We start from the raw sequence: 57,671 nt of genomic DNA, 5'->3' as shown, positions 1-57,671 counted from the left end.
TTTTTGTAGCAAAAATTCCGAAAAGAAATGTAACTTTGCCAAGGCACATAAGAATACATATAACAAAAACAAAAGTATAAACATATAAAATTGGAAAACACAATGGAATTAACTCACATTGAACATTTGGGAATCGCCGTGAAGAGCATCGAGGCATGCCTTCCGTATTACGAGCAAGTATTAGGCTTGAAGTGTTACAACATTGAAGAGGTGGCCGACCAGAAAGTGAAGACGGCCTTCTTCAAAATCGGCCAAACGAAAATCGAATTGCTGGAACCCACCAGCGAAGACAGTACCATCGCGAAGTTTATCGAGAAACGGGGCGAAGGCATCCACCACATCGCTTTTGCGACCCCCGACGTACAGGCTTGCTTGGACGAAGCCGAATCAAAAGGCATCCGTTTGATAGACAAAGCACCGCGCCGCGGAGCAGAAGGACTGGACATCGCATTCTTGCATCCCAAATCGACTTGCAGCGTGCTGACTGAACTTTGCATGCCGGGGAAGTAAAAAAATAATGGACAATGGACAATTGATAATTGACAATTAAGGAGTTTATTTCTACTATCTCTGCAATTGTCCATTGTCAATTATTAATTGTCAATTAAAAAAGTGTCATTACTAACAACAAATCAGAATACAATGAGTAATCAGCTTGAAAAGGTAAAAGAACTAATTGCACTACGCGAACAAGCACGCTTGGGCGGAGGTGAAAAGAGAATAGAATCGCAGCATAAGAAAGGAAAATACACGGCTCGCGAACGTATCTCTATGTTGCTGGACGAAGGCAGTTTCGAAGAAATCGACATGTTTGTGAAACACCGTTGCTCGAACTTCGGCATCGAGAAGACAAAGTTCTTGGGCGACGGTATCGTTACGGGATATGGGACCATAGACGGACGCTTGGTGTATGTCTATGCGCAAGACTTTACCGTGTTCGGGGGCGCCTTGTCGGAAATGCTGGCGTTAAAGATTTGCAAGATTATGGACCAAGCCATGAAGATGGGCGCACCGGTGATTGGATTGAACGATTCAGGCGGCGCACGTATCCAGGAAGGGGTAAACGCCTTGGCCGGTTATGCCGAAATTTTCCAACGTAATATCTTGGCTTCCGGAGTGATTCCCCAGATATCCGGTATCTTTGGTCCTTGCGCAGGCGGTGCCGTCTATTCACCCGCGCTGACGGATTTCAACATCATGACACGCGGGACGAGCTACATGTTCCTGACCGGACCGAAAGTAGTCAAGACCGTCACAGGCGAAGACGTGACCCAAGAGCAATTGGGAGGTGCCAGCGTACACTCGACCAAGTCCGGCGTAGCCCAGTTTGCCGTCGATACGGAAGAAGAGGGATTGCAGCTCATCCGCCAGTTATTGAGTTATCTTCCTCAAAACAACCTGGAAGAGACACCGCTCGTAGAATGCAAAGACCCTATCGACCGCTTAGACGATAACTTGAACGAGATTATCCCCGACAATCCAAACCAAGCATACGACATGTATGAAGTCATCGGGACGATTGTAGACAACAACGAATTCCTGGAAGTGCATGCGGATTATGCCAAGAATATCATTGTAGGATTCGCCCGTTTCAACGGACAATCAGTCGGCATCGTAGCCAACCAGCCCAAGGTAATGGCCGGCTGTCTGGATAGCAACGCTTCCCGTAAAGGCGCACGTTTCGTACGTTTCTGCGACGCCTTCAATATCCCATTGGTGACCTTGGTGGATGTACCGGGATTCCTTCCGGGTACAGGACAGGAATACAACGGCGTCATCCTGCATGGAGCTAAATTGTTGTTCGCGTATGGCGAGGCTACCGTTCCGAAGGTGACTGTGACGCTCCGCAAATCGTATGGTGGCGCTTATTGCGTGATGAGTTCGAAACATTTACGTGGCGACATGAACTATGCTTGGCCTACAGCCGAGATTGCCGTCATGGGACCGAGCGGAGCCGTAGAAATCATCTTCGCCAAAGAAGTAGCCGCAGCAGAAGACCCGAAAGCATGTGCAGCCGAGAAAGAGGAAGAATACAAGAAAGCCTTTGCGAACCCGTATAATGCGGCTCAATATGGTTACATCGATGATGTCATCGAACCGCGTAATACTCGCTTCCGCATCATCCGCGCATTGCAACAATTGCAGACGAAGAAGCTGAGCAACCCGGCAAAGAAACATGATAACATGCCTTTGTAATCTTTTTAAACGAATGCGTATGATAAATAAAAGGTTCGGAATATGCCTCCTGTTGCTGGTGTTCTTCGCGTTTGGAGCACAAGCTCAGTTGGTCACTTCCATGAAAATAAACGAGGTGCTGGTCATCAACGAAACAAACTTCGTGGACGACTACGGTATGCGCCATCCATGGATTGAGTTGTTTAATAATTCGGCTGGAACCGTCGATTTGGGCGGATGTTATTTGACGAATGAAAAAGACAACCCAACGAAGTATATGATACCCAAAGGGGATGTGCTGACGAAAATACCTCCGCGGCAACATACCCTGTTTTGGGCAGACAACCAGAAAGACCGTGGTACATTCCATTTGAATTTCACGTTAGATCCCCAAAAGGACAACTACATTGCTTTGTATGATGCCGATGGCAAGACATTGGTAGACGAGATTGTCATTCCGGCCGGCCAACAGCCGGATGTCAGCTATGGTTTGGATATGGACGGAACAGGTCAATGGACTACGTTAACGAAAGTGACTCCAAGTACAAACAATGTGACATTGGATACGAACGAAAAGATTGAAAATTTCCAAGAAAATGACTCGTGGGGCGTCGGCATGACTATTACAGCTATGGCGGTTGTATTCATCGGATTGATTGTTTTGTATCTGGTATTTAAGCAGATTGGAAAAGCAGCCATTCGGGCAAGTCAACGCAATGCCAAGAAAGCGGCGGCAGCTACAGGGCAAACGATATCAGCCAATGCAGGACAAGAATCGGGCGAAATCTTTGCGGCTATTTCAATGGCCTTGTATGAAATCAGCGACGACAATCACGACATTGAAAACACGGTATTGACCATCCGTAAAGTAAAACGCAGCTACTCTCCTTGGAGCTCCAAGATTTATGGGTTGCGTCAAACCCCGGTAAGAAAGTAATTACTATTTAAATCGAATGTAAAATGAAAAGTTTCAAATATACCATTAACGGTAACGTATATAAAGTACATATCAACTCGATTGTGGATGATGTGGCAGATGTAGAAGTGAACGGCACGCCTTATCATGTAAAAATGGAAAAGCCGGCCAAAAAACAAATGATTGCCTTGAAACGTCCGGCACAGGCTCCGCGTACAGCCTCGGGCGATCCGGTTGTTTCCCGCCCGACTTCACCCAGCGTTGCAGGAGCTGTTAAGTCTCCGTTGCCCGGCGTCATCTTGTCTATCGATTGCAAAATTGGCGATGTAGTAAAACGCGGACAGAAACTCTTAGTGCTTGAGGCAATGAAGATGGAAAACGTCATCAATGCCGATCGCGATGGTAAGATTGTAGATATTAAGGTAAACAAAGGCGATTCTATACTGGAAGGTACAGACCTCGTCGTAATCGGTTGAGAGTATGTTAGGGTCTATATTATTACAAGCAGGAGTAGCCCACGAAAGTTTTACCCAGTTCTTGGCGGAAAACATAGAGGTGTTCCTGTCTTATACTGGATTTGCGAATGCGACACCGGGGCATTTCATCATGTTGCTGGTGGGATTGGCATTCATCTTCATGGCAATTAAGTATGAATTCGAACCCATGCTTCTGATTCCGATTGGCTTCGGTATCCTGATTGGTAATATCCCGTTTAAAGATGCAGGATTGCAATTGGGTATTTACGAAGAGGGTTCGGTATTCAACATCTTGTATCAAGGGGTGAGGCAAGGATGGTATCCGCCGTTGATATTCTTGGGTATCGGGGCAATGACGGACTTTTCGGCCTTGATATCCAACCCGAAACTGTTGCTCATCGGAGCAGCGGCCCAGTTCGGTATCTTTGGCGCATATATCATTGCCCTTCAGATGGGATTCGACCCCAGCCAAGCTGCAGCTATCGGTATTATTGGTGGCGCAGACGGTCCGACGGCTATCTTCCTTTCGTCCAAGTTGGCACCTAACCTGATGGGCGCGATTGCGGTATCAGCCTATTCCTACATGGCATTGGTACCGATTATCCAACCGCCGTTCATGCGCTTATTGACCACAAAGAAAGAGCGTCTGATCCGCATGAAACCGCCGAGAGTCGTTTCTCAGACGGAGAAAATCATGTTCCCCATCGTAGGTCTGTTGCTGACCGCCTTCCTGGTGCCTTCAGGTCTGCCTTTGTTGGGTATGTTGTTCTTCGGTAACCTGTGTAAGGAGAGCGGCGTGACCCGTCGTTTGGCTGAGACAGCCCGTGGTCCGCTGATTGATACGATTACCATGTTGCTCGGTATCACGGTGGGCGCTTCTACGCAAGCTACGCAGTTCTTGACGGTAAACTCCATCAAGATCTTCGGATTGGGAGCTTTGTCGTTCGTGATTGCCACTTGCGCCGGCGTATTGTTCGTGAAGTTCTTCAACCTGTTCTTGAAAGAGGGCAACAAGATTAATCCGTTGATTGGTAACGCCGGTGTTTCGGCGGTGCCCGACTCGGCCCGTATTTCGCAGATTGTAGGATTGGAATACGACCCGACCAACTACCTGTTGATGCACGCCATGGGCCCGAACGTAGCCGGTGTCATCGGTTCAGCGGTAGCAGCAGGTATCTTATTGGGATTCTTGGGTTAAACAAATATAGGCAGGATCGCTTGCGATTTATACGAAAATCGTTTTTGAATCTAACGAGAATCGTTTGCAACAATGCCTTATAAGAAATCAACAAGAGGCTGTGTCGAAATAGGCACAGCCTCTTTTTTTCTGAAAAAGTAGAAAAAGATAAAGAGCAAAAGTATCTGTCTCGTCTTTTTCTTTTTATAATATCATAGCCTTATCTGCGCCCTGTATTCAGACGGTTTACGTTTCGTATGCCTTTCAAACTGGGCGATGAAGTGCGTCAGACTATTGTAGCCTGATTCGTAGGCCACTTGCGAGACCGTCATGTTCGAATAGGCAAGCAGCTTGCAGGCGTGTTCTATCCGTATCTCAGCAAGACACTGGAAGATGCTCTTGTCCGAGCGCTGTTTGAAGTAGCGACACAACGCAGACGGGTTCTGCTTGACGTACCCGGCGATGTCTTTCAGGGAAATGTCTTCCTTGAAGTGGTTGTACAGGTAGGCATAGACCTTATGGACGGGTTCCTCCACGTCGGGCATGAGGTTGGAACTGTTGTATGCCGTATCAGACAGTAGTTCGGTACGGCGGCAACGGTGCAGCCTGTCGAGCATACGGAGCAGGCAGATGATACGTTCGGTGTGTTCCGTCCTGTCCAGCTCGTCCAGCATTCCCAGCATGTCTTCATATACGCCCCCGTCGTAGAATCGCACACCATACTGGCTTTTTTGCAGCAGATTGTGGATGGGACGGTAGTCGGGAATATCCTGCATATACGTGGGGAACAACTCCGGGCGAAACTGTATAGCCTCGCCCGCACAGGATTCACGCTCTTCCCCCTTGTCGGCTGTGGAGGGCGACAGCTTTGTGTCGCACAGGTGCAGGTGGGGAACATTACTTCCTATGAGCGCAACATCGCCCGCCTGGAAGTCGGAAACGCCTTCGCCCACGAATTGCTTTCCGCTACCTTTCGTGAACAGCATGATTTCAAACTCCACGTGTTTGTGCAACGGAAGCACAAAGCGCGGATAGGGTATGTGACTGCATAGAGTGGTCATCCCATGTACAATCTTACGTTCCAATATTGCCATACTCATATCTTTTATTCCGTCTGCAAAGATAACGAATAAAACTGCAAATATTATGGAAGTGTGCCTCATTTTTTGTCCATACCTTTGCAGCGTCAAACAAAAAATAAAGTAGAACATAGAATATAAGGTGTAATCATGGATTTCTCTATGTGGATACAATCCCCCTCGGACTGGGGGATGCTTTTCCTCTCGGCGTTGTTGATTGGAATGTCGAAAACGGGTATTCAAGGCATCAGCCTATTGGCTGTGCCGCTGATGGCTATGATTTTCGGGGCAAAGCCTTCCACGGGGTTGATACTACCCATCTTGTGCGTGGCAGATTTGGTGGCAGTACTGTACTACCGCCGCATTGCGGAGTGGAAGTATGTGCTGAAACTACTGCCTGCCGCATTGGCAGGTTTTGCCGTGGCACTGCTTGTTGACAAACATGTGCCGCCTGTCGAGTTCAAGTACCTGATGGGTGGTTGCCTGCTCGCTGTGCTGGTCGTCATGTTCTGGTCGGAATGGAAGGGCAAGGAAAACAGCCTCTCCTCCTGCTGGTGGTACGGACCGCTGTTCGGGTTGCTTGGTGGGTTTACCACCATGATTGGCAATGCGGCCGGACCGGTGATGGCAATCTATCTTCTGTCGGTCAAGATGCCCAAGTACAGCTTTGTGGGGACTAACGCATGGTTCTTCTTGGTTATAAACTACCTGAAAATCCCCGTTCAGGTATTGGCGTGGGACAATATCACAACCTCCTCACTCCTATTGGATGCCTGCACCGTACCTTTTGTCCTGTTAGGCGGTCTGCTCGGCATACTCTTGGTCAAGCGGTTGCCCGAAAAGGGATTCCGCTACTTCACAACTGCCGTCACTTGTGTATCGGTGTTTATGCTTCTCGTGTGAAATCATCGGATTGTATAATCTTTAAATATTTGTCATTATGGAATATCGCAGACTGAACAGTTCGGGACTTTTTGTCCCGGCATTGACTTTGGGAACAGGAACCTTCGGCGGCTCTCATGGCTTCGAGGGCTGGGGACATACGGGAGTAGCGGAAGCCACCCGCATGGTGGATATGTGTCTGGAAGCCGGACTGAACATGTTTGATACGGCAGATATGTATTCGCGCGGACTTGCCGAGGAAATATTGGGGAAGGCCATTGCCGGAAAGCGGAACAGGCTGCTCATCGCTACCAAGGGGACATTTCCCATGGGCGAAAGCCGCAACGAGGAAGGGGCTTCGCGCTTCCATCTGATAGAGGCGTGCGAGGCGAGCCTGCGCCGTCTGGGTACCGACCATATCGACCTGTACTACATCCACGGCTTCGATGCCAATACACCTGTAGAGGAGACGCTCCGGGCTTTGGATGACTTGGTGACGAGCGGCAAAATACGCTACATAGGCTGTTCCAACTTCTCCGGCTGGCAACTGATGAAATCGCTTTCGGTATCCGAGCGGCGCGGATGGAGCCGGTATGTGGCGCATCAGGTATATTACTCGCTGCTGAACCGTGATTTTGAATGGGAACTGATGCCGCTCGGCATAGACCAGCAGGTGGGCAGCATCATCTGGAGTCCGTTGGCTGCCGGACGTCTGGGAGGGCGCTACCGCCGGAACAATCCCATGCCGCAAGACGGAAGAGTGGCACGCGGAGGCGCACCCGTAAGGGATAACGTAGTGGCTTACGAGCGTCTGTATAATATAATAGATGTGTTGGATGAAGTGGCTGCGGAAACGGGAAAGGCTGTGGCACAAGTGGCATTGAACTGGTTGTTGCAACGTCCTACGGTGTGCAGCCTTGTCATCGGAGCCAGTTCAGAAGAACAACTCCGGCAGAACCTGGGGGCGGTCGACTGGAAGCTTACGGCAGAACAGATGCAACGCCTCGATGCCGCCAGCAAGACGGAGAAGCCTTATCCTTACTGGCACCAAGACGAACGGCCTGAACTTTCTTCCCAACTGTTTTAACACGGACTGTCATGAAATTAAAACTCATATTCATTCTGCTGCTTTGCGGATGGTTGTTCATTCCGGCAAGCGCACAAAATCCACAAGATATGTACACTTTTAAGCAAATAGGCAACAAATATGTTGTCAGTATCCAAAATCGTGCGGAAATCGTCAAAGCTCTGAACGCTTTCTGCGAAGAACGGGGCATCCAGTCGGGAACCATTTACGGGATAGGGGCGATAGATGAATTAATCCTTCGCTTTTTCAATCCCCAGACCAAACAATACGTGGACAAGACCTATCAAGAGCAGATGGAGATTGCCAACCTGACAGGAAACATCTCCCAAATGGACGGGAAGACGTATCTCCATCTGCACATCACCGTGGGACGCAGCGATTATTCCGCCTTGGCAGGACATCTGCTTGCCGCAACACTGAATGGCGCAGGAGAGTTTGTGGTGGAAGATTTCGGAACCCCCATCACCCGAGTTTATGTCCCGGAAATAGGATTGAACTGCTATAAATTGGACGAATAAAGCTTATGAAAACAAGATTGTTTTATGCTATTCTGGTTGCGTTCGGCATCTGCCTGCAAGGTTGCACCACTTCGTATGCGAAAGACAAAGAAGATGCGAAAGAAACTCCCGCAGGAGAACGGTTGGAGATTTCTTTCCGCTTCCAGCGTGGCGGCATTGCTTCCAGCCAATATGCCATTTGGATAGAAGACGAAACGGGCAAGTTGGTACGTACCTTGTATGTTACGTCTTTTACAGCAAAAGGAGGATATGAATACCGGAAAGATGCCGTTCCTGTCTGGACGAGCAAGGCAAAACCTCAAACCCTGTCTTCCGCACAAGTCGATGCCATAACGGGGGCAACGCCACGGAACGGCGTTTTGACCTACCAGTGGGATGGGACGGACAATAACGGCAACCGTGTACCTGCAGGGAAATATATGTTTTTCGTAGAGGGCACGTTGTATTGGAAAAGCAGGGTTATCTATTCCGGAGAATTGGATTGGGGAGGCAAGGGACAGGATTCCATACCAGTGAAAGCCCGATGCTTCAACCCATCCAAGACTAATGAGGACATGATTACAGAATTAAAAGCATACCACATCAAAAAATGAAGATGAAACATATTATCAAGGCATTCGTTCTTGCCGGAATAGCTGGTATCTCCGCATGGCATGACCACCGACAGCAAGGGTAATATCTGGCTGATAGATGACGGGAAGCGAGCCGGGACGGACAGCATCCCCGAAGGGGCGGCAAAGGTGGTCGGATTTACCTCGGATGGAAACGTGTTGGCATCCGTCCCCATCAGCTCCCCTATACTGAGACAGGACATGCACCTGAACGATTTGCGCATAGACCTGAAGCATGGAAAGAAAGGTATGGCGTATATTACGAACTCATCGTTCGGCACTACGCCGTCGTTAGTGATCGTAGATATTGCCACGGGGCAGGCACGGGAGGTCTTGGCAGGCCATTATTCCACTGCCATTCAGGAAGGATACGTCGCTTTTTTGGAAGGTGAGGCAAGAGCATACCACAAGGACAACGTTACCCTGCCGTCGGGAGGTGCCAACGGCATTGCTCTTGTAGGCAATAGGCTTTACTGGACTCCCATAACCGGGCGCGGACTATACAGCATCTCTACGGACTCACTTTCCGATTTCAACATTCCCGAAGCTGACTTGGAGCATTCTGTCAGGTACGAGGGAGACCGCCCCGCTTGTGACGGACTGGCAGAGGATGCCGATGGGAACATCTACTTCTCGGCTTACGAACAGACGGCACTTGTCAAACGCAATCCCGATGGAACTTTCCATACGCTCATCCAGTCCCCGCTTTTAGGATGGCCAGACGGGATGTTTGTCACGTCCGACGGATGACTTTACGTTACATTGGGACAATGGAATCGCCTGCCGGGATTCAATGGAGGAAAGGACTTGCGAAAACCTCCCTATTACGTCGTAAGATTGAATTTGAACTAATAAGGAGATTATGAGGCGGAGATAACCGCCATGCGCGAATGTTCGTTCCTGCAAATTGGAGGACTGACAGGATTTCTTTTTCTTCTTTTGATTGCATCATACATCATCCACCATGACATCCAGCGTATTAGGCAGTATAAATCAAAGACCGTCACTCTGATAAAGCAACTCCATGAATCGGATATACAGAACAGGGAATTGATTCTCTCGCGCAAGAAAGCCATACACGGTTATGCGAAACTGATACAGGGACATGGCAAGGATAGCGCAATCCGCTATGCGGAAAGCATTTTGCAGGCATCGTAACGAATGATTGCCATGTTGAACACGCTGCTTTTTCCGGCTGGATAGTGAAAAGAAGAGCGCGAATGCCGTCCCGTTCCGATTGCAAGGCGTGGCAGAAGCATTGCTGATGGAATTTTCTCTTTTGGCGGAAGATAAAGAGCTACAAAAGGAAAGGAATACCATTAAAATAAGTTAAATAATCAAACTTTCCAACCGAAAACTTGCTTGTATAAACAAAGCTTACTATTTTTGTAACGCTTTGTTATTGTCCCAGTTAAAATAGGGGAAGCAAGTATGCAAAGCGAAAAGGAAAATATTTCAGTAAGAGGAGAAAAAGTCCTCTATACGGTTAAAAGCCGTAACGAAAATAGATTATTGTTTTTCATTGGTTAAAGTTAAGGGTTAGTGTAAAAGGCTGCTAGATGTGAATCTCGCAGCCTTTATTTTGTACTTTCTTCGGAATACTTTAATTTTGCACCCAGTTTTTTGAAATAGGTATATCATGCTGAGTTTTATTAAGAATTGGACCTTGCCGTTAGCCATGTTGGCAGGAGCGATAGGGTATCTCGGTTTTGCACATTTCTCTTTTTTAGCACCTACAAAACCTTTCATGAACTCTTTGATAACGGTGTTGACTCCTTTGCTCATTTTCCTGCAGTTATTATTGACGTTCTGCCGAGTCAATCCTCAGGATTTATGGCCAGTCCGTTGGCATGGCTGGTTGTTATTGTTTCAAATAGTCTCTTGCTTGGCCATGGTAGGACTGTTACTTTGGGGGAAAATGTCTGTAACGTATAAAGAGGTACTGGAAGGTGCGATGGTTTGCTTGATTTGTCCGACAGCAACAGCCGCTGCTGTAATTACAGGTAAATTGGGCGGAAGCGTTTCGGCGTTAACGACCTACACCTTGCTTTCCAACCTATTGGCCGCTATCGCCGTCCCATTGCTCTTTCCTCTGGTGGAACCACATGCCGACTTGTCATTTCTGACGGCTTTTTTAAAAATATTGAGCAAAGTCTTTCCCTTATTGCTTTGCCCTTTTATCGTTGCGTGGTTGATTCGTCGCTTCCTCCCCAAGCTACACGCCTGTTTACTAAATATGCACAATGCAGCCTTTTACCTTTGGGCCGTAGCATTGACCATCGTCACAGCCCAAACATTTAAATTCCTATTTCAAAGCGATGCTTCGGTTTGGGTAGAAGTCTGGATAGGTTTGGCCGGATTGATTACATGTGCCATCCAATTTCTATTGGGGAAACAGATAGGTACGCATTATCACGACCGTATCAGTGCCGGACAAGCTTTGGGGCAAAAGAACACTGTATTGGCTATATGGATGGCTTATACTTACTTAGACCCCATCTCATCTGTCGCGCCCGGTTCGTATGTCTTGTGGCAAAACATCATCAACAGCTACCAGCTTTGGAAAAAACGAAGGAAAGAGGCGAAGAAATAACACGATACATTTCATGTTATTGTCCCATCTCTTTCTGCCGATAACCCGAAGGAGAAATACCCATAATCTTTGTAAAGATACGGGAAAAATAAGCCGGTTCGTCGAATCCTAAGAGTGTAGCTATTTCATTGAGTTTCAATTGCGTCAATTCGATATATTGACACGCGCGTTGTATTTTTAAGCGGTGGAAATAATTAATCGGAGAGACACCTGTCTCGTGCTGGAAAAGCATCGAGAAATGAGATGGGGAATACTTAAAATAAGCAGACAGCTGGGCAAGCGTCAGGTTATGTTGTACATTTTCTTGCATATAATGAATCACCCGGCTGGCAAACGAGGTACGCACTGCACTTTGGGAAAGCACAGCCCGATATTGTTCCAAACAGATAAACGAGGCGAGGAATGCATACAAGCAGAGCGAAGTATAACGCATGTATTCTTTGGTATAAGCCATCGAAAAAGCTTGGTAGATTTCCTCAAAGAACTGCAGACGGTCTTGCAGACGGGAATGTTCACCGGGTTGAATCGGCTGCGGATTCGGAAAAGCAGGCAGAAATTGGGCAGCCAGACGCCCTTTGAAATGCAACCAGTAGATTGTCCAAGGTTCCTCTTCGTCGGCACCAAACGCATACGGCGTATCTGCCGGAAGCAAGATGTACTCGTTGGCATGTACTTCGTAGGTATGCCCATGGATACGATACCATCCTTTTCCGTCTGTGCAATAAATCAACATCATATAATCGCATCCCCCCTCCTTCTGGACGTAATGGTATTTCACATGCGGGAAATACCCAATCTTACGAAGATAAAGATTGCCAATGAGAGGGTCTGTACTATATGCCTCAAGCAACTGTTCCGGGAGAAAAACAAAACGTTCCCCCTTGAATCCTTCTTTCATTTTTGCCATAAACTCCCTGCTTCCAATATGAGGACAAAGATAATTCAAATCGTAAGATAGTACAAGCAAATCAAAAAAAGATGTAGTTCCATTTAATATAGATGCTATACCTTTGCATCCGATAAATTAAAACAGAAAAAACATGAAAAGCAAGTATTTCATCGCAGGTACATTAGGAGCGTTACTACTTTCCTGTAGTGCGCCGACACCCGAACAACAATTAGCTAAACAGATTTTGGCAGACAACACCTTGCATCAGGTCGATAGCATGGCACGTGCGGTTGTCCGGCAAGGATTAAACGCAGGAAGCGGCTATTCACAGATTTGGGCACGAGACATGAATACGTTTATTGAAGTGGCATGTGAAGAAAATGATACACAATACTTACGCCATGCCATCCTTCTGTTTTTCGCATTGCAACAACCCAATGATGAAATGATAGATGGTTACGTCTTAAAACCAGACTTCACTTGGAACGACAATGTCCCGTATTACTCCGACGCAGCTCCTGAACATGTGGCTTTTAAGAATACCGTAGAAACAGACCAAGAAAGTTCGCTCATTCAAATCGTGGGGAAATACATCCGTAAGACAGGTGACCGCTCAATCCTTCAAGAAGAGGTGGCAGGCCGTACGGTTCTTGAACGGATGGACGATATGGTAGATTATCTGATGCGCGAACGTTATAGTGAGAAGTATGGGCTTCTATATGGTGCTATGACGGCTGATTGGGGCGATGTGCAACCACACGATGATTTCGGTTGCGATATGAACGAACTCTCAACGCCGGCTATTGACGTCTATGACAATGCGATGTTCTTGATAGCCTTGGATTATCTACAAGAGATGACTGAAGATGAGGCACTCCGCACGAAATGGAAAGGTTTGCACGAACAAATTGCACAAAATGTGCGCAAATATTTATGGGACGAGGAACGGCAGAAGTTTATCCCGCACATTTACTTGGATAAATCACCCCTTCCGGAGGGTTTCGATGAAAACCAAATCTATTATCACGGTGGTACAGCCATAGCCATCGAAGCAGGCCTGTTATCGAAAGAAGAGATTGAAATTGTCAATAAACAAATGGTAGAAAATGTACGCCTTTCAGGAATGCCCAGTATTGGCCTCACGCTCTATCCTACTTATCCGGAAGGCCTCTTCCGTGGCGGCATGTCGAAACCTTACATGTATCAGAATGGAGGCGACTGGACTTGGTTCGGCGGACGCATGATTCAACAACTCATTGCCCATGGGATGGTAGAAGAAGCTTACACGGAAATTCGCCCTATGATTGACCGTGTGATTCAGAACCAAGGATTTTACGAATGGTATGGCATGGGCGGCGTACCCAGTGGAAGCGGTCACTTTAAAGGGTCGGCAGGCGTATTGGCGAAAGCCATCGAGATGTTAACAGATTGGGCAAACAAACAAGAAGAAAAATAAACATGAGAACTTCGAATTATGACAAGTATCCAGCCACTCGACTGGATGCGGAATTATGGCAAGGGTGGGAAGCAATTCGTTCGGTGTTGTCTCAGCAAAAGACAACGAAAAAAGATCGTTTCATCCTTGTAATAGAATGCTATCAAGGCGTATATCATCAAGAAATTGAACCGGAATTACAAAAATTAGCGCCAGACTGCTGGATAAATACGCAATCGCTTTTCAAATCTACGGACGCTATCGAAGCGATGACCTATCCTTATGTAACAGACGACCGCCTGTTTGGGTTCCGTTCACATTTCTCGTACGAAGATTTTTTGGATAAGGAACGAGTAGCGGCTGCACGGCAGCAAATCGAAGCAGCTTCCGGTTTCTGTATCGTTTATGGACATGGAGCTGCGGTGATTTCTCCGGAAGCGGATTTAATCGTCTATATCGATATGGCGCGTTGGGAAATCCAGCTTCGTTCGCGCCGGCACGAGATTAACGGCCTGGGAGTAGAGAATGTCTCAGAAGGTGCCTCTTACCAATACAAACGCGGCTATTTTGTAGACTGGATTGTATGTGATAACCTCAAGAAACAATTACTTCCTCGGGCTGATTATTGGTTGGATACCCATATCCCGCATCAACCGAAAATGATAAGCGGTGATACGCTTCGCGAGGGATTACGGAAAACCGCCCATTCTCCTTTCCGGGTGGTTCCGTTCTTCGACCCGGCTCCTTGGGGCGGACAATGGATGAAGCAAGTGTGCGGCCTAGATAAAGAGACTCCGAACTTCGGATGGTGTTTTGATTGCGTCCCGGAAGAGAATAGCCTTTATTTCAACGTGAATGGCACCTTGTTTGAAATGCCGTCAAACAACTTGGTATTTTATGAAACACGCGCCCTGTTGGGGGGACCGGTAGAATCTCGTTTCGGACAGGATTTCCCTATTCGCTTTGATTTTCTGGATACCATGGGAGGCGGGAATTTGAGTCTGCAAGTGCATCCTACTACCCAATATATCCGCGACACCTTCGGCATCTATTACACGCAAGATGAAAGTTATTACCTTTTGGATGCCGAGCCTGGCGCTACCGTTTTCTTGGGGCTCAAAACAGACGTGATACCGGAAGAGATGATTGGCGCGTTAAACAAAGCGCAAGAGACAGGGGGCTCGTTTGATGCCGAACGCTACGTAAACCGCTGGCCGGCTCAGAAACATGATCACTTCCTCATCCCTAACGGGACGATTCATTGTTCGGGAGCTGGCGCGATGGTGCTGGAGATTAGTGCCACGCCAAGTATCTTTACCTTTAAGCTCTACGATTGGGGACGATTAGGTCTCGACGGACTTCCTCGACCGATAAATATTCGGCATGGGTCACATGTCATCCAATGGGAACGTCAAACGGATTGGGTACGGAAGCATCTCGTGAATCAAATAGAACCTATTGCTGAAGGTGACGGTTGGCGCGAGGAACGTACAGGACTCCACGAGAACGAGTTCATTGAAACACGGCGGCATTGGTTCTCGAAGCCTGTCACGCACCATACGGATGGAGGGGTTAATGTTTTGAACTTGGTCGAAGGAGATGAGGCTATCATCGAAAGTCCTACGGGGGCATTCGAGCCATTTGTCGTGCACTATGCCGAGACTTTCATCATTCCGGCGGCCGTTGGGACTTATACGATTCGCCCTTATGGCGCATCCGAGGGAAAGACTTGTGGTACAATTAAAGCATACGTTCGGTTCCGGTCATGAAAGATACCATCATTATGACATTGGATGCAGGAGGTACAAACCTTGTATTTTCTGCCCTCTGCGAAGGAGAGGAGGTGGTAAAGCCTATCACGCTCCCTTCTGCGAAAGATAACTTGGAGGCTTGCCTTCAATCCATATACGAGGGATTTACTTTGGTGCGCGACCAGCTCCCTGTCGCACCTGCAGCTATCAGTTTCGCCTTTCCGGGTCCTGCGGATTATGAGGCGGGTATTATTCAGGGTAATCTGCCGAACCTTACGGCTTTCCGCGACGGTGTTCCTCTGGGTCCGCTACTACGCGAACGGTTCCGCATTCCGGTTTTCATTAACAACGATGGGAACCTGTTTGCCTACGGGGAAGCGTTGGCAGGAATGTTGCCCGAACTGAACCACGCATTGGAAGTAGCCGGGAACCCGAAGCGTTACCAGAACCTCGTAGGCATGACGTTTGGTACAGGTTTCGGCGGCGGGATTGTGCTGAACGAGCAACTGCTTCGGGGAGACAATCAAGTAGCAGGCTATCTGTGGTGCCAATACAATCCGCTCTATCCTTCGCTAATTGCGGAAGAGAGCGTCAGCATCCGGGGCGTCCGGTTTGCTTATGCGCACCGCTCAGGAGATGACCGCCCACTCTCGCCCAAGGATATTTTCGAGATTGCCGAAGAAACACGCGACGGGGATGCGCAGGCGGCACGCGAGGCTTTTGCCGAATTAGGTACCGTGGCAGGCCATGCGTTGCTCTCGGCTCTGTTGCTTGTCGATGGCGTGGCCGTGGTGGGAGGTGGACTTTCAGGCGCAGCGAAGTACATCTTTCCGGCAATGATGAAAACACTGAATAGTTCGGTCGAAATGCGCGACGGTACCCGTTTCCCTCGTCTGCAAGTAGCGGCATTCAACTGGGATAATGAGGTCGAGCGGAAAGTATTCCTTCGTCCGCAAGATTCCTTCTTAGCTTCGGCAAAAACAGCTATTGCCGTGACGAAGCTGGGTACGAACCGTGCCATTTCCTTAGGCGCGTATTGGTTTGCTAAAAAGAAATTAGCATTGCTTGGATGAAACAGACAGAGGCTTGTTTTCCTACCTTATAGGAAAAGAGGACGCAGATTGTTTTGTTCTTTCCAATAAACAAGGAAAGGTTCATGCTGTCGTTTTTTCTATGTCTTGTAAACATAGATATAGAAAAACGGGCTGCGATTTATTCGTCAATAAGCATAGCAAATAAAAATGTGTCCATTTCTTCTCCTATAATAGGCATAGAAGAGAAAAATCCGGTTGTTTCTTCTTCGAAAACAAGCAAGGAAAGGATAAATCTGACAGTATGACGATAGAAATTTTTCAGGCTTGCTCCATGCAGCAAGCGTGACGTTAGCAATTAAAACAGGAAATAGTTATACATATACAATGAAGAAGAAAAAAATAATACCTGCTTTGGCTTTTGCGCTGTGGTCGTGTATGGCTTGCGCACCTCAACCGACGCCAAAGACGGAAGAGAATCTAAGCCAATATGTTGAACCGCGCATCGGAACAGCGCATTGCCGTTGGTTCCATTTTGCGCCGGGCGCCCTTCCTTTTGGTCTGGCTAAGCCAGGTCCCTCTACGAACGGTAGCTTGGGAAACAAAGGTGGCTGGGAGGCTACGGGATACGACTATCGCGATAAGAGCATTGAAGGATTTCCCTGCCTGCACGAATTTCAGGTGGGTGGCATTGTGCTGATGCCAACGAACGGAACGTTGATTACTGTCCCGGGAATGCCCACAGACAGTGTGCGAACGGGCTATCGGTCGGCATTTGCCCACGAGGACGAAGTCGTGCAGCCCGGTTATTATTCGGTGCAACTAAAAGATTATGATATTCAGGCAGAGTTGACGGCGACGAAGCGCGTGGCGTTTCAACGTTTCTCGTTTCCAGCCGGTAAGGAGGCACATATACTCTTCGACATCGGCAATCGGCAAGGAGAAAGCGGTCCCGTGCGCGACGCATTCATCCAGCAAACGGCAGATGGGCATATCGAAGGTTGGGTCGTCACCGAGCCAGTGTATGTGTCCAAATACCAACCTGGCGCGACTGTTCCGCTCTATTTCTCGGCTGTGTTGGATAAGCAACCTGATCAGGTTGGTGCGTTCCATCAAGACCAACAAGAACCGAATGTGAAAGAGGCAAAGGGTATCGGGGCCGGTCTTTACCTCACCTATGAAGCGGAGAAGCCGCTGACTGTCACGGCTAAGGTCGGACTCTCGTATACTTCGGTAGAAAATGCACGATACAATTTAGAAACAGAGGCATCTGCCTTGACATTTGAGGAGGCCCAAGTCGCCTCTGCCCGGACGTGGGAAGATTACCTCAGCCGCATCCGAGTAGAAACCGACGTGCGTGAAGACAAGGTGAAATTCTATACCGGACTTTACCACGCGCTGTTGGGACGAGGACTGGCCAGCGACGCGAACGGCGCGTATCCCAAGCATGACGGTACGATTGGGCAACTTCCGATGCGGGAAGGTAGTCCGGCCTATAATCTTTACAACACCGACGCGATTTGGGGAGGCCAATGGAACCTGTCTCAGGTATGGACACTCGCTTATCCTGAATATCTGTCCGATTACATCAGCAGCCATCTGCAGGTCTATAAAGATGCGGGATGGCTGGCCGACGGCATCGCGAACAGCCGTTACGTTTCGGGAGTCGGTACCAATCTATTGCCGGTGGTCATTGCCGGAGCATACCAATGCGGCATCGCTGACTTCGACACGGAAACAGCCTATGAAGCCTGCCTGAAAAACGAACTGGACGGAGTAAACAGACCCTTAGGCGCTGGCAAAGTAGACACGGACAAATTCGTCGAGTATGGTTACGTACCTCACCAGGACGCGGGCGATGGGCCTGATGAAGCTTTTATGTTCTCCGCATCGCACACGTTGGAGTATTCGTTTAGCAGCTGGGCTGTCGCGCAATGGGCGAAAGAGCGGGGTGATTCGGCTCATTTTACCCAATTAGATTATTTATCGAAAGGATGGGAACGACTTTACGACCCTTCGACTCACTTTATCCGCCCGAAAAGAGCAGACGGGAAATTCATCGAGAACTTCGATCCGATGCAAGTATGGCGTGGATTCCAAGAGGGTAATGCATGGCAATATACTTTTTATGTCCCGCACGACGTGGAGGCACTGGCAGGAAAGGTAGGAAAAGAGACCTTCAATGCGCGGCTTGATAGTATCTTCACGGTATCGCAGAAACAAATATTCAGTGGAGGTACGGAAGTTGGAGCCTTTGCCGGATTGCAAACGGTCTATAATCAGGGGAACCAACCCTGCTTGCATATTTCATGGCTATTCAATGAATCCGGGAAGCCTGAACTTACGCAAAAGTGGGTACGTGCTATCCTGAACGAATTCTATGGCACGGAAGGCATCCATGGCTATGGTTATGGGCAAGACGAAGACCAAGGCCAGTTGGGAGCCTGGTATGTACTCTCGTCGATGGGACTGTTTGATGTAAAAGGATTAGCCGATACAACACCGACCTTCTCGTTAGGAGCACCGCTCTTCGATAAAGTAACGATAAAGTTAAACCCGAAGTACTATCCTGGAAAAGAGTTCGTGATACAGACAACCGGCGCGAAAGGCAACAACCCGAACGCCTATGCACGAAGCTACAGGCTGAATGGACAGCCCATCGATGGTGTCCACATTCCATTTGAAGCGGTAGCCCAAGGAGGCACATTGGAAGTACAAATGACTGAATGAAAGGAGGCAGACTATGCAAGCAAAACATACTATAGGCACCATCCTGCCCATTCTATTTGGATTTCTGGTTATGGGTTTCGTAGATGTCGTAGGCATTGCGACCAGCTACGTTAAATCAGACTTCGGCCTTTCCGATACGTTGGCCAACCTATTGCCGATGATGGTTTTTCTCTGGTTTGCCATCTTTTCTATTCCAACCGGACTCTTGATGGCACGCGTAGGAAGACGAAACACTGTCGTTCTTTCCTTGGTCGTTACATTTGCCGCCATGTGCATTCCGCTATTGTTTTACCAATTTACCAGCGTACTATTTGCTTTCGCGCTCTTGGGAATTGGGAATACAATGTTGCAAGTATCCTTAAACCCCATGGTGGCAGCAGTCGTATCGAATGATAAAACAGCCAGTGTATTGACATTAGGACAATTTCTGAAAGCTATCTCCTCCTTTTTAGGACCGCTCATTGCTGGCGCTTGTGCCTCTTTCGCCGGAGATTGGAAAGGAATTTTCCTCATTTACGCTATCACTACGCTGCTCTCGGCAGCATGGCTCCTCATAAGCGTACGTGAACAAAAAGTAGCTACAGACATAAAGGCCACATTCGGTACAGCCTGCGCGCTTTTTAAAGATTCCTATATAGGCATGCTTTTCTTAGGCATTTTGGTGATAGTAGGCATTGATGTAGGATTAAACACCACCATTCCCAAACTTTTGATGGAAAAATTAGGGCTCTCGCTGGCAGAGGCAGGATTAGGTTCAAGTCTTTATTTCTCGGCTCGAACTATAGGTTCTTTCGCGGGCGCGTTCCTTTTGGCCCGAATTGCTTCGCGTCGCTTCCTTATCTACAGCATGCTTTTAGCGATTGTCGCATTTGCAGGAATGCTTGTGGCAGACTCACTTGGGTTCCTATCAGCAATGATTGTAATCGTAGGATTAGCGTGTGCCAACGTATTTTCGATTCTTTTTGCTGCAGCTTTAAGCCATTTGCCGGAACGCTCGAACGAGATATCTGCACTCTTGGTCATGGGCATTGCCGGAGCGGCTTTAATCCTTCCATTGATGGGCATTATAGCTGACTCTTTTGGACAAGTTGCCGCACTTGCCCTGCTGCTTATCGGTCTCGTATATTTAGTATACGTTTCTTGCCGATTAAAGAAATAACATCCTCTCTAAAAACACATATTATACTTTTTGCGAACTTTGAAAAACATTTTTCCAGCTTCCCAACAGTATGGCGAAGCTGGAAAATTTTTTCAGATTCCCCGACCCATTAATTCGCGACTTTTACTTCCACTATGGGTTGTTCCTTTACTTCATCCAAAGGCAAGGCGCGGTAAGATACCTGTCCGAAATCTATCGCCTTTAAGTCGATGCATCGAATAGCACTATTGTACATCGTACGATAAAAAATACGGAGGTTCGCCAAATCGGTGGCCGAAGTCCATTGCGTCGCGCTGGGAATATCCGCCGGCACCTTTCGATTCGCAAATTCAATGCCCACAGGGATATCGAAGTTGTTCAAGATTTGGAAGCCTTGAAGGACGCAACGTTCGGCGGTGGGTTGCTCAGGTGCCGTCGATTGATAAAAAGCGGCCCGCACAAAACGGGAAGGAGGTGTGACATCACCCGGCACACCCAACATACCACTTCCTGCTCCGAAACTACTCAACTTCACGCCATTCGCCAATTCCTGCGCAGAAGCCGGCCCGGCATAAAGATTGACATAATTATTCAGATTTAGCATCTGCCATTCAAACCCGGGCGAATTAGTCAGCACCCCTAATTCGTTCTCGAAGAAATGCGGTTTTCCTCCTACTATTTCCAACACGACCTGCCGGCCGGAGGCATCCGCAATTCGCCAATGAACCGTCGAAGCTCGCGGGTCAATGCCTATTACATGTACCTCAGCAAGGGCTGCTTTCACTTCATCTACCGTCCGGAAACGGCTTAATATCCACGAAACAAGTTGCAAATCGGCCACACTCGTTTCCTTGTTTTCCTCCGCATAGGTTTCATATTCCCCATAATTAGGAAAATAAAATAACCCAGCCGACAACCCAGCTTCGTTCAAGCCCTCGGCCACAAACTCCTTCTGCTCCACCGAGAAACCAACATAGCCATACGTGGCTTTCCATTTCATCCCGTGCATTTCACCACCTGGCACATACGATTGTTGCGCATATCCTCGTGGTACTACCACATATTGGCTATTCAATTCACTACCGCCCCATTCAATGGTCCGAGCCACTACCGTTGCCCCGTCTTGCGCATGTAACGTAATACCGGTGCAAGCCTTTCCGTCACTTAATGGTAAGATAGCCCATATAGCTATCATCCCTAAAAACATCTTTACCTTCATATTCTTTCTATGATTTCAATTACAATGATAAAACAAACGAACCATCGTTATAGTTGCGTGCGATTATCGTTATATTTGCAAACGATTCTCGTTATGTTCACATACGATTCTCGTTATTTCCGGAAAGTAACTCGTTTGTTCATGAGAAAATTGACCGCACCATAGACGAACAAACCCAAGAATTGCGCGAAATATTCATTCCATCCCAAAAGTTCGACCATGAGCAAAAGGCAAAAGAACTGTGCGCCATAAGCACAAGCGAAAGCGCAGGCAAAGAGTAAAAACTGGCGAAGATAATCGCCACGCCCCGAACTAAATACCCAAAATTTACTCCAAAAAAAATTATTAAGCTGGGCTATAAGGTAAGCCGCTACGTTCGACCATAAATAGTTACACAGCAATACCCCCATCAACACCCAAACGACAAAGGCGGTGATGAGGGCATTGAGCGTACCCACTAACACAAAACGGACGACTTGCCTCGTATCTTTCATTCGTATCTTTTTCGCGGGGCAAAGATACGAAAAAGATTGATGCACCCGGCGTAGCACGAGGTTATTTTACTTCAATCCAACGACCCGCTGTGTTCGATTGCAACGTGTGGTCGTACATTCCCTCGCATACGATAGGCGGAAGATAGAAACGTCCGGCATAAGTAGCACATAGGTCTATCCGAACCGTCACCCGTCCGCCCGCCGGCAACAGGTCGATATAACTCAACACACGGTCATCGCGCACATCTTGATAGCTCACTATCGAGGCCGAAGCCTGTGCTCCCGGAAGGAAACGGGTATTCAATACCTCCCATCCAGAAGGAATTATCTGCGAAAGGGCTAAATAGGTAAGCGGATTCCCTGTTGGATTCTGTATCGTGACATACGCAGAGAAATTCGTTCCTTGTGCTAAGGACGCGACATCCAGCGGCATACCTTCCCACGTTTGATATTGTACCGTGAGCGGTATACGTCCGACATGTGCCTCTACTTCATCCTGCGCCACTTCACCCGTCTGCAAAAGCTGGACAAAGAGTGTCGTGGAGCTCTCGTTCTTCAATGTCAACTGAGTAGAAAAGGGGTCTGCGGCATCGAGCAAATCCGCCTGCCAAATATGCTTAGGCGTAGAGACTTGCTCGCTCATTTCCCGACATTGATAAGAAAAGCGCATATCGCCTTCCGCGACAGGATAAGCGGCATAATAAGCAGCCATCGCCATCAACGCAAAGGAGGTTTCGTGCGTACTTAGCCAATCATCCGAGGACAAACGATTGGTTATCTTTTCGGCTAACGGCATCGCGTCCTCTCCTTGTTTTAGCTGACAGAGGAGCTGTAGACGAACGGCATCATCTCTTAAGGAGGAGGCAAAGGCACTTCTCTGAGGAGTATTGGAAGTTTTCACTTCGTCCGTCTCTTTCCACAAGCTGGATGCGACGTCGGGGCGTCCGATTTGGGCGTAAGCTAACGCCAACATCCATCGGTCGGAGAGCGTCAGGCTCATCGCTTTCAATCGATTCATCGCGCCGATATCCGCCTGTCCGGCCAAGGCCAATACATACAGGCGGTAGGCCTGCAGGTATCTTTCGTCTTCTTGCAAGGCGGGTTGCGTCGGAAGTTTCCAGCTCGCAGCGGTCCGACGGACATCCGCCAAGGCCGAGGCTTGCATCGTCTCCGGAAGGGCATATCCCTGTGCGGCGGCCTCGGTGAGGAAGTGAAGCGCGTAAATTGTCCCGTACGTATGGGTCGAGGTTTGCCCTTGCCAATAAGCGAAGGCGCCCGAGGCCGTTTGATAGCTCCGTAATCGTTGGATGACCTCTTCGACCCTTTTTTCGTCCGCTTGCATCTCTTGGGGCGTCCGCTCTACCAATTCCGACAGGAAAAGCAAAGGGAAAGCACGGGAGATGGCTTGTTCGAGGCAACTATGCGGATAATCCCTCAGCTCCGCCAACCGCGCAGCGAGATTCAACGGTTTCATCCCGGAAACTTCCAGGCTGAGGCTATTCGTGCCTTTTAGTCCTTTCGCCGTCAGCGGCTGTGTCCAATTAGCTCCGGGCTTCAGCGTCGTGGCATATGATTGTTTCTGGAGCGTCGTAAGGGAACGGATAGGCAGTCGGGCGGTATAGGTCGAGGTTTCTCCCTTTCCCGTCGCCTTCAGCGTAATCCAACCGCTGTTCGGGAACTCGTCCGCCCGCAAGCGGAAGCGCACGCTTTGGTCTTCGGCTTCGTCGAAGGCCAGTTGCTGGGCAGCAGGACCTATTATGGTGAAATCCGGGGACGTCTGAACCGAAACTTGCACATCGCCCACGTTCGCCTCCGTGGCGAACACCGTAGCGGTTATTTCCACTTCTTCGCCGGCTCCGACGACGCGCGGAAGGGTTCCTAAGAGCATCACCGGCTTCCGCACTTTCAAACTCTTCTCTGCGTGACCGAACGAGCCCCCGTCTGTGGCCACGACCATGATTCGCACTCGTCCGTTGTAGTTGGGCATGTCAAATACATGTTTTTTTCGTTCGCCGCGCTTCAGTTCGAAAGGACCCATGTATTTTACGATCGGCGTAAAGCGATTCACGATGGCTTTAGGTCCTTTGTTCAAGGCGGCGTCCCCTCCGATGCTAAATAATTGTTCGATGCGTCCGCCGTAGACTCCGACGATGTAATTATAGAAATCCCACGTATGCACCCCCAGCGCCTCACGCGCATGGAAGTTTTTCCACGGGTCCGGGGTCTCGAAATGCGTCAAATCGAGTAATCCCTCATCGACGACAGCCAGCGTATAGGCCATTTCCCTTCCGCTCTTTTCGGAGACCTCCACCTGGCACGTGCTTTCCGGTTTCCATTCGTCGGGGGCTTTTATCTGGGGAAAAAGCTTGCTTGCCTCCGAAGAGACCTCAAATGGAACCACGCCATACATGCGGATAGGGACATCGACCTGGTTCGTCGCCGAATCTCGTTTTTGGAGTAGGGAGATGAACAGATAAGCGTTTGGCTCCATTTCGGCCGTGACGGGGATCGAAATCGAGGTCTCGCCGGCTTCGCAGACATAGTCTTGGACGGAGACGACCTTCGTACCGGTTTGTATGCTTACAATCGCCCGGCTCCCAGCGCTCGAAGGAATCGTGACGTGGATTTCCTCCCCGGGCGTGTAGGAGGACTTGTCGGTGGCAAAGCGGAGGAGGGAAGCGTTCTCTCCACCGGTTAAATCTCTTCGCCCCTCCATCTCTGGCCAATCAAAATAGGTTTTGAGACCGGTCGTGTGGCCGCCGTTCGTATCCTTGGCTAATAGCAAGTACATACCCCAATTCTCACGGGAAACTTCGAAAGGGAACTGCGCCTCGCCCTCGGCATTCGTCCGAAGCGTTACATGCTGTAGGGGGCGGTTGTAGCTGTTCGAAACATAGCGTGCCAGGTCGTTCGCATCCCCACTCCACCACCAATACCAATCCATTTTATAGATGTCGACCTCGATGGGCATGTTGGGGACTTTTTTCCCTTGGTAATCGACGGAAACAAGGTCGAACATCACTTTTTGGTCCGTCGGAAGGGGTTTCCCTTCCCGTTGAGGCGCGCGGATACCGACGTAGCGCTCGTACGGCGAATAAAGCAAGCGGACGGCATCGATACTGAAATCTCCGGAGGGTTCATAGACTTTTGTTGTCAGACTACCCAGCAACATACCCGGCGCACGGTTTCCGACCTGCAACCGGGCCTCCACCGAGGCATTTCCTGCTGCATCGGTTTTTCCGGTGATTAGTTGGCTCTCTTCCGCGGCAAATGACTGCGCTGGATTGTCGAACGCATAGCTTTCGTAGCCTTTGAACTCGGTCGGGGTCTCCACAAAGGTCCCTTTGACGTCGTACTTTAGGTTTTGGGCTCGGGCGCCTTGCAACCACTCTACGTGCAACGGCAGATGCATCCGCTCGTCCCGTACAATCATTTTGGGCGTTTTCAAGGCAATTTTCAATCGATTGGGCTTGATACTCTCTAAGCGGAACCGTTTTTCGAAGGCAGAACCGCCTATTTCGATGCGCGCGCGCCAGGCTCCCGTCGGAACGTTCGTTTCCGTTGGGACGGAGAATCCGTAAAGGCCGCGAATGCCTCGTGTCGTCGTCTGCTGCTCGTACAACTGCCCTAACGGGTTGTAGACAAAGAGCTTCACCGGATGAACTGCCGGAAGATTTTTGTCGCGGTCGTAGAGCATGAACGAGAGGTGGAGCGTGTCGCCGGGTCGCCAGATGCCTCGTTCGCCATAAATAAAGCCTTTTAGACCTTTCTGAACCACCTCCCCATCTACATCAAAGCTGCTGAGGGTGAGCGAGGACCCGTCGTCGACCCGCAAGTACGCACGCTGTTTGCCGAGGGTGGCTAAAAGGTAAAACGGTTTGCGGCCGGTCGCGCGGAGGTCTATCGTGGTCCGCCCGTCGCGATTGGTCTCGGTCTCGGCCAGGAGCTTTTGTTGAAAGTCGTAGGCCTGTATGCGGACCCCTTTTATTGGCTCGGTCGTGACTAAATGCCTCGTCAGTACCTCCATCTCGCCGTTTTGACCTGCCATGGCGATTAATCCGATGTCCGTCGCCAGCAAATTCTTTCCGACCGATTTGTTGAAGTAGTAGGAAAGCTTAGAAGGGTCGTTTCTCTCTTGATACCGGTACGACGACCAATCCAACTCATTTCCTTCCTGATAAAACCACCAGCCCTTGTCAAATTCTTGTAATTCGGCTTCAAATTCGGCTTGGTTGTCGGCGATAATCTCTTTTTCGCTTTTCCGGGCCCCTTGCTCGGTGAAAAGAGAAAGATCGGGATCGAAAGAGAGGATGACGCGGTAAATCGCGCCGGGTTCGCGCGTAATAAGCTTATTCAAATCAAGCGCAAAGGTATTCCAACGTGTCAAGTCGTAGGCCTGGGCGTCGAAGAAAATAACGTCGCGGGCGAGGAGTCGGCCGACGCGCATCAGCTCGCCTGTCCCGTCCAGTTGGTTCGTCTGAAGGAACGAACCGATATTTTGCTCGCTAATTTTCAGGACGCGCACAATCACGCCGCGCAGCCCTATCGCCTGGAACGGCACACGCAATTCGTCCATTTCGGGCAGAATCACGCCGTCGTTAATGAAGCGCACTGCCGGGAGGCCTTCGTTTACCTCCAGGCTATAGTCTTTATCGGCGGAAAGGGTTTGTCCCGACCGGCTCCGAATCCCTGCTTTCAGCGCGAGCTGCATCGCGCCCTCGTACTCGCCCGGATAGAGTCGGAGCTTATTGCCGATGACCTCGACGGTGGCCTGCACGTTTTGCAGTGTCGCCAGACCCTTCAGCTCTTGGGATTCGTCTAAAAGTTGGGTGAAAGTGGCCTCGACGTATCGCTCGGGCTCGCGGACGTATCGGACTTGGTAGATGTCGAAGCTATTTTCGGCAGGCAGACTAAATTCCAGCAACTGCGCTTCGGAAACAGGTTCTTTGCTGGGCAACACGCGCACGGCGATGTCTCTTTTGCCTGCGGGAAGTCCGCCGAGGGTCAGGACGTGCCGTTTCCCGTCTGCGGCATGTTGCCAGGACATCGTCCCCTCCTCGGAAGCGCCAATGAGCTTTTCCACGAGCTCGGGCGATTCCTTATCGGCTGTATAGATAGCGCAGATGGCGTCGTAAAGCGCAGGATTCGTAGCGTTTATGTCCAGACCCTCCCAATCGGCCCGAAAATGAAGCGGGGCGGTGCGAAACTCACAGGCGAAGTGCTCGTAGGGCTTTTGGGCTTCAGGGAGGAGTCGGCCAAGGTCTATCGTGATTTGATAGTGCGTATCCCGCTTCAGCGTTTCGTTTGCTTGAAATTGGAAGGTGCGGTGGCCGTCGAACGTCCATTTTCCTTCCGTTTGGGGACGGAGTTGCAGGGCGCTTTCCCAATTTATGATACTATCCTTCGACAAATCATCCGTCAAAACCACCGTAGGCTTGGCGAAGCGAGAGACGGTCCCCGACGTGAATGCATCCACGTAAGGATTATAAACGAGGCGTGTTTCGTGGCGGCAACTTCCTAAAATAAGCAGCGCCAGCAGACTCCAATAACATACCCATTGTTTCATGGTAAACTCCTTTCTTTTTTTTAGTTTATATACTTTTTGGTAGGGTAAGCGACCTGCGCTCTGCCCACAAAGATACTGTTTTTTAAGATTCGGACTCGGCTGAATCGGTTTTTTCTTTTCGCTGGGAGACGGGGACGTAGGCAAGTCCCTTGCGGACTAATGTCTTCGAAGCATCCCGCAGTACGGCATTTACTTGGTTAATGACCTCCGCCAGGGCCTTTTCCTTCTCTGCATTTCGCTCGATATAATGGTTGACGCAGTAGAGCGCGTTAATTACCGTGGCCAGCTCGCGAAAAGCTGCATCTACTTGCCGACGGACCTTTCGGAGGTTTCCCGTGCGCCTATCGTAGGCCGCCATCGCTTTTTGGCTGGAGACGCGCTGGAATTCTTCCACCAAAAAGGCCAAATTCTCCAGCGTAAGCTCCAAGTCGAGCTGCTTGACGTATTCGAATTGTTCCGGGTCCTTCATCAATAGCAGAAACTTCGAATAGCCTGCCATAGCCTCGGCGTTATTAACACGAGGCATATTTTTGAAGGGCCTAACTAGATAAAATAGCCGATTAGCCGCTATTTTTATGTCATCGGCCGGATTATGCAGCTGCGCCCGCACGATTTGCAAGATGTAGCGGAAATTGTTATTACACTCTGTACGTAGTCTTGCCAGCGTAGGCGTCTCATCATAATCGCGCCGCCGGAAAATCAACGCCTGCTCCTGCATACATAAAGTTTGATAAGGCTTTATGAGCTGAGGTATGTCGAATAGCATTAGCCATTCCGGCGTAAAAATAGAGAGCAGCATTTCGTGTATAGAAAAATGGTCTAAATGCTGGGCCCTCGAAAATCCAAATCGAACCTTAATCTCTTCCATTTACTTACTTTTTAGCCTGTTTATTTGCAAAGATAACATCCGATGCGTCGAAATAGTTCTTGTTATTTACTTAAAAAAAGCAAATGCGTCGGATGAATCCATGCTTTTTGCATTGTTTCGTCCGACGCGTCGGATTTTCCCTTGCTTTTGGCGAGTGTAAAAAAAAGGCCTCGGACGAAGCCTTGCACTTTTTTGAGGCTTGTCCGAGGCCTCCGCCCTTCCGAAAAGGAATTTTCGGATAAGGCGGATGGAATATTAATTAAATTGAATCATGATAGGCTGATTCGGATGGGTCTGCACTTCGAGAATACCGTCTGGCGTGACGTTGGAGCCCTCGGCGCCATGGATAGAGGCTATTTTATGTTCGCCCAGATCCAAGCGAAGCAAACCACCCCGTTCGGGATAAATCTCGACCTTTTGCCAATGCCCTGACTTCTGCGAGGCAGAGACCAGGAACGCTCCCTGTGCGCGCAACTGGTGGAACGATACGTCTTGCCATGCGTCGGGGATAGCCGGAAAAATTCGGATAATCCCCGTATGACTCTGAAGCAACATTTCCTGCACGCCAGCGGCGAAGGCAAAGTTTCCTTCCAACGTGAAGGGGCGGTACGTAAATTGGGATTTTCCGGTGCCGCTTTGGTCTCCGTTCGCATGAAACGAGTTCGGCAAACAGAAACAGGAGGCAAAGGTACGAAGCGCGTCCGCCGCTGAGGCGCCGTCTCCTACGCGTGCCAGCATGTTGCCATACCAAGCGTAAGAATAGCCGCACCACCAGTCCGGACCCATCTGCTTAATCTTTTCCAACGTTTTGAGGATAATCTGGCGCTCTTTCTCGCCCTGCGAGACGTCGAGGAGTCCGAAAGGATGGAAAGCGACCGCATGCGAGAAATGTCTATGCGAAGCATTGTACGGAAAACCCGGTGCAAAGGTCAGGGCACCGTCGGAGTCCGTGTCGAAGTCCGGCACCTGTTTGTCGAGTTCGCGCCAGTGTGCGGCCTCGTCGGAAAGCTTTAAAGAGTCCGCCATCTCGCTCGCCTCGCGGAAACAAGCGTGCATGAGGGCGCGGTCGAAGTTGGTCATCTCCGTAAACCATGCTTGGATAGAGTTGTCGAATATTTCCGGACTGGAACTGAGTGGCAGCGTGCGCCGACCCTTCGCGTCGACCGACGAAAGCTGTTCGAGATGGACAGCGACCTCCTTCAAGAAAGGATACGCCTTTTCGCGCAGGAAATCCGGATTCTGATCGTATTTCCATTGCAGGAAGAAGTGGTGGGCCAACCACGCGCCTATGGTCGGCGAGAGCGAATATTGGACCCATCCGCCCATCGGCTCACCCGTTAATGTGGTCACTCCCGGCACATTCAAACCCTGCGTACCAAAATAGGTCTTAGTAAATTCCCGGAAGACGTCGCGCTGATTCCATAGCGTGTTCAGATACCCCATCGCTTCCTGCAAATGATTTCCAGTGTAGGCGGGCCAATAGCTCAACTCCGTATTTAAGTCGTGGTGATAGTCGCCCTTCCAGGGAGGAAGCGTACCGTTGTCTGCGGTCCAAACCGCCTGGAGCGAAATGGGATAACCATTTTCGCGGGCGACGGAGCCAAATTTATATATCTCGCGGTCATATTGGCGTTGTAAAACCGTATCGGGAATGCAAATACTGGATTTTGCCCAGAAAGCATCCCACCAGGCATCGTGCGAACGAAAATCGGCCAAGACGCCGCGCTGGAGCGCCTCGTTCGTCTCTTTTTCGGCCTGTTCCTGGGAAAGCGAAGAGGAAATACCCCAAACGCCATATAAAGAGCCCCCCACCCGTTCCCAACGGACGGAAACATCATAGCTGAAATCGCCCCAACCGCGCTGATGGAAATGTACCTCGTTCGGGCCCTCTTCCAATGTCCCTTGCTCGTATCCTAAACGGGCGAGGTCGGAGAAAGACTGCGAACCGGCGATTAGCTTCGTCGGACGCCCATACGAAGGCGCCAAGACCGTAGGTGAGACGGAATCGGGCCAATTCTCGAATACAAACCATCCGATAGGTTCGCTGGCGTGGACGAAAGTCCGCAAACGAGTTCCGCTCTCCCACTCGACCTCCGCCAATGCCTCGTTCAAATAAAGGCGCGAGGAAACCACTTTTCCCAGATTAATCGGAAATTCTATCGCCGCTCCAGGGATCTTCGAAGGCGCCGGAAGCTTATCGTAAGGATGGTCGAACTTTTTCTGTACCGGAAGATAATCTTTCTTTCGGACCTGCTCCTGCACCCAGCGAAAAGAGTAATTCGGCCCGGAGAGGCTGTCGGTAGGCCGCAAATCCCATAAATCGACTCGGTCGAGCGAAAATCGAAGCACCGAATCGCGTTGCCAAACGAGCGCACCCACCGTCGCATTCCCCAAAGGAAGCGCCTCATCCCACGAGGCCGGCAACGATTCAAAACACAAGTCACTATCCGACGCGGAGGCCGGTAAATTGAGCGACGGCGTTTGACACGCCGTCAGACACGCCAGACTTCCCCAAAAGCTGGCTACAATCCACTTTTTCATCTTCTACATTTATAATAATAACGACATACATTTACGGAGGCAAAAGTAGAAAATAAAACTTATAATTTAGAACAGAAGAGGGGTCATTTCCTATCAAAAAGAATAATTTTGGATACAAAAGCCATAATAATCGGAACCCAATAAGATTTTTTGAGGGAAAAGCTTTTTTCCAATCCAAAAAAAGATATTACCTTTAGGCCGCGAACATTTAAAACAAATAATATCATGAATTCTTCTCTATTCTGGATCGTACCTGCGTCGTCACTTTTGGCGTTGGTACTCGCTTGGTTCTTTTACAAGCAAATGATGCGCGAAAGCGAAGGTACGCCTCAAATGGCAAAAATTGCATTGCATGTGCGCAAAGGCGCGATGTCTTACCTCAAACAACAGTATACCGTCGTCGGGATGGTGTTTTTGGGGCTGGTTATCTTTTTTTCCATCATGGCGTACGGATTTAATCTACAAAACCATTGGGTGCCGGTAGCTTTCCTGACGGGCGGTTTCTTTTCCGGCCTTTCCGGTTTTCTGGGCATGAAGACGGCCACATACGCCTCTGCCCGGACAGCCAACGCCACCCGAACATCACTCAACAAAGGATTGCGCATCGCTTTCCGTAGCGGCGCGGTAATGGGACTTGTTGTCGTTGGATTAGGACTCCTCGACATCTCTTTTTGGTATTTGCTCTTGGAATATTGCATTCCTGAAGATGCCCTGAATCCGACGGCCAAGCTTTGCGTCATTACCACAACGATGCTGACGTTCGGCATGGGCGCCTCCACCCAAGCACTCTTTGCACGTGTCGGGGGCGGAATTTACACCAAGGCCGCCGACGTAGGCGCCGATTTGGTGGGGAAAGTGGAAGCCGGTATCCCGGAAGACGACCCGCGTAATCCTGCCACCATTGCCGATAATGTGGGCGACAACGTAGGCGACGTCGCCGGCATGGGCGCCGACTTGTACGAGTCTTATTGTGGTTCCATCTTAGCTACGTCGGCTTTAGGCGCAGCAGCGTTTATCGGAACAGGCAATATCGACATGCAATTCAAAGCTGTCATTGCGCCGATGCTGATTGCTGCCGTGGGCATTCTTTTGTCTATCATTGGCATCTTTTCGGTCAAGACAAATGAAAATGCGGGCATGAAAGAGTTATTGAACTCGCTGGCCATCGGGACGAACCTCAGTTCCGTCTTGATTGTCTTCGCTACGTTTGGTATCCTTTGGGCACTTGGTCTGGACAACTGGATGTGGATAGCTTGTTCCGTCGTCGTCGGGTTGCTGGTGGGTATCGTCATAGGCCGTTCAACGGAATACTACACTTCTCAATCCTACCGGCCAACGCAACGCCTTTCGGAAAGCGGGAAGACTGGACCGGCTACGGTAATTATCTCAGGTATCGGACTGGGCATGATTTCAACCACGATTCCAGTAATTGCCGTCGTCGTAGGTGTCATCCTCTCCTATTGGTTTGCTGCCGGATTTGATTTCGCCAATATCAATATGGGATTATATGGAATTGGCATCGCCGCCGTCGGAATGCTTTCGACCTTAGGAATTACCTTGGCCACTGACGCTTACGGACCCATTGCCGATAATGCAGGTGGAAATGCCGAAATGAGCGGACTTGGTGCTGAAGTACGCAAACGAACCGACGCATTGGATTCGTTGGGCAACACAACCGCAGCGACAGGCAAAGGATTCGCCATCGGTTCAGCTGCCCTCACAGGACTTTCCCTCTTAGCTTCCTACATTGAAGAAATACGCATCGGGCTACAACGCTTGGGTACCACTGTATTGGAACTCCCGAACGGGATGAACGTCGAGTTACACGATGCTTCATTTACTGACTTTATGCTCTATTACGACGTGACGCTGATGAATCCAAAAGTCCTTTCCGGCATCTTCATCGGCAGCATGATGGCCTTCCTTTTCTGCGGTTTGACAATGAATGCCGTCGGACGTGCCGCCTCACACATGGTCGAAGAGGTACGCCGCCAATTCCGCGAGATAAAAGGTATCCTCGAAGGAAAAGCCGAACCGGATTATGCGCGCTGCGTGCAAATATCAACCAAAGGAGCGCAACGCGAAATGGTGTTTCCATCCCTACTGGCCATCTTAGCGCCAGTGCTTACGGGCGTCTTCTTCGGCGTTCCGGGTGTGATTGGCTTGTTGATTGGCGGTCTTTCATCAGGCTTTGTTTTGGCTATCTTCATGGCCAATGCGGGTGGTGCCTGGGATAATGCTAAGAAGTTCGTGGAAGAAGGAAACTTCGGCGGCAAAGGAAGCGAAGTTCACAAGGCGACTGTTGTGGGCGATACCGTGGGCGACCCGTTCAAAGATACGTCCGGACCGAGCCTCAATATCCTTGTCAAGCTAATGAGTATGGTAGCTATTGTCATGGCCGGACTGACTGTCAGCTGGAGTCTCTTCTAATGGATAGATAGACTTAATTACATATTTTCGGAGACACGGAAAGAGAAGCAATCTCTCGCTTCGTGTCTCCGTTTTTTATACATGCACACATCTTCCATCACGAACAAACCTTCTCATCTAAGCCTCACATCTCCCTACTTTATAACGATAATTCCTGTCATTCACCGCTGTTGAATGAATAAGAATAGGTTGTAAAAAACCTCTTTTTTCATGAAAGTTGCAAAAATCAATTCCTGATAAAAACAGAAAGATTTTTGCTACTCTTGTTCTTACGAGGTTTCCAATTCGATAAATTTCCTACACAAAATAAGTCCATTCCCAATTAAAAACGTACCTTTGCAGAGAAAGAACAAAAAGATATGGATTGGTTGAAACGTTTTTATACGAAATACTTGGCATGGATTAACAAATATGTGCTGGTCACGTTAGGCGTTTTTCTCTTGATGTGCCTCGATAGCGATAGTAACTTATACAAACGCTATATGTACGACGAGCGTATCCGCAATTTAGAAAAAGAAATTAAGTTTTATCGCGACGAAATAGAAACAAATCGGAAAAAGCTGGACGAACTGCGCACCGATAAAGAGGGTTTGGAACGTTTTGCCCGCGAAGAATATTTCATGAAGCGCGAAAACGAAGATGTCTATATTATAAAGGAAGACTAAATGAAACAGACAATACGGAACTTATTATTTGGCATCGGAGCCATCGGTATCCTATTGGGCGCAGTACTCTGGTTTGTAGGATATGAAATCGCACCCTATCTATTTGCTGTCGGAACTGCCAGTTACGCCGTTTGTCAACTCACGGCCCAAGCTGATAACAAAGACCTACATGCGCGACGAATGCTCCGCTTCCAACGTATAGCCGCTTTACTGATGATCATCTCGTCGGGCCTGATGTTTCGCGGTGGAAACGATTGGGTCGTCTTCCTCACGATAGCTGCTATCTTCCAGCTCTACGCTGCTTTCCGTTCATAGCTGGAAACCAAAAAGCAGAGACCCAAGAGACAGCCCGATATACTAAAGCTGCGTCTTTGAGTCTCTGCTTTCAAAATTCCCTTGCTAATTACTTAGGCCTCAGCCGGAGTCGCCTCGTTGTTTTCCGCTGGCGCCTCAGCAGTCTCTTCCACCGGTCTAAAATTCGTAATGCCTGCTTCGAGCAACTGATTATACCACATGATAATCTTCTTGATATCACTCGGATGCACACGTTCGCGGTCGAAATCCGGAAGCACCTCAGCCATGTAAGCCCGGAGTTCATCCGGTTTTGCCGAAGTCGGGATAGAAGCCTTAGCCCCGTTCTCCTTCGTTTGGATGCTCGTTAACACTTCATACAACGGGGTCTCTCCTTCGTTCGTATAGATAGAGATATCACCCAGCGAAATCACCTTGTCTTGCGCATATGCCGGCACTTTTTTGTGCGTAGCCAACGATTCTACAATTAGCATGTTCTTTCCATGGGAAAACAACCGGAACAAACCCGGACGCCCCGATATAGCCAAAATTGCTTTCAACATAATAATCTTTTCTTTTAAATGAATAAAACGAATGCGGGCGCAAAGGTATGAAAAAAAGCGAGAGGAATAAAGAATCGAGACAAAGAAAAGTGAATAAACCCAAACAAGGAGCCATGGAATAAAAGAAACACCCTATCAGAAAAGTACGGTTTTTACAAAAATTCCGTCTTCCTCAACAGCTAATCGGATATCACAAAGCTTTTTTCAAGTCGAAAAGAACATTTGAAGAAATTGCTCTACTTGCGGAAGCAATGCTGCATGACCGTCGTTGATGATGACATAATCAGCCAAACGACGTTTCTCCTCGTCGGGCATCTGGTTTTGAATGCGGCGGAGCAGCGCTTCGCGCGAGACTTGATCGCGCAACATCGCCCGACGAAGGCGAACATCGAGCGGAGCATAAACCATGAGGCGGACATCCACCACGCGGTCGAAACCGGATTCGAAGAGAATAGCCGACTCAAGGGCACAGCAAGACGACGATTGCCGACAGCACCAAGCTTCGAAATCCTGATGTACTACTGGATGAATGAGACGATTCACCCGGCCTAGATTCTCCCGGTCGGAGAATATCGCCGCCGCAAGCCGAGATTTATCTAATCCCTCTTCCGTATAAATAGAAGGACCAAAGAGAGTACACAAACCTTCGCGGATAAGGGGCGAAGTATTCGTCAGTCGTTTACTCTCTTCATCCGCAATATAAACCGGGACACCAAAGAGCGTAAGAAGACGTGCTACTACCGACTTTCCACTTCCTATGCCGCCTGTAATGCCGATACGTATCATGGAATGCGGGCGTTTTGTTCCAATAGGAACTCTATTTTGTTCGGGTCTATGCGATACGTCTTAAGCCATTCCGGGCGCGAAGACAAGTCGATAGCAAGCGAACCGGATACATTCTCTTCCAATTGCCGGAACGGAATCTCGATAACCAACAGTTCTTCAGTCAACATTTTAAATTTGGAGACCGGGATATTGCACGACACTTCCACCTCTTGCGGGAAGGAACGAATCGTATATTGCGGAGGAACTTGCACAAATCGGACGGGAATCGTCAGTGTTTTCTCTGTATATTCTTCAATCGGAATCGTAACAGAGACACCTTCCGTATGAAAGGCCACGCCTTCTATGGCTTCCAAAGAGGCATTCTTCACCAAGGTCTTCTTCCCTTTCTCAATTTTCAAAAATTCGGTTCGCACTTCTTGGATAGAATCCAACAACGACGCGCTCCCATAAATCGTCACCATCGAAGGCGAAATTAAGATATCGCCCGAAACCAAAAAACCGCCCTCCGTCTCGATAGAACCATTAAACACAACCGGAACTTCTTTGCTCTTTTGTTCATCGAAAGGCAGCGAAAGGGCTTGCGGCTCAAAAAGAGTAAGTGTAGTCGAAGCCAGGAGTTGCTTCGAAATCTCGTCTTGAAGCATACTTCGGCTCACGATGTAACGCATTTCATCCTTGCGGAGCTTCTGCACATCAAGTGTAATCGAGCGAAACTTTTGTCCGAGCGTGTAGTTCAAGAGCGCGCTGCCTTTGTCTTTGACATGGATACGCACCTGTTTTGCAACGCTGGGTGCCAGCGCGATATTTGCTGGGACATTCTCGTATCTGAGCGGGATAGACAACTCTGTTTCATATTCTTGTTGCAGACTCTGAAGGAGCCAGAAGCCGAACGAAAGGAGCACGAAGCAGAAAAAAATCAAGGCTTCTTTCCACCGCTGGCGATGCAAAAAAGCCTTCATGCCTGTCACCGTAGACTGGAATGTCCGTACAAGTCCATTCAGCCGTGACATCATTCTTTCGTTTTACGGGGTTATTTACTTCTGTTTGGCATCTTCCGAAGAAGCGTAAATAGAAGACTTATCTACTTGGATATTCACTCCGTTAGCGATTTCAATGGTCATATAAACATCGCCAATCTCGCGAATCTTCCCATAAATACCACCAGCCGTAATGACTTTGTCGCCCACCTTGAGGGCCTCGCGTGCCTTTTGAATCTCTTTCTGCCGCTTTTGTTGCGGACGAATCATAAAGAAATAAAAGATGGCGATAATGACTACCATCATAATAATGCCCGACCAAGAGTCACCTCCGGCAGCAGCCTGCAATAAAATACTTAAATTCACCATATTCATTTATTATATATAATTTATTTGCTTTCCATCGGTTTTTTCCTCCCCGACGACGCAAATGTAAGGATAATATTTAATCTTTCAGCAAAAGCTGGTTACTTTTTAATTCTTTGACAATTGAATCCAGAATCCCGTTGATGAAATGCCCGCTCCGAGGCGTACTGTAATATTTCGCCAAATCGATGTATTCGTTGAGCGTGACACTGGTCGGGATGGTCGGGAATGTAAGTAACTCGGCCAAGGCAATCTGCATGATATGCATGTCCATAGTAGCTATGCGCTCGGCTTCCCAATTCGTCATGTGTTTGTCTATAATATTGCGGAACTCTATACCTCGCAAGAGCGCTTGATGCAAAAGTTTCGTCGCAAACAATTTGTCTTCTTCGTCTTTAAACATCGGAAGCAAAGGCTGTTTACTTCCTTTCGCCTCTTCAAAGCGTTTGATAGTCTTGAGCGCGAACGTTTCGATAATCGCCACGTCATCGTTCCAATAAATACTCTTATTTTCAAGATATTCTTCTACATCTTGGCTATTGCAAATCAACCTCTTGAATACTTGGCGCCAAAATTCGCGATCTGTCTCGTAATTATCTTCCGGATTCTTTAAATAATCGGCATAAATATCGGAAACCAAGATGCTATCCAACACATCTTTAATGAAATCTTCGTCGTTCGCCCACGAAATACCTTCCGCGTCTATCATTTTCCGCAATGCTTCGTTGATTTCCAACTGAGCCACGAACCGATTGTCTATCAAACGAGTATTCGGATTCAAATCCTCTTCTCCTGGTACATATTTATGTTTCCGGATATCCAAATTGCGACGGTGCAAACGCGTCACTTCCACCATAAGAAGGAGTAAATAAAAATACAAATTGTAAGATTTCTGGAGGCTGAACATCAATTCTTTTTCAGCAAGTTTCAAATCGTGCGTTTCGTTCCGATAATACGAATAAACGATTTGCAACACCTTAATTCGGATTAAAACTCTGTTGATCATTGTTTTGAAGGAACTTCTTTTAATTTCGGGTACAAAGGTAATGATTCTTTTTGATTTATCGTCTCTTTCTCTTCCTAATTATTCCAAGAATTTCAATTCCGCCTGCCTCGTTTCCGTTTCCAGGCAGAAACGAAAAGGTTTCTCGTTATAATCGAAAAAGATTTCCGTTATAAATAAAAAAGGTTTCCGCTATAAATAAAAAAGATTTCCATTCTAAAATCCTATTTAAATTTCTCAGTTTTAGGATGAAATAGTATTTCTTCTTTCCGTGAAAAAATTATTTTTAAAATACAATACTCACATCCTCCATCTTACAGGAAATTCCAATAAGGTCACGCCTCATCGCATCAGAATACACGGAATGCTTTTATAAATACATCTCCTTTCGATTCTTTTATAACCAATCGGATTTCTGATATTTTTTCGGGAGAAGATAATCGTTCAATCCGCTTATGCCCAATACAAGTTCCTTCTGCTAACTTTTTCCAGTTTCCGGACACTTTTCCTTCTATCACATATTTTCGTACCCGCTCACCTTGTGTAATATCTTCCTGTATTACCAGATGGGAAATCAAGGTCGGTTTGTCCAATGCTATACAATACATGTTTCCTTTACCTTCCGTTTGCTTCAACGGATGCGCATACTTTTGATCAATAGCTCGTCCGAACTCGGCCAACCGCAAGGAATCTGCAGCCGGAATCAATCCCCGGTCATCTGGCGTCAACCCCAAAATCAAGGTTGAATTACGCCCCACCGACTTCTCATACATATCCATCAAGTTCTCCAATGGAAAGATATGAGCTTCATCACCTGGTTCCCAGAACCATTCATGCCGACCCTTATAACCACGCAAAGGAGAATCCGACATAGCCGGCATATAATAGGCTCCGTTTGGATCACCCGTCTTCAATAGCTGGAAATCATTCTTAAAGATCTCTTCCTGATTCTTGGAATGAGAATAAGGGAAAGGATAAGTTCCCCAACAAGGATAAGAAACCGTTCCTGTCTCCGATCCGCCCCAACGCATATCTGCCCGCTGACTGTTATGGTAGAAAATGATATTCTTCTGGTATTTCTCCACAATCGGCAGGATATCAGCTCCACCCAATTCTGGTCCATGACCACCACCATCATACCAGACAATCGCCAGATCCCCGTAACGAGACATCAGTTCTTCCGTCATCCCTTCGCACATTTTATTATAAAACACCTGCCGGTTTTCCTGAAACTTCGTCCCATCCTTCGGCATCATAAAATCATGTACTCCCAAGAATGAATTCCAACGGATACCAATATAAATACCCGGTTTCACGCCATACTTCCGACAAGAGTTGACAAAGTCGCGCACAATATCACCTTTCCCATCCTGCCATTTTAAAGCTTTCATGCAATACGGATTAACATCCGACTGATAAAGTGCAAAACCTGTCTCATGTGTAGCCGTCAGAATAGCGATCTTCGCCCCCATTCCCTTAGCACTCCGAATCCATTGATCCGTATCATACTGCGTAGGATTGAAGATATTTATATCCGGGATTGGTGTAATCCGATTATAAGCCTGATTGTATTGTTTCCCATCAAATACATGTAGATCATAATGAAATACAGCGACCAGTTCAGCCTCCTGCCAAGTAATCTGTGCCGGAGTCGGTCGTGGAACCGATGTTTTCTCTTCCGCCCAACCCATACTTATGCACCCAGCCAGTAAAGTTGCCCATATCCATTTCATCTTATTCATTTCCTTCTTATTTATCAATGTTCCTATTTATCTGTTATCATAAGGTTTGTCAAAGAGGAAAAGTAACTCCTTTTTCCAATAACGGAAGCAACTTTTGTACTACTTCCGGATGCTCTTTGGCCATGTTTTTCCGTTCGATACGGTCTTCTGTATATTGATAAAGTTCCGTCACCACTTTTCCCTCTTTGTTATAATAGGTCAAACGATATTCCGGTGTCCGAAGTGAAATACTGTGTCCCCAATAGCTATAAGCCACATCTGTCCATGTCGAATCATCCGGATGATTCAATAGATTAGCAAAACTATGCCCATCCAAACCTGGAGGCAACGGGACGTGACATAGTTCCATCAGCGTAGGATAGATATCTACCGAATTGACAATCCGTCGGTTTTTAATTCCCGACTTACAATCGGGTGCTTTCACGATCAACGTACTACTCAACGAAGGTTCGAACAGCGTATGTTTTCCCCAAATACGGAGGTCGCCCAAATGCCAACCATGATCTCCCCACAAAACAATAACGGTATTATCGGCTTCTCCAGATTCTTCAAGCGCATTCAAAACCTTCCCCACTTGTGCGTCCACATAACTGATGCAAGCAAAATAGGCATGACGGAGTTTCCGCGCATAGTCATCCGATAAACGATGAGCGACAGAAGGCATCTCGTCTCCCGCCTGGTAACTCTTAAATTCTGCACTCTCGTGTAAAGCTACAGGGTCACAATCTTCCGGGACATCCGGCATAGGAGAAATCGGAAGCTTGGATTCATCATACCAATCCCAATACTTCTTTGGAGCCGTGAAGGGAAGATGAGGCTTGAAAAAACCAACCGCCAAACAAAAGGGTTCCTCCTTCGCGGCAAGTTCTTTCAGTTTCTTAACCGCCAAGTTTGCCGTCAGGCCATCCGGATACCCCTCGTCTGCCACATCTGCACATTCGTATGGTTTGACTTGCTTATCGCGGCTCTGCCGATTACTTCCATTAGCATAACCGAAAAATGCATTCCAGCCATTCCCCCATTTCCCTGCATCAAACAGCATTTCGTCCCAACTATAAGGAAGTTCCCATTTATTTGTCTTCGGCTCTTCATAACCATATAAACAACCATCGGCATAATGACTAACTTTCCCTATGCCTACCGTATAATATCCATTCCTGCGTAAATGATGGAACATCGTCTCTGGAATTTCTCCTTCCGGCTTATCAGAAAGGCGCATCCGGCAAGCTTCGTTCGACAAATCAGATGCGGCCTTAGGCAAATGCCCCGTCAACATACTGGCTCGCGAGGCTCCGCTTGTCGGCACTTGCACATAATGCTGAAAAAATACACTTCCTTGCGAGGCTAATTTATCCATATTAGGTGTTTTCACCCAAGAGCCATACACACCCAATTCCCGCCGAAGATCATCCACACAGATAAACAGAATATTCGGTTTCGTCTCTTTTGTCTGTTTCTGAGCATGCCCTTGAAAAGGCAAAACAACCAAACAGGCATATAATAAAGAATAATTCGTTCTCATAACATAAAAGTTAATCCTTACATCCGCAACACTTTAGTTTAAAATTCTCCTGAAGATGTAAGCAACAAAAAGTTGCCTAAAATTTTACCATGTCATCAGAATCACTTAACTTATTGTTGCAAATAAAAATCAAATAATCCCTGACAGATATGGCAAAGATAGTGACAAAATCAGAAAAGTTCATCCCTTTCGGAGGAATTTTTCCAATCATAAAGAGGTTGGATTCTCGTTATTATCGAAAAAGATTCCCGTTATAAATAAAAAAGGTTTTCGCTATAAATAAAAAAGATTTCCACTATAAATAAAAGAAAGGACCATTATAAATAAAAAAGCTGCCGAATGACCAACATCCGACAGCCCCAACTAAATCAAAAACCTTAAAACTATGAAATAAAATAATGCACGGAACGAGAGGCTCGAACTCCCGACACCTGGTTTTGGAGACCAGTGCTCTACCAACTGAGCTAGTTCCGTATTTCGAGTGCAAAGGTAAGCATATTTTTGATATTTCCAAGCAAAATAGGAATAAATTCTACCCGGCAGGTTTAAAAAACTTGGTTGACGCAAAGAAAAAGCGTGTTTTTCTCCAGAATATTTGCAGAATCAAAAATTATGCTTACCTTTGCACCGTCTTTCAGGAAAAGAGGTTTCCAAAGAGACGGAATATGGTGAATGTAGCTCAGTTGGTTAGAGCATTGGATTGTGGTTCCAAGGGTCGTGGGTTCGAGCCCCATCTTTCACCCCGTAGTGGGAACGGATTTTCAAAAAGACAGACATGGTGAATGTAGCTCAGTTGGTTAGAGCATTGGATTGTGGTTCCAAGGGTCGTGGGTTCGAGCCCCATCTTTCACCCTCATTTAGGCGAGAGGAGATATTCCAAAACGGGATATTTCCTCTTTCTTTTTTCGGAAGAAATCGCTCGGATACGGTTTTTTCTTTGTAATACGATTTTCATACCGAGATTTTTTATATTTTTGCACTGTATTTATACAAAGTAGTAGCGTAATGAATCTATTAGAACTGAGCGAACAGGAAATCATAAGGCGGAATAGCATGGCGCAATTACGCCAGATGGGGATTGAGCCATACCCCGCCGCAGAGTATGTAACAAACGCGTTTTCGAAAGAGATAAAAGCCTCCTTCCAAGACGATGACGCGCCGCGCCAAGTACGCGTGGCCGGACGTATCATGAGCCGTCGCATCATGGGAAAGGCTTCCTTCATGGAGTTGCAGGATTCAGAAGGACGTATCCAAGTATACATTTCGCGTGACGATATTTGTCCGGACGAAAATAAAGACCTATATAATATTGTATTCAAAAAATTGCTGGATATTGGCGATTTCGTCGGCATCAAAGGATATGTATTCCGTACGCAAATGGGTGAAATCTCTATCCACGCGGAAGAAATCACTGTACTGTCCAAATCGTTACGCCCGCTTCCGATCGTCAAATACAAAGATGGGGTGGCCTACGATGGATTCAACGACCCGGAATTGCGCTATCGCCAACGGTATGTGGACTTGGTAGTAAACGAAGGCGTGAAGGACATTTTCCTGAAACGAGCTAAAGTATTGAAGACCATGCGCCGCGTATTGGACGATGCCGGATATACAGAAGTAGAAACGCCTACGCTGCAATCCATTCCAGGAGGTGCCAGTGCCCGTCCTTTTATCACCCACTTCAATGCGTTAGATATAGATATGTATATGCGCATTGCAACGGAACTTTACCTCAAAAGATTGATAGTTGGTGGTTTCGAAGGTGTATACGAAATTGGTAAAAACTTCCGCAATGAAGGAATGGACCGCACGCACAATCCGGAATTCACCTGCATGGAGCTGTATGTCCAATATAAAGACTATAACTGGATGATGTCGTTCACCGAAAAATTGTTGGAAGAAATCTGCGTCACCGTCAACGGTTCGAGTGAAACCGTAGTCGATGGTAAGACCATCAGCTTCAAAGCACCCTATCGCCGCTTGCCTATCTTGGAAGCCATCAAGGAAAAGACTGGATATGACCTCGAAGGCATGGACGAAGCCCAAATCCGGGAAGTATGCCAGAAGCTAAATATGGAAATCGACGAGACCATGGGGAAAGGCAAACTGATAGATGAAATCTTTGGTGAATTCTGTGAAGGTACTTTCATCCAGCCTACCTTTATTATAGACTATCCAGTAGAGATGTCACCGCTGACGAAGATGCACCGTAGTAAGCCCGGCTTGACGGAACGCTTCGAATTGATGGTCAACGGAAAGGAATTGGCAAACGCTTATTCCGAATTGAACGACCCTATCGACCAAGAAGCCCGTTTCAAAGAACAGATGCGCTTGGCCGACAAAGGAGACGACGAAGCGATGATTATCGACCAAGACTTCATGCGTGCATTGGAATATGGTATGCCACCAACGAGCGGCATCGGTATCGGTATCGACCGGTTAGTCATGTTAATGACCGGGCAAACTACCATCCAAGAAGTGCTGCTCTTCCCACAAATGCGTCCAGAAAAGAGTGTAAAAAAAGATTCAGCAGAGAAATATGCCGCCATTGGCGTAGACAAAGAGTGGGTACCTGCTTTGCAAAAAGCCGGATACGTGACGCTCGATGTCTTGAAAGAGGCAAACCCCAACAAGGTACGACAAGAACTTTGCGAACTGAACAAGAAATATAAGCTGGATTTAACCAACCCGACGGTCGAACAAGTTGCCGAATGGATTGCGAATGCAGCTAAATAAAACTGGATATAAGCATGAATTTGCCTGGTAAAATTGCAATAATGGGAGGCGGTAGTTGGGCTACCGCTTTAGCCAAGATTGTACTTTCAACTCAAGAAACGATAAACTGGTATATGCGCCGGGAAGACCAAATTCAGGCGTTCTTACAAACGGGGCATAACCCCAGTTATCTGTCGGCTGTGGAATTCGATTTGGATCGGATTACATTTTATTCCGATATCAATAAGGCGATAAAGGAATCGGATACGTTGATATTCGCCACGCCTTCGCCTTTCTTAAAACAGCATCTGCAAAAGGTAACGACTTCCTTGCACGACAAATTCATCATTTCCGCCATCAAAGGCATTGTACCTGACGAGAACATGTTGATTGCGGATTACTTTTCCGAATATTACAACGTGCCCATCGAACATATTGCCGTTATCGGAGGGCCTTGCCACGCCGAGGAGATTGCGTTAGAGCGTTTGTCGTACATCACGCTGGCTTGCCCAAACATCGACTATGTGAAGCAGCTCTCTCCGGTCTTCCGGAATACTTATTTGCGGAACTATTGCTGCAAAGATGTGACAGGTATTGAATATGCGTCTGTGTTGAAAAACGTCTATGCAATTGTAGCAGGCATCTGCCATGGCATGAAATATGGTGATAATTTCTTGGCTGTATTTATCTGCAATGCCATCGAAGAAATGCGTAATTTCCTATATGCCGTACATGGATTGGAACGGGATATTACGGATTCCGTCTATTTGGGCGACTTGCTGGTGACGGCTTATTCTCGTTTCAGCCGTAACCGTACGTTCGGTACGATGATAGGAAAAGGTTATTCTGTCAAAACAGCCCAACTGGAAATGGAAATGATTGCCGAAGGATATTACGGAACCAAATGTATCCACGAAATTAACGAGAAATATAAAGTCAATATGCCGATATTAGATGCTTTATACGCGATTTTATATGAACGAAAATCGCCTACCATCGAAATCCGGCAATTAACACAAACATTCAAATAAACCGATATTGCTTTATGAAAAACATTTGTTTAAACATTGAGAAGGCGTTAGGAACAGTTTCTAAAGAACAGGTTTTCGCTCGGGAAACGGAATCCAACGCATGTATGGCGACCTTGCATAATGGCACGGGAGCAGGTAATGACTTTTTAGGCTGGTTGCATCTGCCATCATCGATTACAGATGCAGAACTGGCGGATATTGAAAACACGGCGGAAGTGTTGCGTTCAAAGTGTGAAGTAGTTGTTGCTATCGGTATCGGAGGTAGCTACTTAGGAGCACGCGCTGTCATTGAAGCCATGAGTAATAGTTTCGATTGGTTGCATACCTCCAACCGTAAAAACCCGGTAATGCTCTATGCCGGACATAATATCGGGGAAGATTACTTGTATGAATTGTGCGATATTCTAAAGGACAAGCAGTTCGGTATCATCAATATCTCTAAATCGGGGACAACTACCGAACCGGCTATTGCTTTCCGCATGTTGAAAAAGCAATTGGAAGAGGCCGTAGGTAAAGAAGAAGCGAAGCATCGCATCGTAGCTATTACAGATGCACGAAAAGGCGCTTTGCGTACGTTGGCCACACAAGAAGGATACAAGACGTTTGTTATCCCCGACAATGTGGGTGGACGTTTCTCTGTCCTGACGCCTGTCGGTCTGTTGCCGATTGCCGTAGCTGGAGTGAACATCCGCGAGTTGGTAGCCGGCGCCGTTTCTATGGAAAAAGCTACCGATGCCAGCGTACCGTTCGCTGAAAATCCAGCGGCTATCTATGCGGCCACACGTAATGAGCTCTACAAAGCAGGAAAGAAAATCGAAATCTTGTGCAACTTCAATCCGAAATTGCACTATATCGCTGAATGGTGGAAACAGCTTTACGGCGAAAGCGAAGGCAAAGAGGGTAAAGGTATTTTCCCGGCAGCTGTGGATTTGACTACGGATTTGCACTCGATGGGCCAATGGATTCAAGAAGGCGAGCGTACGATTTTCGAAACGGTCATCTCGGTAGAGGAAATGGAACATAGTATGATTGTTCCGACCGATGCGGAAAATCTCGACGGGTTGAACTTCCTTGCCGGAAAACATGTGGATGAAGTCAACAAGATGGCAGAATTAGGTACGCAACTGGCGCATGTCGATGGCGGCGTTCCGAATCTGAAAATCTCGTTGCCGGCTATCACGCCTTACTACATCGGCCAGCTCTTCTACTTCTTTGAAAAGGCTTGCGGTATCAGCGGGTATATGCTCGGTGTGAATCCGTTCAACCAACCGGGTGTAGAAGCATACAAGAAGAATATGTTTGCTTTGCTCAACAAACCTGGATACGAAAAGGAAAGCGAAGCCATCAAAAGCAGACTATAATTCTTCAACTTTAATTATTCATATTATTCTTGGGAAAGTACGCCATCCTCGGCGTGCTTTCCTTTTTTAAGTACGATTATTAATGGAAAAAGAAACGATCAAAAAAGCCGTTGAGCATTATGCTTTCCAGACGGGCAAACGGTTAAACCCGAAGGCGGTCCTCTTCGATATGGACGGCGTGCTTTACGATTCGATGCGACATCATGCCCGGTCGTGGATGGAAATATCCGCGCGACATCATCTCTTGGCCGAAGAGAAAGATTTTTATCTATGGGAAGGACAAACCGGGGCAGGCACCATCAACGCCTTGTTCCAACGGACATTCCATCGGGATGCTACCGAAGCGGAAAAACAGGACCTTTATGCCGAGAAGGCGGCACTCTTCACCCGCTATAACGATGGCAATCCGATGCCGGGCGCAGCGGATGTTCTCCGTGTGGTACGTTCGTTTGGGCTTCAACGCGTCGTCGTCACTGGCTCAGGGCAACGGAGCCTTCTCGACAAATTGGAGCATTCTTTCCCAGGATGTTTCTCGACGGACAAAATGGTAACGGCATTCGACGTCAAAATCGGGAAGCCGCATCCTGAACCCTATTGGATGGGATTGCAAAAGGCGGGAGTCGCACCTCACGAAGCAATAGTCGTCGAAAATGCCCCGATGGGCGTACATGCCGGTGTGGCTGCGGGCATTTTCACCATCGCCGTCAATACCGGGCCACTTTCCGATGCCGACCTCCAAAAAGAAGGCGCCCATCTTCTGTTTCCTTCGATGGACGCTTTGGCTCATTCATTCCCCCTGTTAATGGACGTGATTCATTTTACATAAGGAGCCTTTGCCAGGAACTCGTAGCTCTGCTGTACGCTGGCTACCGGGTTTCCATTCGTATAGGCTTCTACTTCTACAAACCAATCTTCTATCCCGCTTGCGTACATTTGCTGGAATATCGGTTCGAAGTTCATCTTGCCGCTTGCCCCGATTTCCTTCTCGTCTTTGATATGCACCGCCCGGATTTGGTCGGCTTTTTCCTTCAGCAGTTTAACAGGGTCTCCGCCTCCATATTGTGCCCAATAAACATCCAATTCAAAGCGCACATGCTGCTTATCTACATGGTCTAACAAGAAATCGTAGATAAGCGTGCCTTCCACCTGCTTGAACTCGAAGGCATGATTATGATAACCGAATATCAGTCCGGCCTGCGTTGCCTTCTCGCCTACCCGGCTGTAATAATCGCAATACATCTTGAGGTAATCAAGCGTGGTCTTGTCGTCCACAGCCATCCAAGGTTGGATGATAAATTTCGCACCCACTTCGCGGTGAGCTTCGATGGCGCGGTCCCACCAAGCCATGACTTCCGCATCCTTCTCCTTGTCGTATGCCTGTCCGACATGGGCACTCACGCAACGCATTCCCAGGTCTTCCACCCGTTTACGAAAATCCGCAGGAGCCAGTCCATAGATTTTTCCATCCTCATAATTTGCCATTTCGAGGTTTTTATATCCCATCTTGGCCACGGTTTCGAGCACCGGTTGGATGCCATCTTTGGCAATATCATCGCGCAAGGAATAAAGTTGCAATCCTATGTTTTTCGATTGGGAAACGGCCTGTGCCGTCTGGGAAGCGGCTTGTGTATTCGTTTTTCCACCACAAGAGGCTAATAATTGCGGAGCCAAGAGTCCGCCTGCCATCATCCAAGAGGCATTTTTCAAAAATTCTCGTCTGCTTTGCATAGTATTCTATTTTTTAATGTCGTTTTTCTTATTAGCACCGCGAAAGTAAGGATATATTTCCGGATATGCAACACGAACCGGCCAATTTTTTTCTCTCCAGTCAGGTATCTGGTCCGGATTCTTCCCAAGAAGCGTTTTCGACCTCTTCTTTGCTATCATTTTTTTTGAAATAAAGGCAAAGAAGGGCTCCTGATACCTATTTTAAAAATAATAGAGCTCAAGAAGTCTTCTTTAGTTCTATTTCAAAAGAAATAGTATTCAAGAAGCCTTCTTTAGCTATTTTTCAAATGAAATAGAACTAAAGAAGGGTATGAAAGGGCTACAGCTTCTATTTTCTATCTATTTTTTTGGAAAGAAAAAGGAATTATCGCCCCTTCGTTCTTTTCTTTCAAGAGAAAAGAACGGAAAGAGCATTTGCAAAACGCCCAAAATCCATGTACCTTTGCAGCCATGGAAACGAAGAAAGCATATAGGGATTTGGCGGTTTTCTTGGGGAGATTCTTCGAGGGAAAGGTACAGAAAATATCCATCAATGCCGGATTTTCGTGCCCGAACCGGGACGGGACGAAAGGTTGGGGCGGCTGCACGTATTGCAATAACCAGACATTCAGCCCAGACTATTGCCAGCGGGAGAAATCCGTCACACAACAATTGACGGAAGGCATCCGTTTTTTCAGCCGTAAATATCCGACGATGCGCTACTTGGCTTATTTCCAATCCTACACCAACACGTATGGCGAAACCGAACAATTAATAGCCAAATACGAGGAAGCGTTGCGTGTGGAGGGAGTCGTGGGCCTGATCGTGGGGACGCGTCCCGATTGCATGCCTGACAAACTGTTGGATTATTTCGCGGAATTAGCCCGAAAGCAGTTCGTGATGGTGGAATATGGCGTAGAGAGTACGTTGGACCGCACGCTGCAACGCATCAACCGGGGGCATACGTATGCCGAGGCGGAAGAGGCTATCCGGCGAACGGCTGCACAGGGCATCCATACGGGAGCGCACCTCATCCTGGGACTTCCGGGCGAAACGAGGGAAGAAATCCTGCAACATGCCACACGCATTTCCAGCCTGCCGCTGGAGACGCTCAAACTTCACCAGTTGCAATTAATCCGGAATACCCGCATGGCAAAGGAATATGAATCGAATCCGGATGATTTCCACCTGTATGACGTAGATGAATATGTGGAGTTGGTCGTGGATTTCGTAGAACGAATCCGCCCGCAACTGGTTGTCGAACGATTCGTGTCGCAGTCGCCCAAGGAGCTGCTGATAGCGCCCGATTGGGGACTGAAAAACTACGAATTCGTATCGAAAGTAGACCGGCGGTTTGCCGAACGGCAGACATGGCAAGGCCGGTTATATCAAGAAATGCAAGGATAAGTACGTTCGGCTGTTTCCATACAACCACGAATATCGTCCAACGAACCGGAAAAGGGACCGATAGCCTCTATTTTCAACGTAGACATGGCAGCCGCAAACCGGCCTGCGTCGTCGATACTCCATCCTTTCGCACGGCCATAAAGATAGCCTGTCATATAGGTATCGCCACATCCCGTCGCATCGACCACCTCTCGCGGACGATAAGCAGGTATGAAATGGAAATCCGAACCATCATAAATCACAGAACCGTTGCTGCCAAGCGTCAGTAGCACCTCTTTTACACCCCACGCATGAAGTTGGACGGCTGCGACCATCGGGTCGTTGGTCCCCGTCAAGGCCAACGTTTCCGGTTCATTGGCCTTCAGGAAATGGACATACCGCAGGAATTCCTCCTTCCGGTCCCAGTCTACAGGAAAAACATCTTCGCCTTGCACTTCGCGGAGATAACCTTGCGCGTCAATGGAAATACGTCCCTTCTTCGACAAGTAGGCTACTACTTCGAGAGAGAAATCGTCGGCCAACAAGCTACCCAGATGGAAAATCTGTGCCTCCAAGTCTTGCAGGTATTCAATAGTAAAGGGGTCTGCCTTTGCCAATACATGCTGGGTACGGTTATCTTGGTTCTCGCCATAAATATTCTCGAAATAAACCGACTGGCGGGAAGGCATTACCTTGACCAAAATACCTTCGCGACGCAATTCGTCAACTACATGCATATCTTCGGCGCCCAGTGCTGTGACCAACATATAATTGATGTCTGGCAAACAGCGGATGGCGTGTGAGAAATAATAAGACGTACCGCCCGGCTGATGGGCTGTCCGTCGTGGCGTAATAATTTTATCGTGCGTAATATGCCCGATACAACAAAGTTGGTGTTTCATCCTTTATACGTTTTTAGTTATCTTCTCTTTCAATAAAGGCGCAAAAGTAAATAAAAACCCTTATAATTGGAAAAGTTTTTCGGAGCTTATCTCCCACTTTCCCCCTTTACGCTGGAAATAATAGAGCCCGGGCGCCTTCACTTTACACTTTTGCCCTTCGAATTCCAGCTCTCCTGCGGCATACACGGCTGCCCACACTTCGGCATCCGCTGGGAAATAAACCACCTGCGCTTGGCTATCGTTCTGCAAAAGACGAATGCATTCCAAGTCGAAACGAGAAACGGTTGTCGAATCTGCAGCAGGCAACACTAAATAAGCATAACTACCCGACGCGGGACGGACGCCATGCCGAAGATAAACTGAAAAGGTTTTGCCCTGCACGACAGCCGGACTATACATGCCCATGAAATCACACCATTGCCCCGTGCGTGGCAGAACCTCCACCACACAAGTGTCTGGAGAGAAAACAATATATCCCTTTCGGTTATGATACAGGCGCAACTCTGGTCGGAGCCATTCATACGATCCGGAAAGCGGTTTCCATTCCTGGCCATCCCACATCCGAGCCTCGTCGCGTCCTAAACATTGCTCCAAGGAAGTCGTCACCGAAACAGCCGAATCCGATGCAATATCTCCTCCCAAACAAAGGACAAATGAATCCGTAAATACCCAAGCTTTGCGGGCATGAAGGCCATCTCGCTGAAGTTCCATGGCCGAAATGCCTCGTTGCCCCACTGTCAGCCCGCCCACCAAGTTCGATTCATTCCGAGACCCGGTATGATTCACATCCGGAAGCGGGTCGGCAACATGCGCCGCCTCGTAGGAAGTCACGCCGGGCACCTTGCGCCAATCCCAAAAGGGAAAGACATTCAAATACTCGCGCGCGTCGGTATAAAAATAGGTCGCGCCATCACCCAAATAATATCCCAGGATATTATCTTCGTTTACATGTTCCGTTCCAATCACCCGCAGGGAAGACATGCGAAGTGAGGCCATCCAATCGTGCGTGCGATGAACCGTATAATCGGAATGGTCAAAATGTTTATGTCCTACAAGCCGGTTCGCATTCCGAGGGAAACCTTCCCGAAGCCCCAAATCCTCGGCCGCAAACGCCAAGGCATAGGCTTTATGCAGAGGCGCATTATGGAAGAACTGCCTGCCAAGGGCATTGATATCCATCGTACGATGCCAGATAGTCCATCGGAATCCTTCGTTTACCAACGAAGTAAGAATCGCTCTCTTTTCTGCTTCGAAAGCATACGTCGTCCCCGAAAACAGACGGTCGAAGAAAGCCATGCTAGTCACAAAAGACAATCCATAATTTCCAAATTGAAGTTGCGGACCATGTTGATGGAAACTCCAATCAGGCTGAATGCCTTCTATTTGTCCCAATCGAATTTCAGAAGCAATCGTATCACGTGCGGCACGAACCCATGCCGCATCGTTTTCAAGAAGCGCACGAATCAATACATTACCCGCGAGCCAGACCTTGTTTTGTCCCGTCATGCCAAACTTCGCCTCCTGCATCAAGCGGATGGCCTCCGCTCTTTCCTCCTGGCTTAATTGTCCTTCCAATAAAATAAACGCCGACCCCAAAGTTTTGGGAATGCCTATTTGATTGTACCACCAATTTAAGCATCGGGGACGAGCCGTAAACCAATAATGCAACGCCCGGTGAATGGCCTCTTCTACCTCGTCGGCATGATAAAAAGCGGTTCCAGGTGTGTGATAGAGTTTGGCCAATTCTAAGACACGGTCGGCATGAAGCTTCGGTTCCCAGCCCGAACGTTTCGTATCTGCATAATTAATATCTTGCCACGACCCATCCGGATTCAAGGCTTTTAAATAAGCCTTTATCTTATCCAAATCGAAAGGATAACGTTGGTGAAGTTCCACTACGACCTGGTCAGACATTTCCTTTTCTGGCGGAATCTGCCAAAGGTCTGCCCTTAAAGAATCTTTTGCCTCTACTACCGACAATAATATTTCCCGGTAATTTGCCTTGAGTTGGCGAAGCGATTCGTCTTCGCTGGCATGTCCCGTAGAAATATGTCCCCAGCAAAGACATGCTATACCTATAATAAAAGGAAGAATATGCGCCATTCCCTATTTGTTTATCTGTTCACGTTTCTTACCAAACCAATTATGCGTAGGATTTTCGATCGGGCGGATGGTCATATCGGGTTTCTTTCCTTCCGGATACACCACAAACGATTCGCCTTGAGCCAACTCAATCTGCCAAACCCCTTCCGCCAAGCGAGTCGGACTGAAGGTTTTGCCTTGACGTTCGAAAACAGGACGCTCTATGTCGGTCACTAACACGCACGGTTCGCCCGCCCCACTCTTTACTTCGATAAAGGCAGTCTTTCCTCCTTGGCGGCTGGCAGACACGGTAAAGGCTCCTTCGGCCAAGAAATTAGCATACGCTACCTCTTGCCATGCGTCCGGCACAGCCGGAAAGACGCGAATCTTTCCTCCCCAACTCTGCAATAACATATCATGGATGGATTGCACACCCGAGAGGGGTGTTTCGATAACCGGCCCGGATTCACGATACAACGTATTCACACTCAAGAAGCGCCCGAACAATCCGTTCAAATAGGAAAGGGCATCATTCCCTTTTCCCAAAGCCGACGAAAGAGACGAAGCTCCGGTCAGCGAATAACCTTGATGTGCCCCAGCTTTGCTTTGCCAATAATCCAACGACTTCTCGATTAAAGCCGCCTCATCCGCATCCTCTTTATTAATAAGGTATAATGGATAAGCCATCAAGAGATGCGAATAATGGCGATGCGAGAAGGCGTAAGGCACATTCCGTCCGATACACAACCCGTTTTCATCTTGGGGATAAGGCGTCAAGTTCGCCACTACATTTTGCCATTTCGGAATCAACGGATCGTCTATATGCAGACGTTCGGAAATTTCCAGCAAGGTTTTACATCCCCACCGAAGCAATGCCAAATCATAATTGCAATCCTCCGCACTTCCATATTCGGGAGAGAACGTGGCAGGTAGGTGCCATTTCCCGTCTTCCTCTTCGCGCAGGAAATAAAGGTAATAATTAATAGCGCCCTTCAATAGCGGGAAGAGCTTTTCGCGCAAGAGGACATCGTCCATCTGGTGTCGGTAAATCAACCAAAGGCTATGGCACGCCCATGTCAAATTCCCCACCTCGGCCGGTTTATCTACGCCCGGAATGCCCACCGGATCAGAAGCTCCTTCGAAATTAGTCGAACGAGCCAATCCGTAAGCTCCTTCGCGATAAGGTGCTTGCAGGTTATTACGGAGTTGGTCCAGATGGTCATAGAGCGTATGTTCGAGCGAACCTGCCAACGAAAGCCGGTTCGAAGCATTCAAAGGCCAATAGCTAAGTTGCACGTTTAAATTCCACCATGCATTGGGCCAAGGCGTAACGGTCAGCCACGGACCCGTACAATCCATCAACGCCCTATCGCCCCGCGTGGCCGAAGCCAGCTTATACATTTGTATCCAATAGAAGTTTTCCTTTTGTCCATCGGGCAAGGTCAGGAAACTGGCCGGATAATAGGCATGCCACCAGGCACGGTGCGTTTGTTGAAGTCCGGCATATCCTGTGCGGATAGCGTTCTCCAACGTCTTCGCGCTCAGCTCACGTGCATTCGTTTCCGGATAAGTATGTTTCAACGTCACCCAAAGCGTACGCGTCTTTCCTTCGTGGGTTTCACGCCAACGAACAGCCATCCCACCTCCGGCCAATAGCGGTTGATACGAAACACCTTCAGTTTGGGTTGAATCGACCTCGACAGGCGGATTCAAAGGATATTGTTCTGGCATGGCGGCTTTCCAATCGGGATTCTGTTTGGCAAAGAGCCATCGCGGACTTTCCGAGGGGGCGGGTTTCCATTCCCACCGGCAACCCTCTTCATCACCTTCCGTCCAGAGCTGGGTTACCATGACCATTTCCTCGCTATGCACAAAACTTCGTATGTGAATTTTCCCGCGGGTAGTCGTAATATCTGCTGTAGTTTCAGCATTCCATAAATCCAAACGCATCTGTCCGTCCGTGATTTCCCCGCAGGGATGAAGCGCAAAGTGTCCCGTCAGAAGGCGGCATTTATGGAACAAATCGTTCTTTTCCGGCCGATGGTCGTGGTAGGCGCAATCGCCCGTCTCGAAGCGTAAATAATTCTCTCCCGGTTCTTTGTAAATCATCCAACCCAACATCCCGTTGCCCATATAGGCAGACTCGTACCAATACTCCGGAAGCACGTCCCAAACCAAATCCTGTTTTCGCATGAATTGCTCCCAATCCACCTCCAAACGCGCTTCACGTTCCGCATCCGCACACCCAATGCCGGCTAATAAAAGGAGGGACATCCACACCGCCCTCCACGCAAACTTGTAAAAAGACATAATACAATAATAATAATGTGTTTCTCTTTTTGTTCATCTTACCGGGAAACAAAGGTACAATAATTTTGCCAATGCGCCTGAATTATAACGATAATCCTTTCTGATTATAACGATAATCCATTTCGATTATAACGACAAACGGAATCGCACACCCGCAGATGGAGAGACATCATCGGCAGACTGCACCACGGCTCTTTCATTTAAATTGGATACCGCAGGCCTCGCTCCGCTTCGACCTACGGCTACTTGAAAATTGCGCCTCTTCGAGGCACGATATAGGTAATAAAACAGTCCTCGAAGAGGACTTCTGTACATAGCTGCTGGTCGAAGCGGAGCGAGGCCTGCAGCTACAAGCGTTCCGAACCAGTTCCCTTAAGATCTACAAGGTCACCGCTTTTTTAAATGAAAAAGCCGTGCATGCTGCACTTTTTTAAGCGAAACAATCCCAAGAAAATTTGGCAGATAAAGAAAAAAGACGTACCTTTGCACCGAAAAAATCAAATAATAACAAATAAAAAACAGTATTAATCGTATGAACAATTACGAAACCGTTTTCATTTTAACTCCCGTTTTGTCTGATGCACAGATGAAGGAAGCGGTAGACAAATTCACAGGCATCCTGAAAGAACAAGGTGCTGAAATCGTGAATGAAGAAAATTGGGGATTGCGTAAATTAGCTTATCCTATTCAAAAGAAATCTACAGGCTTCTACCAGCTGATTGAATTCAAGGCAGAACCGTCGGTTATTGAAACATTGGAAATTAACTTCCGCCGCGACGAACGCGTTATCCGTTTCTTGACATTCCGTCAGGATAAATATGCAGCCGAATATGCCGCAAAGAGAAGAAGTTTGAAATCATCTAAAGAAACAGTAAAGGAGAATTAATTATGGCAGCTACTCAATCAGAAATCAGATATTTGACTCCGCCTACAGTAGACGTGAAGAAAAAGAAATATTGCCGCTTCAAAAAGAACGGTATCAAGTATATCGACTACAAAGATCCGGAATTCTTGAAAAAATTCTTGAACGAGCAGGGAAAAATCCTTCCGCGTCGTATCACAGGAACATCTTTGAAATTCCAACGCCGCGTAGCGCAAGCCGTAAAACGTGCTCGTCACTTGGCATTGCTTCCTTTCGTAACAGATTTGATGAAATAATAATAAAAGAGGAGACAGAATATGCAAGTTATTTTGAAAGAAGACGTAGCTAACTTAGGCTACAAGGACGATATCGTAACTGTTAAATCGGGTTACGGACGTAACTTTCTAATCCCCACGGGTAAAGCAGTTATCGCATCAGAATCTGCCAAGAAAGTATTAGCTGAAAACTTGAAGCAACGCGCTCATAAGTTGGCTAAAATCAAAGCAGACGCAGAAGAGTTGGCTGCTAAATTGGCGAATGTGAGCTTGACAATCGCTACCAAGACAAGTTCGACAGGTACTATCTTCGGTTCGGTAAACAATATCCAGATTGCAGACGAATTGGCAAAGCAGGGTTTCAATGTCGACCGCAAGATTATCTATATCAAAGAAGCAGTGAAGGAAGTAGGCAACTACAAAGCTACGCTTAAACTCCACAAGGAAGTATCCGTAGAAATTCCTTTCACGGTTATCTCTGAAGAGTAAAAATAAAATTATGGAATAGGAAGAGAAGATATGCCCTCGCGGGCTATCTTCTCTTTTTTTGTATACCCACCAAAAAATTTCCCTAAAAAATTAGAATTATATCAGAAATCATTCCTATATTTGCGGCATCTCTAAGAAGATTCAGCGGAATCTTTGAGATTTGACATACTGAGTTAAAGCATTTACGATATTATTCCAAAAGGAAAAATCGCCAAATTTTACTACAAGGGAATAATAAACATAGATGCTTGCACTCTTAGCTGTATGCTTTTCTGTAGAAGGAATAAGTATATTTAACAGCATAGAGTGCGGGCCATTGTTTCATTATCCTTGTAGTAGGCGTTTGGCGATGCCTTCCTTTTGATAATAAGCAAACCGCCCGCACTTTTTTTATGTCTTTTCATAATCAAGTTTGGTGAGTTGGAAGTAGATGCTAACCGGTTTAGAAACTAATTAATTAATCCATTCACAAATAAATTATTGTATTATGAAAAGAAAATTGTTTACTTTTTTGATGGCATTCCTCGCTACGGTGGGGAATGCAGTTTGGGGGCAGACACCTATAGATTTATCCTCCCAAGATGCCAATATTACTTCTACTGGGAATTATACTATCACAGGGGATGGAGGCAGTAGCCATACGATTGCAGTAAACACATCTGGTGATGTTCATATCACAGTAAATAATGCCAGTGCAAATCAGAATGGAGGTGATAATAATGCATTTTCAATTGAAAGTGGAACGGTCTACCTTACGTTGGAAGGGACAAATTCATTTATTAGCGGTCACGAACACGCCGGTATCTATGTAGCCGAAGGAGCTACTTTAATTATTGATGGTGAAGGGTCCTTGACGGCGGAGTGTGCAAAAACAAATGGATATAGTTCTTCTTTAGCGGCTGGAATTGGAGGAAGTTCTGATAATCCAAATTTTGGAACGATTTGGATAAAAGGAGGAAATATAACAGCACGCTCTTACTCTGATGGACAAAATTCAGGAACAAGTACTCATGCACATGGAGCTGGTATT

General features: G+C 47.7%; 47 protein-coding genes and 3 tRNA genes (1 of these 50 only partly in view). 31 read left to right on the top strand and 19 right to left on the bottom strand.

The genetic code is table 11. The features are described from left to right. Nucleotides 1–102: 102 nt before the first annotated feature. From mce to B5F77_RS03985, 5 genes are all read left to right on the top strand, one after another. Entirely contained in the window at nt 103–510 is a 408-nt protein-coding gene (mce, locus tag B5F77_RS04005) for a methylmalonyl-CoA epimerase (RefSeq protein WP_087327966.1), read from the top strand. A 132-nt stretch (nt 511–642) separates the two neighbouring features. Beyond that, nucleotides 643–2,196, top strand: coding sequence for an acyl-CoA carboxylase subunit beta (locus B5F77_RS04000; RefSeq protein WP_087327963.1), 1,554 nt, complete (start codon nt 643–645; stop codon nt 2,194–2,196). Between the two features lie 19 nt (nt 2,197–2,215). After that, nucleotides 2,216–3,112 carry an OadG family transporter subunit gene (locus tag B5F77_RS03995; RefSeq protein ID WP_087328014.1) on the top strand — a complete coding sequence of 299 codons (897 nt, stop codon included), beginning with the start codon at nt 2,216–2,218 and terminating at the stop codon, nt 3,110–3,112. Between the two features lie 23 nt (nt 3,113–3,135). Continuing rightward, on the top strand, nt 3,136–3,567 hold the full coding sequence (locus B5F77_RS03990; RefSeq protein WP_087327960.1) for a biotin/lipoyl-containing protein: 432 nt from the start codon (nt 3,136–3,138) through the stop codon (nt 3,565–3,567). A 4-nt stretch (nt 3,568–3,571) separates the two neighbouring features. Next, entirely contained in the window at nt 3,572–4,765 is a 1,194-nt protein-coding gene (locus B5F77_RS03985) for a sodium ion-translocating decarboxylase subunit beta (protein ID WP_087327956.1), read from the top strand. A 191-nt stretch (nt 4,766–4,956) separates the two neighbouring features. Here B5F77_RS03985 and B5F77_RS03980 read toward each other — a convergent pair whose 3' ends face one another. Further along, the gene (locus B5F77_RS03980; RefSeq protein ID WP_087328007.1) at nt 4,957–5,838 is read right to left on the bottom strand and encodes an AraC family transcriptional regulator; all 882 of its coding nucleotides are present in this window, start codon (nt 5,836–5,838) and stop codon (nt 4,957–4,959) included. A gap of 135 nt (nt 5,839–5,973) precedes the next feature. Between B5F77_RS03980 and B5F77_RS03975 the strand changes: the two genes are divergently transcribed. The 7 genes from B5F77_RS03975 (at nt 5,974) to B5F77_RS03945 (ending at nt 11,514) form a co-directional block, all read left to right on the top strand. After that, entirely contained in the window at nt 5,974–6,726 is a 753-nt protein-coding gene (locus B5F77_RS03975; protein ID WP_087327953.1) for a sulfite exporter TauE/SafE family protein, read from the top strand. A gap of 37 nt (nt 6,727–6,763) precedes the next feature. Further along, on the top strand, nt 6,764–7,792 hold the full coding sequence (locus tag B5F77_RS03970) for an aldo/keto reductase (protein WP_087327950.1): 1,029 nt from the start codon (nt 6,764–6,766) through the stop codon (nt 7,790–7,792). A gap of 11 nt (nt 7,793–7,803) precedes the next feature. Next, a complete protein-coding gene (locus tag B5F77_RS03965) occupies nt 7,804–8,310 on the top strand; it encodes a PPC domain-containing DNA-binding protein (protein WP_087327947.1) in 507 nt (168 codons plus the stop codon). Between the two features lie 5 nt (nt 8,311–8,315). After that, nucleotides 8,316–8,903 (top strand): DUF2271 domain-containing protein, encoded by a 588-nt coding sequence (locus B5F77_RS03960; RefSeq protein WP_087327943.1) that lies wholly within the window; start codon nt 8,316–8,318, stop codon nt 8,901–8,903. A gap of 42 nt (nt 8,904–8,945) precedes the next feature. Continuing rightward, entirely contained in the window at nt 8,946–9,671 is a 726-nt protein-coding gene (locus B5F77_RS03955) for a major royal jelly family protein (RefSeq protein WP_255377024.1), read from the top strand. A gap of 132 nt (nt 9,672–9,803) precedes the next feature. Next, a complete protein-coding gene (locus B5F77_RS03950; protein ID WP_204244948.1) occupies nt 9,804–10,079 on the top strand; it encodes a hypothetical protein in 276 nt (91 codons plus the stop codon). A 481-nt stretch (nt 10,080–10,560) separates the two neighbouring features. Continuing rightward, complete coding sequence (locus B5F77_RS03945; RefSeq protein WP_087327937.1) at nt 10,561–11,514, top strand: transporter; 954 nt, start codon at nt 10,561–10,563, stop codon at nt 11,512–11,514. A 16-nt stretch (nt 11,515–11,530) separates the two neighbouring features. Here the strand turns inward: B5F77_RS03945 and B5F77_RS03940 are convergent, their stop codons facing one another. Next, the gene (locus B5F77_RS03940; protein ID WP_087327934.1) at nt 11,531–12,421 is read right to left on the bottom strand and encodes an AraC family transcriptional regulator; all 891 of its coding nucleotides are present in this window, start codon (nt 12,419–12,421) and stop codon (nt 11,531–11,533) included. A gap of 133 nt (nt 12,422–12,554) precedes the next feature. On the opposite strand from B5F77_RS03940, the gene B5F77_RS03935 reads away from it, so the two are divergent. The 5 genes from B5F77_RS03935 (at nt 12,555) to B5F77_RS03915 (ending at nt 20,509) form a co-directional block, all read left to right on the top strand. Continuing rightward, on the top strand, nt 12,555–13,859 hold the full coding sequence (locus B5F77_RS03935) for a hypothetical protein (protein WP_087327932.1): 1,305 nt from the start codon (nt 12,555–12,557) through the stop codon (nt 13,857–13,859). A 2-nt stretch (nt 13,860–13,861) separates the two neighbouring features. Next, nucleotides 13,862–15,607, top strand: a complete 1,746-nt coding sequence (locus B5F77_RS03930; protein ID WP_087327929.1) for a class I mannose-6-phosphate isomerase — start codon at nt 13,862–13,864, stop codon at nt 15,605–15,607. Between the two features lie 14 nt (nt 15,608–15,621). After that, on the top strand, nt 15,622–16,662 hold the full coding sequence (locus B5F77_RS03925) for an ROK family protein (RefSeq protein WP_087328004.1): 1,041 nt from the start codon (nt 15,622–15,624) through the stop codon (nt 16,660–16,662). 345 nt (nt 16,663–17,007) lie between these two features. Continuing rightward, complete coding sequence (locus B5F77_RS03920; protein ID WP_087328002.1) at nt 17,008–19,350, top strand: GH92 family glycosyl hydrolase; 2,343 nt, start codon at nt 17,008–17,010, stop codon at nt 19,348–19,350. A 13-nt stretch (nt 19,351–19,363) separates the two neighbouring features. After that, nucleotides 19,364–20,509, top strand: a complete 1,146-nt coding sequence (locus tag B5F77_RS03915) for an MFS transporter (RefSeq protein ID WP_204244947.1) — start codon at nt 19,364–19,366, stop codon at nt 20,507–20,509. Between the two features lie 109 nt (nt 20,510–20,618). Here the strand turns inward: B5F77_RS03915 and B5F77_RS03910 are convergent, their stop codons facing one another. The 5 genes from B5F77_RS03910 to B5F77_RS03890 form a co-directional block, all read right to left on the bottom strand. After that, entirely contained in the window at nt 20,619–21,707 is a 1,089-nt protein-coding gene (locus B5F77_RS03910; protein ID WP_087327923.1) for a choloylglycine hydrolase family protein, read from the bottom strand. Nucleotides 21,708–21,820: 113 nt separating this feature from the next. Then, on the bottom strand, nt 21,821–22,201 hold the full coding sequence (locus tag B5F77_RS03905) for a GtrA family protein (RefSeq protein WP_087327920.1): 381 nt from the start codon (nt 22,199–22,201) through the stop codon (nt 21,821–21,823). A gap of 61 nt (nt 22,202–22,262) precedes the next feature. Beyond that, nucleotides 22,263–27,767 (bottom strand): MG2 domain-containing protein, encoded by a 5,505-nt coding sequence (locus B5F77_RS03900; protein ID WP_087327917.1) that lies wholly within the window; start codon nt 27,765–27,767, stop codon nt 22,263–22,265. A gap of 82 nt (nt 27,768–27,849) precedes the next feature. Next, complete coding sequence (locus B5F77_RS03895) at nt 27,850–28,635, bottom strand: DUF6261 family protein (protein ID WP_087327914.1); 786 nt, start codon at nt 28,633–28,635, stop codon at nt 27,850–27,852. Between the two features lie 255 nt (nt 28,636–28,890). Beyond that, nucleotides 28,891–31,176, bottom strand: a complete 2,286-nt coding sequence (locus B5F77_RS03890) for a glycoside hydrolase family 95-like protein (protein ID WP_204244946.1) — start codon at nt 31,174–31,176, stop codon at nt 28,891–28,893. Between the two features lie 225 nt (nt 31,177–31,401). On the opposite strand from B5F77_RS03890, the gene B5F77_RS03885 reads away from it, so the two are divergent. From B5F77_RS03885 to B5F77_RS03875, 3 genes are all read left to right on the top strand, one after another. Further along, the gene (locus tag B5F77_RS03885) at nt 31,402–33,606 is read left to right on the top strand and encodes a sodium-translocating pyrophosphatase (RefSeq protein ID WP_087327909.1); all 2,205 of its coding nucleotides are present in this window, start codon (nt 31,402–31,404) and stop codon (nt 33,604–33,606) included. 359 nt (nt 33,607–33,965) lie between these two features. After that, nucleotides 33,966–34,271: a septum formation initiator family protein gene (locus B5F77_RS03880; RefSeq protein ID WP_087327907.1), complete on the top strand. Its 306-nt coding sequence runs from the start codon at nt 33,966–33,968 to the stop codon at nt 34,269–34,271. Then, nucleotides 34,272–34,586 (top strand): hypothetical protein, encoded by a 315-nt coding sequence (locus B5F77_RS03875; RefSeq protein ID WP_087327904.1) that lies wholly within the window; start codon nt 34,272–34,274, stop codon nt 34,584–34,586. A gap of 92 nt (nt 34,587–34,678) precedes the next feature. Here B5F77_RS03875 and B5F77_RS03870 read toward each other — a convergent pair whose 3' ends face one another. From B5F77_RS03870 to B5F77_RS03835, 8 genes are all read right to left on the bottom strand, one after another. After that, entirely contained in the window at nt 34,679–35,125 is a 447-nt protein-coding gene (locus B5F77_RS03870) for a DUF5606 domain-containing protein (protein WP_087327901.1), read from the bottom strand. A gap of 204 nt (nt 35,126–35,329) precedes the next feature. Next, nucleotides 35,330–35,911, bottom strand: a complete 582-nt coding sequence (coaE, locus tag B5F77_RS03865; RefSeq protein WP_087327898.1) for a dephospho-CoA kinase — start codon at nt 35,909–35,911, stop codon at nt 35,330–35,332. Next, the gene (locus tag B5F77_RS03860) at nt 35,908–36,921 is read right to left on the bottom strand and encodes a YbbR-like domain-containing protein (RefSeq protein WP_162607947.1); all 1,014 of its coding nucleotides are present in this window, start codon (nt 36,919–36,921) and stop codon (nt 35,908–35,910) included. The genes coaE and B5F77_RS03860 overlap by 4 nt, the downstream gene beginning before the upstream one ends. A gap of 24 nt (nt 36,922–36,945) precedes the next feature. After that, nucleotides 36,946–37,263 (bottom strand): preprotein translocase subunit YajC, encoded by a 318-nt coding sequence (gene yajC / locus B5F77_RS03855; RefSeq protein ID WP_204244945.1) that lies wholly within the window; start codon nt 37,261–37,263, stop codon nt 36,946–36,948. Nucleotides 37,264–37,333: 70 nt separating this feature from the next. After that, nucleotides 37,334–38,260, bottom strand: a complete 927-nt coding sequence (gene nusB / locus B5F77_RS03850; RefSeq protein ID WP_087327892.1) for a transcription antitermination factor NusB — start codon at nt 38,258–38,260, stop codon at nt 37,334–37,336. 347 nt (nt 38,261–38,607) lie between these two features. Further along, nucleotides 38,608–39,990: an alpha-L-fucosidase gene (locus tag B5F77_RS03845; RefSeq protein WP_239445724.1), complete on the bottom strand. Its 1,383-nt coding sequence runs from the start codon at nt 39,988–39,990 to the stop codon at nt 38,608–38,610. 58 nt (nt 39,991–40,048) lie between these two features. After that, nucleotides 40,049–41,521: a sulfatase gene (locus B5F77_RS03840; protein ID WP_087327889.1), complete on the bottom strand. Its 1,473-nt coding sequence runs from the start codon at nt 41,519–41,521 to the stop codon at nt 40,049–40,051. Between the two features lie 401 nt (nt 41,522–41,922). Beyond that, nucleotides 41,923–41,995: transfer RNA gene (locus B5F77_RS03835), tRNA-Trp, on the bottom strand. A 193-nt stretch (nt 41,996–42,188) separates the two neighbouring features. Between B5F77_RS03835 and B5F77_RS03830 the strand changes: the two genes are divergently transcribed. The 6 genes from B5F77_RS03830 to B5F77_RS03805 all read left to right on the top strand — a co-directional run bounded on the left by B5F77_RS03830 (nt 42,189) and on the right by B5F77_RS03805 (nt 47,454). Next, nucleotides 42,189–42,264: transfer RNA gene (locus tag B5F77_RS03830), tRNA-His, on the top strand. A 34-nt stretch (nt 42,265–42,298) separates the two neighbouring features. Continuing rightward, nucleotides 42,299–42,374 (top strand) — tRNA-His (locus B5F77_RS03825). A gap of 152 nt (nt 42,375–42,526) precedes the next feature. Then, complete coding sequence (gene lysS, locus B5F77_RS03820) at nt 42,527–44,257, top strand: lysine--tRNA ligase (RefSeq protein ID WP_087327885.1); 1,731 nt, start codon at nt 42,527–42,529, stop codon at nt 44,255–44,257. A 14-nt stretch (nt 44,258–44,271) separates the two neighbouring features. Further along, nucleotides 44,272–45,267 (top strand): NAD(P)H-dependent glycerol-3-phosphate dehydrogenase, encoded by a 996-nt coding sequence (locus tag B5F77_RS03815; protein ID WP_087327882.1) that lies wholly within the window; start codon nt 44,272–44,274, stop codon nt 45,265–45,267. Nucleotides 45,268–45,281: 14 nt separating this feature from the next. Further along, complete coding sequence (locus B5F77_RS03810; protein ID WP_087327879.1) at nt 45,282–46,628, top strand: glucose-6-phosphate isomerase; 1,347 nt, start codon at nt 45,282–45,284, stop codon at nt 46,626–46,628. Nucleotides 46,629–46,710: 82 nt separating this feature from the next. After that, nucleotides 46,711–47,454, top strand: coding sequence for an HAD-IA family hydrolase (locus B5F77_RS03805; RefSeq protein ID WP_087327876.1), 744 nt, complete (start codon nt 46,711–46,713; stop codon nt 47,452–47,454). On the opposite strand, the gene B5F77_RS03800 is transcribed toward B5F77_RS03805, so the two are convergent. Continuing rightward, on the bottom strand, nt 47,442–48,356 hold the full coding sequence (locus B5F77_RS03800; RefSeq protein ID WP_087327873.1) for a sugar phosphate isomerase/epimerase family protein: 915 nt from the start codon (nt 48,354–48,356) through the stop codon (nt 47,442–47,444). The genes B5F77_RS03805 and B5F77_RS03800 overlap by 13 nt on opposite strands. Nucleotides 48,357–48,806: 450 nt before the next feature. Between B5F77_RS03800 and B5F77_RS03795 the strand changes: the two genes are divergently transcribed. After that, nucleotides 48,807–49,742, top strand: a complete 936-nt coding sequence (locus B5F77_RS03795; RefSeq protein ID WP_087327870.1) for a TIGR01212 family radical SAM protein — start codon at nt 48,807–48,809, stop codon at nt 49,740–49,742. Here the strand turns inward: B5F77_RS03795 and B5F77_RS03790 are convergent. Genes B5F77_RS03790 through B5F77_RS03780 form a run of 3 tightly spaced genes read right to left on the bottom strand, consistent with a single transcriptional unit; the run spans nt 49,724 to nt 55,015 of the window. Next, nucleotides 49,724–50,623 (bottom strand): PfkB family carbohydrate kinase, encoded by a 900-nt coding sequence (locus B5F77_RS03790; RefSeq protein WP_087327867.1) that lies wholly within the window; start codon nt 50,621–50,623, stop codon nt 49,724–49,726. The genes B5F77_RS03795 and B5F77_RS03790 overlap by 19 nt on opposite strands. Before the next feature lie 60 nt (nt 50,624–50,683). Further along, nucleotides 50,684–52,726 carry a polysaccharide lyase family 8 super-sandwich domain-containing protein gene (locus B5F77_RS03785; protein WP_087327864.1) on the bottom strand — a complete coding sequence of 681 codons (2,043 nt, stop codon included), beginning with the start codon at nt 52,724–52,726 and terminating at the stop codon, nt 50,684–50,686. A gap of 3 nt (nt 52,727–52,729) precedes the next feature. Continuing rightward, nucleotides 52,730–55,015: a glycoside hydrolase family 95-like protein gene (locus B5F77_RS03780; RefSeq protein ID WP_204244944.1), complete on the bottom strand. Its 2,286-nt coding sequence runs from the start codon at nt 55,013–55,015 to the stop codon at nt 52,730–52,732. A 532-nt stretch (nt 55,016–55,547) separates the two neighbouring features. On the opposite strand from B5F77_RS03780, the gene rpsF reads away from it, so the two are divergent. The 4 genes from rpsF to B5F77_RS03760 form a co-directional block, all read left to right on the top strand. Beyond that, nucleotides 55,548–55,901 carry a 30S ribosomal protein S6 gene (rpsF, locus tag B5F77_RS03775; RefSeq protein ID WP_087327862.1) on the top strand — a complete coding sequence of 118 codons (354 nt, stop codon included), beginning with the start codon at nt 55,548–55,550 and terminating at the stop codon, nt 55,899–55,901. A 2-nt stretch (nt 55,902–55,903) separates the two neighbouring features. Continuing rightward, on the top strand, nt 55,904–56,173 hold the full coding sequence (gene rpsR / locus B5F77_RS03770) for a 30S ribosomal protein S18 (RefSeq protein WP_087327858.1): 270 nt from the start codon (nt 55,904–55,906) through the stop codon (nt 56,171–56,173). Between the two features lie 21 nt (nt 56,174–56,194). Beyond that, complete coding sequence (gene rplI, locus B5F77_RS03765; protein WP_087327855.1) at nt 56,195–56,641, top strand: 50S ribosomal protein L9; 447 nt, start codon at nt 56,195–56,197, stop codon at nt 56,639–56,641. Between the two features lie 487 nt (nt 56,642–57,128). Next, on the top strand, nt 57,129–57,671 hold the 5' portion of the coding sequence (locus B5F77_RS03760; RefSeq protein ID WP_087327851.1) for a hypothetical protein. Its footprint extends 264 nt past the window's final position; 543 of the gene's 807 nt are visible here — the first part of the coding sequence; it begins with the start codon at nt 57,129–57,131; the stop codon falls past the right edge of the window.

Source organism: Parabacteroides sp. An277 (genome assembly GCF_002159645.1).
Taxonomy (GTDB): Bacteria; Bacteroidota; Bacteroidia; order Bacteroidales; family Tannerellaceae; genus Parabacteroides.
Note: the sequence above shows the minus strand (reverse complement) of the source record. Positions and strands in the feature narration are given on the sequence as shown.

What these genes read in the sequence shown, in the direction of transcription:
- mce (WP_087327966.1), top strand. Translation starts at nt 103, where the DNA reads ATGGAATTAACTCACATTGAACATTTGGGAATCGCCGTGAAGAGCATC.
- B5F77_RS04000 (WP_087327963.1), top strand. Translation starts at nt 643, where the DNA reads ATGAGTAATCAGCTTGAAAAGGTAAAAGAACTAATTGCACTACGCGAA.
- B5F77_RS03995 (WP_087328014.1), top strand. Translation starts at nt 2,216, where the DNA reads ATGATAAATAAAAGGTTCGGAATATGCCTCCTGTTGCTGGTGTTCTTC.
- B5F77_RS03990 (WP_087327960.1), top strand. Translation starts at nt 3,136, where the DNA reads ATGAAAAGTTTCAAATATACCATTAACGGTAACGTATATAAAGTACAT.
- B5F77_RS03985 (WP_087327956.1), top strand. Translation starts at nt 3,572, where the DNA reads ATGTTAGGGTCTATATTATTACAAGCAGGAGTAGCCCACGAAAGTTTT.
- B5F77_RS03980 (WP_087328007.1), bottom strand. Translation starts at nt 5,838, where the DNA reads ATGGCAATATTGGAACGTAAGATTGTACATGGGATGACCACTCTATGC.
- B5F77_RS03975 (WP_087327953.1), top strand. Translation starts at nt 5,974, where the DNA reads ATGGATTTCTCTATGTGGATACAATCCCCCTCGGACTGGGGGATGCTT.
- B5F77_RS03970 (WP_087327950.1), top strand. Translation starts at nt 6,764, where the DNA reads ATGGAATATCGCAGACTGAACAGTTCGGGACTTTTTGTCCCGGCATTG.
- B5F77_RS03965 (WP_087327947.1), top strand. Translation starts at nt 7,804, where the DNA reads ATGAAATTAAAACTCATATTCATTCTGCTGCTTTGCGGATGGTTGTTC.
- B5F77_RS03960 (WP_087327943.1), top strand. Translation starts at nt 8,316, where the DNA reads ATGAAAACAAGATTGTTTTATGCTATTCTGGTTGCGTTCGGCATCTGC.
- B5F77_RS03950 (WP_204244948.1), top strand. Translation starts at nt 9,804, where the DNA reads ATGCGCGAATGTTCGTTCCTGCAAATTGGAGGACTGACAGGATTTCTT.
- B5F77_RS03945 (WP_087327937.1), top strand. Translation starts at nt 10,561, where the DNA reads ATGCTGAGTTTTATTAAGAATTGGACCTTGCCGTTAGCCATGTTGGCA.
- B5F77_RS03940 (WP_087327934.1), bottom strand. Translation starts at nt 12,421, where the DNA reads ATGGCAAAAATGAAAGAAGGATTCAAGGGGGAACGTTTTGTTTTTCTC.
- B5F77_RS03935 (WP_087327932.1), top strand. Translation starts at nt 12,555, where the DNA reads ATGAAAAGCAAGTATTTCATCGCAGGTACATTAGGAGCGTTACTACTT.
- B5F77_RS03930 (WP_087327929.1), top strand. Translation starts at nt 13,862, where the DNA reads ATGAGAACTTCGAATTATGACAAGTATCCAGCCACTCGACTGGATGCG.
- B5F77_RS03925 (WP_087328004.1), top strand. Translation starts at nt 15,622, where the DNA reads ATGACATTGGATGCAGGAGGTACAAACCTTGTATTTTCTGCCCTCTGC.
- B5F77_RS03920 (WP_087328002.1), top strand. Translation starts at nt 17,008, where the DNA reads ATGAAGAAGAAAAAAATAATACCTGCTTTGGCTTTTGCGCTGTGGTCG.
- B5F77_RS03915 (WP_204244947.1), top strand. Translation starts at nt 19,364, where the DNA reads ATGCAAGCAAAACATACTATAGGCACCATCCTGCCCATTCTATTTGGA.
- B5F77_RS03910 (WP_087327923.1), bottom strand. Translation starts at nt 21,707, where the DNA reads ATGAAGGTAAAGATGTTTTTAGGGATGATAGCTATATGGGCTATCTTA.
- B5F77_RS03905 (WP_087327920.1), bottom strand. Translation starts at nt 22,201, where the DNA reads ATGAAAGATACGAGGCAAGTCGTCCGTTTTGTGTTAGTGGGTACGCTC.
- B5F77_RS03900 (WP_087327917.1), bottom strand. Translation starts at nt 27,767, where the DNA reads ATGAAACAATGGGTATGTTATTGGAGTCTGCTGGCGCTGCTTATTTTA.
- B5F77_RS03895 (WP_087327914.1), bottom strand. Translation starts at nt 28,635, where the DNA reads ATGGAAGAGATTAAGGTTCGATTTGGATTTTCGAGGGCCCAGCATTTA.
- B5F77_RS03890 (WP_204244946.1), bottom strand. Translation starts at nt 31,176, where the DNA reads ATGAAAAAGTGGATTGTAGCCAGCTTTTGGGGAAGTCTGGCGTGTCTG.
- B5F77_RS03885 (WP_087327909.1), top strand. Translation starts at nt 31,402, where the DNA reads ATGAATTCTTCTCTATTCTGGATCGTACCTGCGTCGTCACTTTTGGCG.
- B5F77_RS03880 (WP_087327907.1), top strand. Translation starts at nt 33,966, where the DNA reads ATGGATTGGTTGAAACGTTTTTATACGAAATACTTGGCATGGATTAAC.
- B5F77_RS03875 (WP_087327904.1), top strand. Translation starts at nt 34,272, where the DNA reads ATGAAACAGACAATACGGAACTTATTATTTGGCATCGGAGCCATCGGT.
- B5F77_RS03870 (WP_087327901.1), bottom strand. Translation starts at nt 35,125, where the DNA reads ATGTTGAAAGCAATTTTGGCTATATCGGGGCGTCCGGGTTTGTTCCGG.
- coaE (WP_087327898.1), bottom strand. Translation starts at nt 35,911, where the DNA reads ATGATACGTATCGGCATTACAGGCGGCATAGGAAGTGGAAAGTCGGTA.
- B5F77_RS03860 (WP_162607947.1), bottom strand. Translation starts at nt 36,921, where the DNA reads ATGTCACGGCTGAATGGACTTGTACGGACATTCCAGTCTACGGTGACA.
- yajC (WP_204244945.1), bottom strand. Translation starts at nt 37,263, where the DNA reads ATGAATATGGTGAATTTAAGTATTTTATTGCAGGCTGCTGCCGGAGGT.
- nusB (WP_087327892.1), bottom strand. Translation starts at nt 38,260, where the DNA reads ATGATCAACAGAGTTTTAATCCGAATTAAGGTGTTGCAAATCGTTTAT.
- B5F77_RS03845 (WP_239445724.1), bottom strand. Translation starts at nt 39,990, where the DNA reads ATGAAATGGATATGGGCAACTTTACTGGCTGGGTGCATAAGTATGGGT.
- B5F77_RS03840 (WP_087327889.1), bottom strand. Translation starts at nt 41,521, where the DNA reads ATGAGAACGAATTATTCTTTATTATATGCCTGTTTGGTTGTTTTGCCT.
- lysS (WP_087327885.1), top strand. Translation starts at nt 42,527, where the DNA reads ATGAATCTATTAGAACTGAGCGAACAGGAAATCATAAGGCGGAATAGC.
- B5F77_RS03815 (WP_087327882.1), top strand. Translation starts at nt 44,272, where the DNA reads ATGAATTTGCCTGGTAAAATTGCAATAATGGGAGGCGGTAGTTGGGCT.
- B5F77_RS03810 (WP_087327879.1), top strand. Translation starts at nt 45,282, where the DNA reads ATGAAAAACATTTGTTTAAACATTGAGAAGGCGTTAGGAACAGTTTCT.
- B5F77_RS03805 (WP_087327876.1), top strand. Translation starts at nt 46,711, where the DNA reads ATGGAAAAAGAAACGATCAAAAAAGCCGTTGAGCATTATGCTTTCCAG.
- B5F77_RS03800 (WP_087327873.1), bottom strand. Translation starts at nt 48,356, where the DNA reads ATGCAAAGCAGACGAGAATTTTTGAAAAATGCCTCTTGGATGATGGCA.
- B5F77_RS03795 (WP_087327870.1), top strand. Translation starts at nt 48,807, where the DNA reads ATGGAAACGAAGAAAGCATATAGGGATTTGGCGGTTTTCTTGGGGAGA.
- B5F77_RS03790 (WP_087327867.1), bottom strand. Translation starts at nt 50,623, where the DNA reads ATGAAACACCAACTTTGTTGTATCGGGCATATTACGCACGATAAAATT.
- B5F77_RS03785 (WP_087327864.1), bottom strand. Translation starts at nt 52,726, where the DNA reads ATGGCGCATATTCTTCCTTTTATTATAGGTATAGCATGTCTTTGCTGG.
- B5F77_RS03780 (WP_204244944.1), bottom strand. Translation starts at nt 55,015, where the DNA reads ATGTCTTTTTACAAGTTTGCGTGGAGGGCGGTGTGGATGTCCCTCCTT.
- rpsF (WP_087327862.1), top strand. Translation starts at nt 55,548, where the DNA reads ATGAACAATTACGAAACCGTTTTCATTTTAACTCCCGTTTTGTCTGAT.
- rpsR (WP_087327858.1), top strand. Translation starts at nt 55,904, where the DNA reads ATGGCAGCTACTCAATCAGAAATCAGATATTTGACTCCGCCTACAGTA.
- rplI (WP_087327855.1), top strand. Translation starts at nt 56,195, where the DNA reads ATGCAAGTTATTTTGAAAGAAGACGTAGCTAACTTAGGCTACAAGGAC.